Source organism: Floridaenema aerugineum BLCC-F46 (genome assembly GCF_041929345.1).
GTDB lineage: Bacteria > Cyanobacteriota > Cyanobacteriia > Cyanobacteriales > Aerosakkonemataceae > Floridanema > Floridanema aerugineum.
In genome coordinates, this window is record NZ_JBHFNQ010000143.1 from 1 (window position 1) to 57,671 (window position 57,671).

Below are 57,671 nucleotides of genomic sequence, written 5' to 3' on the forward strand. Positions count from 1 at the left end.
CAGGATGCCCACCCCACAAGAGTTATAGCTTTCTTGTGGGGTGGGCATCCTGCCCGCCCCATCCATAAATAACTATTATCACTTTATTTATTTACACCTACTTATAGTTTGTTTAGACGAATTCTCCTTTGGCTATCATAATGGATTTTCCGCCGACAAATACTTCAATTCCTGTGGCGCTTCTTTGTGATTTCAGTAGTAGTAAAGAAGGTCTACCAATTTCATAACCTTGTTCAACTCTTACGTCAACTGGTTTTTCACCAAAATAATTATACTCTACTAAATACCCAGCTAAACAACCATTGGCGCTACCCGTTGCGGGGTCTTCTGGTACACCCAAATAATCAGCAAACATTCGCACACTTAAATCATTTTCCGGCTTATTTGTTTCAGGACAAAAGACTAAAATTGCTTTGGCGTTTGCCTTATTCACAAACTCGAAATACTTATCTTTATTGACCTTAATTCGTTTCAAAGCAGCGTGATTTTTCAAAGGTACAATAATAAAAGGTACACCTGTGGAAACTTCTTCGATCGGATACCGAGAATCAATTTCCTCAACTTCTAAATTCAACACAGGTGCAAGTTGACTTGGCGAAAAACCCTGACCAAAAGTAGGAGTTTTCTGCTGCATCCACAACCATTCCACCGCCTCACCCGCATAATTTAACGTCACCGGAATTTGTCCCACCTTTAAATTTAAAACCACCCTTTCCACCAAACTTTTAATGATTTCCTGCTGTAAAATAAAAGCAGTTCCCAAAGTCGGATGACCAGCAAAAGGTAACTCCTGTCCCGGCGTAAAAATCCGCACATTGTAACCACCATTTATCGCCTCATTAGAAGTAATAAAAGTAGTTTCCGAAAAATTCATTTCCTTAGCAATCTGCTGCATTTCCCCATCAGAAAGACGCGCCACCCCATCACCAGTAAAAACAGCCAACTGATTACCAGCGTACCTTTCCTCAGCAAACACATCAACAATATAAAACTGCAACATCACACCCTCTCTTTCTTCCTCTTCTCTTTGCGTCCTTTGCGTTCTTTGCGGTTCAAAAAAAAAGATATTGCAGAAAACAAATAACCTAATTAAAACTCTCCAAATCCTCCTTTTTTCTTCCTCTTCTCTTTGCGTCCTTTGCGTCCTTTGCGGTTCAAAAAAAACCTAACGCAAACAACGAATGGCCTCCAACAAACCCCGCGCCTTATTCAAAGTTTCCTCATATTCCTTTTCCGGGACAGAATCAGCAACTAAACCCGCACCAGCTTGAACAGAAACCGAATGCTTACCATTTCCCTCACTACGAACAACCATAGTTCTGATTGCGATCGCACTATTCAATTGTCCCTCAAAATCATAATAACCATAAACCCCAGAATAAGGCCCCCGACGACAACCTTCCAACTCATAAATAATTTCCATAGCGCGAATTTTCGGCGCACCACTAACAGTTCCCGCCGGAAAACAAGCCTTCAACAAATCCCAAGCCGTCTTATTATTCCCCAACTTTCCAATCACATTACTAACGATGTGCATCACATGAGAATAACGCTCAATTACCATCAACTCATCAACAGTAACCGTACCACTTCTACAAACCCTACCCAAATCATTCCTTCCCAAATCAACTAACATAACGTGCTCGGCGACTTCCTTGGGATCTTGCAATAACTCTTCCCCCAAAGCCACATCTTCCGCAACAGTTTTCCCCCGTTTTCTCGTTCCCGCAATCGGTCTTAAAGTTGCCACCAACTCACCTTCTGCGTCAAGTTCCGCCTTCACCATAACTTCAGGACTCGACCCAATAATTTGCCAATCGCCAAAGTTAAAATAAGCCATATAAGGCGAAGGATTAATTAACCTTAAAGACCGATAAAGTGCAAAAGGATCGCCTGTATATTCCGCCGTTAATCGCTGGGAAAGTACTACTTGGAAAATATCTCCCGCTTTAATGTAATCCTTGGCTTTTTGCACATTGGCGCAGAAATCTTCTTGGGAAATATTGCTAGTATAGCTAATTTCTCCCGCGCCATTTCCCGGAGGTTTCCAAGCAATTAAAGTGCTTTGCTGGGATAGGGGAGATTGTAACTTATTGACTAGTTGGGAAACGCGATCGCAAGCCTGTTGATAAGCACTTTCTAAATTTACATCAGCATCTCGTAAATCGGCGTATGCGATCGCCCAAATCTTCCGTTTCACCTGATCGAAAATTAACAGATTATCCACCTGCATAAACAACCCATCAGGCAAATCTGACTCCGACGCAGCATGAACTGGAACCCGAGGTTCAATCCACTTAATTAACTCATATCCCCAAAAACCAAACAAGCCGCCAATTCCCGGAGGTAGCTGAGGTAATTTTACCGGACGAACTTGTTTTAAACAATAAGTTAAAGCTTGAAAAGGATCGCCTTCAAAAACTACACTTGTCCCATCTCTATAAGTTTGGGTAGTTTTTTCTCCCCTAGCCTCCAAAATCCACAAAGGATCGCAACCTAACAAACTATAGCGTCCAATTTTTTCGCCACCTTCTACAGATTCCAACAAAAAATTATAAGTTTGTCCTGCACAAACGCGATACCAAGCTGAAACCGGAGTATCTAAATCAGCGACCCATTCTTGATAAACTGGGACAAAATTTCCTTGTTTAGCTAATTCGGAAAACTGTTGAAAATCTGGAAATATCATAACTTTTGAAGAACTCTACAATTTTACCTTTTGGATGGTAAACCATCTCGACAACCGGAAGCTTTAAATTTTTGTACCATTTCTGCTATATCTGGTCGATTCATGCTAGCTCTATTCATAAATTCACTCATTAATAGAGTAATGCTCGGATTCATATAAGGAGGTGTGACAAAGATATCCGGTTTATTATTTCTGACACTAGCTACTCCTAAATAATTTCCCTCTTTAATAATAGTTTCTTTTTCGTCGGTGCGGATTTCTCCATTAACTACATTGCCGAAATATAATTCATTGAATCCTAATCCCTCTCCCTCATAAATTATACAAACACGACCTTTAGTATTTGAGGGATAGATTAGCAAACTTTCCTGATATGCTAACCAATATCCCAAGAAAGGTGCCACAATTGGATCGATTTTTGCCCATGCTGAAACAAAAGAAGCGTGACGTTGTTTATCAGGTGAAGTGCGCGAATCTTGGAATTCATTCTCACTTTCTAGCTTCCGAATTTGCGATCGCAACTTTTCCCGCAATTTCACTAATTCTGTATTTGTCGGGTATCTTTCCGAAGCTGATTGGGCTAACACTTGCAGAGAGCATACCCTTAACGCAATTATACTCAACCCCAAGCTAATTATTAATTTCCCATTCCCTAACTTTTTTTTCTTAACCACAAATGACCAATGACCAATGACAAATAACGCTAATAACTCAAGCCTCGGAAAGAATGCCCCCTCCGAGACTTGAGTAATTTAAGGGTAATGGACTATTGCCAATTTATTTTGGACATTCCCCACAGATAAATTCTGCGAGATTCTTGGTTTTTGAGGTTTGTTAACCTAATTCCCAAACATTTACCAGATTTAAAACCTGGAGGTTTCCGGTTGTCCTGCGGCACCTTTTCCTAAAACAGTTTTGCTTAACTAGGCGTTGTAAGGAGTTACACCGCTAAATTTCAGTTTTGCAGGTTCAGGATTTTGACCGATACTGCGGTCTTTCTTCCCGTTGTATGGACGACCTGCATTCACCTTTTCAGGGAATACGCCATCCGCAGGATGCAAGTATTCGATTTCGCCGTTGGGGAAAACGCGGTAAATCTTGTAGTTGTTGATTTTAAATTTAGCGCGGAGTTGCTGACCGCCCAAAGCGATACATTGTTCCTTGCGGGCTAAGTATAGCAAGTTATCGCCTTCACGCATTACAGCAGCGCCACCAGTCGGCATTTCAAATACCTGTTCCTTGGGGCTAGTCCAAGTGATAGCGTACTTTTCTTCGGTTTCTGCTTTGCTCAGTAAGCCGCCAGTGCTGCCACCGAACAGAGGTGCTTGTCCTTTAAGCTCTTCTGTCATAGGTTCCTTTCTGAACGTTTTAGGGAATCCTATCACTCACTTAGGTCTAGTATTGCTACTCCGATACGAACTGTAACAGTTCTTTAGGGTTTTGTTTGGGAGTGGGGGTTCTAGGGGCAGAGGGGCACAGGGGCACAGGGGCAAGAAAACTTCAAAACTCAAAACTCAAAACTCAAAACTCAAAACTGTCCCAGTCCCCAGTCCCCCTAATTTGATTCTGCGATCGGCACTGTAAAATGAAACTGACTACCTCGATCCTTGCCAGCAGATTCAGCCCAAATTTTACCGCCCCAAGCGTTCACTATTTGACGGCAAATTGCTAGTCCTAAACCTGTACCGCCTGTGGTGCGCCGTAATGCGCCTTCTTCTTGGTAAAAGCGATCGAACACTCTCTCCAATCTATTTGGTTCAATCCCTCTTCCCGTATCCGCTACTGTCACTTCCAGCATTTGATTGCCGTTAGTTTTGGCTTGAATTGTCACTTCTCCTTGGGGAGAGGTAAATTTACAGGCGTTATCTAGCAGTTTATTGAGTACCTCCACTAACCATTCCCCATCTGCTTGCACCAAGGGCAATTCAGCCGATACTTGGGCGGTGATTTGTGGTAATTCTTCCTTGGTACTTCGCACTCTCGTACTGCTGAGGGCTAAGTCTACGCATTCTTGGACTTGTAAGGCTTCGGGATGCCATTCTACTCGACCGCTTTCTAGTTGGGAAAGGGTGAGAAAGTCTTGAATCAGTTTCCGCATTCTTTCGCCGTCAGATAATGCTGTGTTCAACATTACCTGCCGCAGTTCGGGAGGCATATCTGGTTCGCTGGCTAAACTTTCCAGGCAAACTTGAATGGTAGATAATGGAGTTCTCAGTTCATGTCCGGTAATGGCAATCAGGTTGCTGCGCGTGCGTTCTAATGCTTCTAGTTGTTCGTTGAGGTCTTCTAGGTTAGCGTAAGCTTCGGCTTGAATTAAGGCAACTCCCAGTTGAGATGCGATCGCTTCTGTTAACTCTAGCGCCTCTTCTTCCCACTCGTGCGGTACCGTTCCGCAATGGTGTAACTCCACCATCCCCAGCAATCTACCTTTATCCAATACTGGCACTAACAACCAAGAAATAATCCCAAAGCGTTGCACCAAATTTTGCAACACTAACGAATTTTGCACCCGCCCATCTGTCTGCGTGTTTGCTACATAAACTCGTTCCTGCTTCGTTACTACTTCCCGAAACAAAGGATTATCTTGTAAGGGCCAATTTTCTCCCGCTAACGAACAAACTCCATGACTCAAAAATTCATGGTGATTTGTGGCAAATTTATCTGTCTGTTTACAGCGGTAAATCAAACATCGACAAACCTGCATTGCTTGTCCTAACTCTTCGGCAGCTTTTGAAAGAATTTCATGAGTGTTCAGTGATTGCCGAATTGCCGCTGTAATTGAATTGACTAAGCGTTCTTTCCGTTCCTGTACAGTAATTGACTTATAAGCTTTCAATAATTTATATTGACCTGCTTGCAGATAGGTAACTAAACGCTGCACGAAAGGATCGGGATTAGAAATGGGATATTCAGCTACTTCATTGATCTTTTGTTCCGCTATTTTTACCTGTAAAAACTGTTTCTGTGCCCGCTTAATTTTACTTTTTAACTCCGGTCGGTAAGCTAAAATTCTCTTCAGTAATAACTCCGCAGCTTTTTTCGTCACTTGGCGATCGAATGTCCAAATCCCTTCAAATCTGCGAGAAGTATCTATATCTATTAATTTTTCCTCAGATTCCGGCAATGTTGCCGCAGGGCATTCCTGACAGATCAGACAGCTGGCGTACTGCTGTCCAATCACTACCAAATGCCATTCCTGCGTTAAGCTGTCCTCTGGGTCAAAAGCTACCATCTCGTACTTATCGTAACCACTAGTAAAACTAGTTTCTGGTGCCGCTAGTACGTAGATTTGATCGCTTTTTAGCGCAATTTTCTGATAACGGTGCGCTTCCTGACGGTAAAAGCGTTCTTGCTGAAAACTCGCAATTATTAAAGGTGCGTCTGAACTCGCCAAAACTTGGTCCTCCATTGCGTGCGAAAGTGCCGTCAAGGAAGACTTGAAGTACATTTGAGGCCGCAAATCGGGTAGTTCTTGCAGCAAATCTGCCAGCACAGAATTGTTTATTATCATGGATTTCTTCGATCGAATCCCGGCAAAGTCCATGTCACAGCAGCAAAGTCAGTTCCTTCCGATTGCAAAAATCGTCTCCACCTCAAGATGCTTTCAGATTTTAGCCCAAAAGAAATATCGGCTGGCACCATTTTCTCGATCGCTAACTGACTTCTTTTCTATTTTGAGCCAGAAGCGCTTCCCTGTGAAGTTGACAAGCCCGAATTAAACTTGCTATCTTATATGTAGTCGTAATGAGTACGATTTACTCCCAGACAAACCATCTGGTAGATGGCAAAGAGTAGCAGAAGTAGTTAAGTAAAGTTAAATATTGTTGCTTTTATTGAAGAGCATCTTGACAAAAAAGGAAGAATAGTATGGTGAAAATAGTTGGCATTGGCGGTAGTTTGCGAGAAGACTCCTACAGTCAGTTAGCGCTTTTATTAGCCGCCCAAAGAATCGAAGCTTTAGGCGCAGAAGTAGAAATTCTCGACTTACGGGAAATGAATTTACCCTTTTGTAATGGAGAGGATGAATACCCAGACTATCCCGATGTGGAAAAGTTGCGAAATGCAGTGCAACAAGCGGATGGTTTAATATTAGCAACACCAGAATATCATGGCAGTGTTAGTGGTGTGATCAAAAATGCTTTAGACTTGATGAGTTTCGCTCAACTCAGTGACAAAGTAACAGGTTTAATTAGTGTTCTGGGTGGTCAATCAAATAGTAATGCCTTGAATGATTTAAGGGTGATTATGCGATGGGTTCATGCTTGGGTGATTCCTGAACAAATTGCGATCGGACAAGCCTGGAAAGCGTTTACTAAAGATGGCAAAATTGTCGATGAAAAACTCTCGCAACGCTTCGACGAATTCGCCCAAAGCTTAGTCCAAAACACCCAAAAACTAAGAAAAGCCGCTTAAACTCAGATCTAGCACCATTCTCAACCAGCCTGGAAAAACCGGGTTTCTTGACGGAAAATCAAGGGTTTCAGGTTTAGCTATTTGCGCCAAACCCGGTTTTTAGCCCTGGTGCAAGATCTGAGTAAATGTACCTTAAATGTAGGGTGCGTTAGCGACAGCGTAACGCACCATTTCTGCTAAATGTGGTGATATGTAGTGTCAACAAAGAGATACTGTGGGATAAATCCCACCGTGTCGTTTTTCCTCCCCTGGTTTCAAACCAGGTTTCCTTTCCTCCCGTGAGGTTTTTGATGAGATGGTGCGTTACGCTGTCGCTAACGCACCCTACGAATTTTTAGTGATGATGGTGGTGGTGATGATCATCATGATGGTGATGATGATGATCGTGGTGGTGGTGATGATGATGGGTAGCTGAATGCAAATTGACTGCTAAAGCTTGTTCAGATAACAAAGCTTCAATTTGAGGATTTGCCCATTCTGCTGCCATTTGCAAAAACTCTGGATTGTCGTTGACGCAAGCCATTTGGACATAGTTAACTTCTGAGTTTTGACTTTGTAAACTATGAATAATATGGTCTACATCCAGTAGAGTTTCGTGGTTTTCAGTAGCAAAACCAATGGGCATAAAGACGATCGCCTTTGCACCCAAGTCAATTAAGTTTTTCGCTGCTACAGTCGCATTCGGTTGTGTCCATTCAATTAACGGCGTGTCATGATTCAACCAACCCACAGAAATTAAAGGATAGCGGTTAATTAATTTTTCCCGCACTAATTCATAAAGTGCTTCACTTTCAGTAATTCCCGAAGTGAAACCTTTGGCTTTGTGGGGACAACCATGATTCATTAACACAATGCCAATTTGCGAAGGCAAATAAGAATTTGCTAACTCCTGAGCAATTTTTTCTTCTACTAATTGAGCCATCAAATTAATGTAAGCTGGCTCATTGTAGAAAGAGGGAATGTAACGCTGTCCTTTTACCCAATGTTCTTCGCCATCTGTTAATTTTGCCAGAGCTTTGTTAACTTGCTCAACAGCAATACCACTGGTAAAGATAGAATCAACAACTAACAAAGGATAAATCAGGATTTTATCAAAACCTTCCTCTTTAATTTGCGCGATTACTTGTTCGGGTAAAAAGGGAGCGCAAAAGTTAAAAGCTTTAAAAACTTTGATTTTGTCGCCCCATTTTTCTTGTAAATGCTTTTCAATCCCGGCTCTTTGTTGTTCAAAAATTGCGTTGTGGGGGGAAATAAAATGGTCGTGTTGATGTCCCCACTCATGGCGATCGAAAATTGCCAGAATTTTTGCTAACGGCGGATATATCCAGGTTGGTACCGGAGCAAACTTAGCAGTAAGTAAGTTTAATGCTTGTTCGTTGTAGTTAGCGAAGTCTTCGTAGCTTTCGACTTCACCATAACCCATCAGTAATACAGCAACTCGATCGTTGGCATTTGACTGTAGAGATGATGCGTGCAGCTTTTCCGGGGTAGCAACCATGTTGGATTCCTCTAGAAAATAATGTAATAGCCAGAGTGCGATTCTCGGTGATGCCTTTTCCGGCGGCTCATATTCCTACAAAGCGCCACTCATTCCTCTAGGTTAGCATCCCCTCCCCCAGGATAGGATGCTGTGATAAATATAAAGTTTACCGATCGCAGGCATGAAGGTGGAATTTAGGTTGCTAGTTTTGACACGCGCTGGGTGAATTCCCTGATTATTTGAGAGGAAAATGAACGACGATTCGCGAGATATTTACTTGACTGCGTGCGATCGTTTCTGGGGTAACTACCCAATTAGAAAAACCAAACATATCAGAACTATGTCTAGCTTTTAAGAGTAACAAATCATGAGGTTTGAGCATTCGGGAAACTGTGCCTATAGCATTTTCACTAACTCGCTGAATTTTGACATCGGGGTTTAATGCTAAGGCTTCAATATTAAAAGAAGAACGCTCAGAATTTATGCCTATTTGCAATAACTCCAAAGATGCTTTCAGTTCTACTGATAGTATTTGCGCTAGGGTTACTGTTTGCTTAAAAGTTGAGGTTGATGTTTGCCCTTCCGAGAAAATTAGAATTATGCGATCGATGTTTTTAATCGGTTGAATAAACTGAGCAACTAAGACAGGTACAGTAGCACGATAAATCACTTTATCAATTACACTACCAAAAAAGTTTTCTCTTGTAGTAGAGTAACCTTTCCAACCACAAACAATTAAATTAGCATTACGTTCTTCCGATGTTCGCAAAATTCCCTTATCAACTGAATCATCAACTCGACTAATAGATTCAACCTTGGTAACAGCTGCATGAGCAATAGTTTCTGCTGCCATTAAAAGTTGATTAGATCTAGCTTTTGCTTCGCCTGAAATTGGCCCTTGATTATCAGTTAAAATATGTAGAGGCAGTAAGGTTCCTTGGCTAGATTTTGCCAAAATTAGGGCAAGTTGTAGTAAATTATCTTCAGTGCTAGGGTTAGCCACAGGGACTAAAATCCGATTTGCTAATGATTTTTTACTACTATTAGTAGCACTAAGAGCTTCTACTTTTATTTTGCTACCCCAGCGATCGGTAATCCAAGGAGAAGCAATACAAGTAACTAGAATCATAGCAATAATTCCATTAACTGTAGCTTGATCGACTAGTTTAATGTTGTAAGCTACTGTAATTGCTGCTAAGGTAGATGCTGCTTGAGCTACTGACAATCCAAACATCACCATAATATCAGGAAATGGCAAACGAAAAACTTTACCTGGTAGCCAAGCTGCGGCAAATTTGCTGATAACTTCTGCCAAAATCATCACTCCTGCTATTAACAAAGATTGAGGTTGTTTAAACAGAATTGCGGGATTAATCAACATTCCTACCGAAATCAGAAAAAATGGCACAAATAAAGTATTGCCAATAAACTGAATTCGATTCATTAAAGGACTGAGTTGGGGAATTAGTTGAGTGATAGCAATTCCGGCTAAAAATGCGCCGATAATTGGCTCAATTTCAATTAATTGGGCAGCATAAGATACCACAAATAATGCCGCAATTACAAAGGTAAATTCGGCTCCTTCATCATGTCCAAAACGCCGGAAAAACCATCGCCCAATAATAGGAAGTCCCCATAAAGTTGCAAAGGTATAGAGGGCGAGTGAAGGAATTAAGAATAACCAAAAGCTGAGGGTGAGACTTCCTTGATGTGCTTTGACGACAATGGCGAGAACAAGCAGTGCTAAGACATTAGTAATTAAAGTTCCGCCTAATGTTAAGGTTACGGCTTGCGATCGCATAATACCCTGTTTTGTCACCACTGGTAATGCTAAAAGTGTATGGGAAGCAAAACAAGAGGCAACTAATATTGAAGCTAAAAAACCATATCCTAATAGCAACATAGCCCCCGTACCTAATACCATTGGTACGGCAAAGGTGGCTAAGCCAAAAACGATCGCATTTTTAGCATTAAGTTTCAAATCGTCAAGGCTAGTTTCTAATCCAGCCATAAACATCAGAAATAATAATCCTACTGTTCCCAATAAAACGATCGTGCTATCTCGTTGCAAAAGATTAAGTCCATGTGGCCCGACAATTACTCCAGCTAAAATTAAACCAACAATTCCCGGTAGTTTGAATCGCTCAAATAACAACGGAGCAATTAACATAATCCCCATTATGATCAGGAAAACTGCAACTGGATTAGTGATTGGACTAAATATCGCTGAGGATTTCACAAACGCCAGAAGTGAATTCCACCAATTTTGTAGATTCAGCCAAATGTTGCTCATGAATCACCTCACTATTATTGACTTACAGGATTCGTCATCTACTTTAGGTTTGATTAATTGACTAATCGCACCTTAGTTTTTACTCAAAACAGATAGTGGAGACTAAGAAATTTTAGAGTAAAAATTAGATTTTAGACAAATGAAGTATAGTTGAACAATTAATTGTCAGGTTTATTCAAAAAGGTAGTTTTGTCACTTTTGAATCAGATTTATTTTTCACTCTGGCGATGATTGCGGCAAATTAACTGGCGACAATTACGCGATCGCGCCCCTGCGCCTTAGCTTGATACAAAGCTATGTCAGCTGCTTGAATTACCATGTCACCTGTTATGCCATGTTGGGGGAAAATTCCTACACCTAAAGATAGAGTAATAGTGCCTAATTGTTGATTACGGCTGTGTAAATTTAAATGCTTAATTCCTTCGCGAATTTGTTCGGCTCTTTGTAGGGTAACGCTTAAATCAGCTTCCGGCAAAATTATCAGTAATTCCTCTCCGCCAAAGCGACAAGCGATATCCGATCCCCGAATATTTTTCTTAAGAAAAATTCCTAATTCTCGGAGTACTGTATCTCCTGCATCATGACCAAAAGTATCATTAAATCGTTTAAAGTGATCGATATCTAACATAATAATGCCCACAGTTTGTTGCTTGCGTTCGGCACGACTAACTTCTCGTTCTAGGGATTCTTCCAAATAACGCCGATTAAACAAACCTGTGAGGGAATCGCGAATACTTTGTTGCTGTAAAGCTTCGTGTAATTTTAAGTTAGCCAAGGCTAAAGCAATTTGTTCTGCTACAGTAATCGCTAATTCTCGTTTAGACTGGGTAAAAGCTCCGGTTTCAGTTGCACTTAAATATAAAACTCCTAAAGCTTCTCCTTGTGCCATCATGGGTACACAAAGAGATTCAACAGTTGGTAAATCATGGTGCCTATGTTTGCAGTTAATCATAGTACGAGAAGATTCCTGTAAATGCGATCGTCCACGTCGCAATCCCCAACATTCATTAGGTGTAAATATCATCTCAGTAGTGGCGTTAGCATCGCCCCAACTAGCAACAGCAGAAACTAATTGTTTGGAGTTGCTCATCACAAATACTGCTCCTGACATATTAGGAAACAACGGCTTAATTAATTGAGCAATATTGTGATAAGCTTCTTCAGTTGTTAAACAAGCTTGCAAGATATTACTCATTTCACCTAAGAGAACAATCTCTTGATTACGGGCTGACAGTTCTCTTACCCAGCGAGTTAGTCTTTCATTAGTTTCCTGCAAAGTTTCTTCTGTGTGCAAACGCTCAGTAATATCCCGTAAAATCAGGGTTAATACTTTGCCTGTTATAAATTCTAATTGAGAAGCCGAAGCTTCTATAGGAAATTCTCTACCATTTTTGTGTCGCCCGAAAATTTTATAATTTCCTATCAAGATTTTATGGAACATATTAACATAGTCAATTTCATTATTTGACTGAGGATTTTCTAATGAACCAAAGGAAACTAAGAATTCAATTGGCTGGCGTAAAACTTCCTCTGCCCTGTAGCCAAAAATATTCTCTGCACCTTGATTAAATAAAGTAATTTCCCCCTTTTCATCTAGAGAAATAATCGCATCTTTCGCTCTGTCTAAAATTCCTGCCAATCTCACGCCAGCCGCAAATAACGCTTCTTCAGTACCTTTAATAATTGTCACATCTTGATTTATTTCAATAATTTTATTGGGTTGATTTTTCCCATCTCTTTTCAATACCCAACGGCTGTAAACTGCTATTTGTGTACCGTCAGATTTGGTATGGATTAATTCTCCTTCCCAGTATCCTTTTTGGCAAACTTTAGCTTCTATTTCTGACAAAGGTCTAGGAAATTGGGTTTTTAGCAGAGTATTATAAGGTTTGGCTATTGCTTCATGTTTGGAGAAACCATACATTTTTTCTGCACCCTGATTCCAAAAGCTAATTATGTTATTTAAGTCTCGAATCAGAATGGCATTATCAACTAAATCTAGCAGTTCTGCTTGCTCTTGGACAAGTTTTTGGGTACGCTCATTCTCAATAATTTGAAGTTGAATTTCCTGATAAGCTTGTCGCAACTCTAGGATAGTATGAGCCAGTTGCGTTTCTAGTTGGCTTTTCGCTGGCAGCAACGTCGGTTCAACTTCTGGCTTGGTAACTAAAGTTTCTCTTATTGATAGCTGTTGGTTTAATTCACCAGATTTCATGGCAATTTCTTCTAATAATTGCAGTTCTTTTGATTGGGCATTTTGGTTGTGTTCCATGTGATTTATACGGGTGTTATTAACTATTAAAGTTAGTAAATTAAAAAGTCCGAACTAAAAGCAAAATAAAAACTTGCTTTTGGCATCGACTAATTAATTTTTTGTATTCATTACTGAAATCATTATGACAATTACTATTCAATTGCTAATTTTTATAGCTATCTAGTGATATTAGTTAGATGCTAATTTAAGCGATCGACTTTAGTTGTTAGTAATCATCAAATTTATGCAAATCAGGTTAAGTAACTATAATTTAGCAAAAAGGATCAATAGATTTGGCAAATAAAAGAATAATTTAATACTTTTAAGAATATTTTTGGTTTTTTTAAATAAATTATAAAAAAGTAAGAAAAATTAATTTATTCCCGATTGCTTAATATTCCTTTATCTGCTTGATTTTACCAAAGTAAATCTGATTGTCTAACAAAGTTTTCTTGATATTAAGGTTCGTAGTGGGTAGTGGGTAGTTGGGATTCCTACTACCTACTACCAATTCCCAACCCTCACCATACTAGTAACCAGCAACTTAGAGCTAGATACATGAAAAGAGATTTTAGTTAAATTTTGTAATTAATAAAGTTATTTTCTTGACAACTGATGAGCTTAATTATTTGTCCGGGGATTCACGAACCAACATTAACAGAGAGCTTTCTGGCGGAATTAAAAGTAAAAAATCAGCAAAAACCGGGAAATATCTTGATTTTTCCAATTCAAGATTACCCAGCTTATTCATCGGGGCATATTTTGCACTTTATGTGTGAAAATCATTCTTTATCTTCACCGATCGCAATGATTAGCTTCAGCGCTGGAGTTGTGGGAGCAATAGGCGCAGCTTGGGGATGGCAACTCTTAGGAGGTAAAGTCACAGCTTTCATTGCCTTAGATGGTTGGGGTGTACCTTTAACAGGTAGCTTTCCCATTCATCGACTTAGCCATGACTACTTTACCCATTGGAGTTCGGCTTTACTAGGGAGTGGCGAGGATAGCTTCTATGCTGCACCATCAGTGGAACATTTGGAACTTTGGCGACAACCCCAAACAGTTGTCGGTTACTCGATAGACAAGTCAGAACAGAAAAGGCGGACCACAGCCGCCCAATTTTTAACTATGTTGTTAGACAGATACAAAACGTAAAAGTTTTAGATACAATTTCATGTAAGGTAAAGTTCCGCAAATTAGATGTAAAAAGTGTAGAGAACTCAGAAATTGTTGTGGCAGCATGATACATATTCACAAGCAAAGCGGACAATTTTTTCTAAATGGCTTTGCTGGTAAGTATTTTAGGCATTTGCTTCAGCTATAATCCTGTTTTATTTCCCCCGAGCGATTTTAGAAATATTAAAAAGATGGGTATGTTTAGTTTTGCCTAAAGAAATCCGTATAAAAATTGTATGTAGGAACAGGAATCAGGAGAGCTAAACATAAAGTATTATTAGATACAAATTTCTCCAGCAATTTATTTGTCGTCTATAGTGAGGTATGAAATCCCGTGTCTACTCAAACCGTAACTTCCAAAGAATCCAGTGGTGGAGAGGAAAACTCAGCCCCTCATGCCATACGCGCCACAGGTGCATTTGCTTTGCTCGATAGTCTCAAGCGTCATGGCGTAAAGCATATTTTCGGTTATCCAGGTGGGGCAATTCTGCCGATTTATGATGAAGTCTATCGTGCAGAAGCAGCAGGCGATATCAAGCATTTCTTGGTCAGACATGAACAGGGTGCGGCTCATGCTGCTGATGGTTATGCGCGGGCAACTGGTAAAGTGGGTGTATGCTTCGGTACTTCAGGGCCGGGAGCGACTAACCTAGTAACTGGGATTGGGACAGCTTATATGGACTCAATTCCGATCGTAGTCATTACCGGACAAGTACCACGCGCTGCAATTGGTACCGATGCCTTCCAAGAAATTGATATTTATGGAATTACTCTACCAATTGTTAAACATTCTTATGTAGTCCGCGACCCAAGAGACATGGCGAGAATCGTGGCAGAAGCATTCCACATCGCCAGCACAGGTCGTCCGGGGCCAGTTTTAATTGATGTGCCTAAAGATGTAGGATTAGAAGAATTTGATTATGTGCCAGTAGAACCGGGTTCGGTGAAATTGCACGGTTATCGCCCTACATTTAAAGGTAATCCTCGGCAAATTAACCAAGCAATTAATTTAATTCGGGAAGCGCATCGACCACTATTATATGTGGGTGGTGGTGCGATCGCAGCGAGCGCCCATTCCGAAATCAAAGAATTAGCTGAATGTTTCCAAATCCCAGTCACTACTACCTTGATGGGTAAGGGTGCTTTTGATGAAAATCACCCCTTGGCATTGGGAATGTTGGGAATGCACGGCACCGCTTATGCTAACTTTGCCGTTACAGAATGCGACTTGTTAATCGCTGTCGGTGCGCGTTTTGATGACCGGGTAACAGGTAAATTAGATGAATTTGCCTCCCGTGCGAAAGTGATTCATATCGACATTGACCCCGCAGAAGTTGGTAAATGTCGTGCTCCCGACGTGCCCATTGTTGGTGATGTGCGCCAAGTTTTGATGGAGTTGCTGCGCCGTTGTCATGAAACAGGCGTTTGTGGAAATCTCGATCAAACTAAGGAATGGTTGGAACGAGTTAATCGCTGGCAACATGAGTATCCTTTGGTAGTGCCTCACTATCCTGATGTGCTGTCTCCGCAAGAAGTGGTTGTAGAATTGTGGAAACAAGCTCCTGATGTTTGCTATACCACTGATGTTGGTCAACACCAAATGTGGGCGGCGCAATTCTTGAAAAATGCCCCCCGGAAGTGGATTTCCAGCGCTGGTTTAGGCACAATGGGTTTTGGAATGCCTGCGGCTATGGGTGCTAAAGTGGCGCTAGGTGATGAACAAGTAATTTGTATTGCTGGAGATGCCAGCATCCAAATGAATATTCAGGAGTTGGGAACGATCTCGCAGTATGGTATCGATATCAAAACCGTGATTATTAATAACGGTTGGCAAGGTATGGTGCGCCAGTGGCAAGAAACTTTCTATGAAGGGCATTATTCGGCATCGAATATGGAATCGGGAATGCCTGACATCGTGAAGTTGGCGGAAGCTTACGGCATGAAGGGGATTGTGGTTCGCAAACGGGAAGAGTTGAAGGATGCGATCGCCGAAATGTTAGCACACAAAGGTTCTGTGTTGCTAGAAGTTCATGTCAAACGCGATGAAAACTGCTATCCAATGGTTGCTCCTGGTAAGAGCAATGCACAGATGCTCGGTTTGCCGGAACGTCCGAAAACCGATCAAGCCGCTGAGTTAATTTACTGCCATCATTGCGGTGCGAAGAATGTTTCAACTAACCATTTCTGCCCAGAATGTGGCACGAAATTGTAAGTTCATTTTCCACTAATTAAGATAGTCTAGGGGCGTGAATATTCACGCCTCTTTTTATCAGGCTAATTGTTTATAGTAGGGATTTTCTGTAAGAGATATAGTGATGGGACAAGATCATAACCACCAACATCATCATCATGAACATACTCATGGTTTAACTAATTACAGTCGAGCTTTTACAATTGGTTTAATTCTTAATATCGGCTTCGTGTTTATTGAAGCTATTTATGGTTTCTTGGCTCATTCAGTGGCTTTACTTGCTGATGCTGGGCATAATTTAAGCGATGTATTAGGTTTAGTATTAGCTTGGGTTGCGACTATTCTTTCTCAGCGTAAGCCATCACACCGTTATACTTATGGTTGGCGACGTTCTTCTATATTAGCGGCTTTGTTAAATGCGATCTTTTTACTAATAGCTGTAGGCGCAATTTCTTGGGAAGCAATTGGGCGTTTTATCCATCCTAAACCTGTAGCGGGAGGAATAATTATTGCTGTCGCAGCGGTAGGTATTGTAATTAATACGATAACGGCTTTAATGTTTTTGTCTGGACGAAAGACGGATTTAAATATTCGGGCGGCTTTTCTGCACATGGCAGCTGATGCGTTGGTATCAGTGGGTGTGGTGTTAGCGGGAATTGTGATTGTGTTTACTGGCTGGCTGTGGTTAGATCCGACAATGAGTTTGATAATTAGTGGGGTGATTATTGTCGGAACTTGGGAATTGTTGAGAGATTCTTTTAATTTAGCGATCGATGCTGTACCCGCAGGAATTGAACCGTTGGCTGTGTTAACTTATTTAAGAGAACGTCCCGGAGTTAGTCAAGTTCATGATTTACATATTTGGGCAATGAGTACTACAGAAACGGCACTAACTGCTCATTTGGTAATGCCTGATGGACATCCCGGCGATGCTTTTTTATCCCAAACTTGTCATGAAATTCACGATCATTTTGGCATTGAACATACAACTCTGCAAATAGAAACTGGCGATCCAAATCATCCTTGTGTATTGGAACCAGATCATGTGATTTGAAAATGGAGATCCCCCTAAATCCCCCTTACCAAGGGGGACTTAAAATAGAGATCCCCCTAAATCCCCCTTACCAAGGGGGACTTAAAAATCTTGTGATTTGAAAACAGAGATCCCCCTAAATCCCCCTTAGCAAGGGAAACTTAAAAATCTTGTGATTTGAAAACAGAGATCCCCCTAAATCCCCCTTACCAAGGGGGACTTAAAACAGGATTTTATGTCCTTTTTAAGCAGGTAACTGTGAGATAAATTCAGCCAAAGTTTCACAAGTCCAAGCTTGACGGTTTAACCGCTTTAATTCCTCAATTGTTAATCCTTCTAATCTCTGAATTACCTCTGGGGAAACTGAAGTGAAACGATCTGACAGTGCCTCTAAAATAGAGCTTTTTAAACCTTGTTGTAATCCTTGTTGTAATCCTTGTTGTAATCCTTTTTCGAGGATTTCTTGATAAATGACTGATTCTCTCATAATGTCCTCGCGAAATAGTTGATTAATCAAGTTTTTTTCAAAACGCAAACCTGCTAAAATACTACTGATAGCTGTTAGCATCCCCCTTTCGTTGACTGTTTCAATTTTAGCTAATTGCTGGGAGACTTGAGTAAGTAGCTCTGAGGGAGTTTCTGTGCGGCATAAGGTTGCTAAGGGTAAGAGGGCGGAATTTTGTAATAAGGGTTCGGGATCTTGCTGCCAAATGCGGATTATTTGGTAACGATGTCGGGTATCTCCGAGGCGAAAAGTATCTTTTAATTTGGTAGCTGCGGGTGATGGTTTGAGCAGGATAATTGCCTGGGTGACTGGTAGGCGATAGCGTCGGTAAAGTCGCACCCAATAATCTAACATTCTTAAGGGTAAGGGTGGTTCTCCTTCGACTTCTACCTCGAATTCCAGATGCAATATCTGGTTAGTGGTGCGTAAAAAGGTGAGATGATCGGCGCGAATTGGTTCAATGCTTAATTCGGTTTTGAGGATTTCCACTGATGTGGGGGTTTCTCCTAATATCCAAGTGGCGAATTCTCTGGGGTAGGTTTCTGATAGGTATTTACAAGCGTTATCAAAAGCCATTTAATTAATTCAATTTAGCTGGGGAATGTATTTAGTTTAACTTACAGGGGGTTAAATTAATTAGGATATGCCAAGGTTTGACTACTGAAAGATAGACAAGCATTCATGTTTGCGGGGGGAGTGCGATCGCTAATCACCAAAGTTTAAGATATAGTTGTAATCAAGCTGTAAAATATAAAAAAAAGGAGCGGATATTCTTCCAACTACAGAACAAGGTTTAACCTGCATTAGGCTATGTCAAGCTTTGACTAATTTTTACCGCTCGATCGAAATATTACGTTTGGATGAGCGGGATGGCTCAATTTTCATCTTTGCAGGGGAAGAACTTCAAATCAAAATTATTCGCAATGGTACATGGAGATTTATAACATGAACCCAGATTTTGACAAAATGAGTAAGGCTGAGTTACGTGCTTATGTACTCGCTCACCGTGATGACAATGAGGCTTTTTACAAGCTTGTTGACCGTTATGAAGCTGATTCTAAAGACCATGTATGGCATCCATGTCCTAATACTCCTGAAGATTGGGAAAAAGTTCCGAAATTAATTGAGGAACAGATTAAGAAATTGGAAAAATAAGGTTTTTGATGGGTTGGTGATTAGCGATATGCCTACGGCAGGCTACGCCAACGCTCTACATAATATGTGCGATCGCTAATAGCCAAAGTTTAAGATAAAATATTTCTAGAAGTGATCGGCTAGAATAAAAATGACTAAACAAGTAACGATCGATCTTGATGATGAAGTTTTGGTTCTTCTCGATCGGCATTCGGGAGGAAACCGGAGTGAGTACATCAATAAGTTGTTAAGAAAGCAGCTAATAGAGAGTTCAGAAATAGCTAAAAAACCTAATAATATAAACGATGCCCGTGTTTTTATGAAATTACCTCTAGAAGAACGCCGTCGCTTATTGGCAAAACAAAGTGAAGCAATTTTATCCCATTATCAGGAAGATAATGAATGGCAGGAATTACAAACATGGGATTTGATGGATGAATAATTTAGTGGCTCCAAAAAGGGGTGAAATTTGGCTGGTTAATTTTGACCCAACAATGGGAGCAGAAATCAAAAAGATTCGACCTGCTATAGTGGTAAGTTCTGATGGAGTTGGTCAACTTCCTATTAAGTTGATTGCACCGATAACTGATTGGAAAGAATATTTTAATGGTGATGTTTGGCACATCAAGATTGAACCGGATAGTATTAATAATTTAGTGAAAGTTTCGGCTGTTGATGTGTTGCAATTGCGTGGGATGGATGTGCAAAGATGTATCCGTAAAATCGGAGATTGTGCGGCTGAAACTATGGAAATGATTGCAGCTGCGATCGCCGCTGTTGTCGAGTATCAATGAGTATAAAATTTGGTTGTGAAGCTGCGATATGCCATTAACTAAAAACTGATTTGGAGAATTTCTGATGACAGAACTATCTATGAGTGAAGCGCAACAGGCAAAATTATCTTCAATGCTGAAACTTGCGAAAGTTACTGAATAGAAGGCTAAGGAACTTTGTGAGATAGGAGAGGCGTTCGCACAAAAGTATGAAAAACGTCTGCGTGAATTTAAAGAAGCTTCGATGAAGTGAAATTGTATAAAGGCGATCGCACATATTTTGGGTAAGGTGCGATCGCACTTGGTTAATAATTTCGGTGCAAAATGGAGAGGGGTGGGGGGAGTGCGATCGCACATCGGTATTATAATAAATTAACCCTTACAAGAAAGCTCTACTGCATAAAAGTCCTCTTCAATTGACCAACATTTGTCATTTTCACAGCGCACCCTAAAGAGACTATATTTTTTATCGTCTAAATTGTCGCGCACACTTATAACCCCCTCACCATGACATTTACCTTCCTTCCATTCTCCTTTATAAGTAGGATGAGAATTTGAGTATATTGTCCCATTTACGGGACACCAAATTTTACCTTGACCGTGTGGTAGACCATTTAGGCGCTGACCTTCATATATACAATTTTGATACACTAGACTATCACATGATGTAATAGCGATAAGCGTACATATAGTTATGGATAAAGAGATATATTTTAGTTTATCCTTTATAATTGGCAAAAGCCAGTACAATATTTTTTCTCTAATTTGTTTTAGTTTCATAATATGTGATCCATAGTTTATCCAAAATTTTATACTATCTCCTGTACTCCGATAACCATACTTTATAGGCAATAAATAGAAAACAAAACGTAGTAGCTATCGGAGGAATAAAAGCAATTACAAATGCTGTTGTCATTCCGATTCTAGTTAGTAAAATTTTACTTTTAGTTAAATCAGATGGCAGTTCTAAATAATAAAATAATTTCATGAATGAATATACCAAAATACCAGTTCTAATTAATAAGTTAATAGCTAGATATTCATCTGCTGTGTAATTAGTTTCTAGATAGGTAATAAACTGTTTATCAGAAAAGCTTTTAGACAAAGGATCACCATTAAAAGGATTCGTGGAAAACAAAGCAGCCCAACCACAATACAACCCGCAAATAAAGGCGATTAAGTACAAAAAACTTCCTAAAGTTATTAACCAATCTAACACAATTATTATCCTCCTTAATATACTTTATTATGTGTGGCTTACTGTTTTAATTTGAAACAATAAACTGACCAGCAAGTACTACCAGCAATTATTACAAGAATAGATAGTAAATCAATATTTTCAATTATTCTTGCTTGTTGTTCATTTGCTGTTAGTTGATACATTATATTTCTATGGTGTTCCCGTCGATTCAATTCAAGCTGTCGAGAGTTTGCTAGATCTTGCTCAAGAGAATGATCAAAGGGATTATAGTTTGGTGGGTTGTATAATTGTTTCTCAGAACTGAAGTTGATAGGAGGTAAAGATAACTGGCTTCTGATGTAGCCTCTAACTAAGGTTACAAGAACAACAGTAAAAATTACTCCTGATACTACTTTGGGCATCGGATTTCGAGATTGCTTTTGGGTTTCCATATTAGCTAATTACTCCATACAGGTTATTAAGAAATTCGGATTTTCACTTAATTTTGCAGTCTTGCTATTTGTGATTTAACAACCCTTTTATAATCCCTCCTGTAATTCCTATACCAAATAATATTGCCCCGAAATTTGCACGATCTTCATTATCACGAGCTTCACCGGATACGTAGAAAGAACCGCCTCTGGCAGCAGTTCGACTCCAACCACCAGCTTGAGAAGGCTTAATGCTACATAATAAAGCGGAACTGATTGCCAACAGTAGACTAATGCTTAAAATCCAAGTTTTGGTATTCATGCCAGCTATTCTTGAATAAACTCAATATCAATAAATATTATTTAGGTTTTTTTTATATTTGTATATTCGTGAAAACTAGGAAATTGCCAAACAGTTAAATAATTAATAGTTCGGTCGGAAAAAGCCGGAAAAAGTTGTTAAAGTCGGAGAGAGTCGGAAAAAGTCGGATTATAATAGTGAAAACACTGATATTTACCTAGAAATGGACGTTAATGAAGTGCTAAAACTTGTAGATCGCCTAATTTTCTCAAAAACTGACAAGCACTTAGACGATCTACAAGAAGCAATATTACGGAGTAGTTTGCAAAATCAAAAATACTCGAAAATAGCAGAAGAGTTTAATTGCACAGAAGGTCACGTTAAGGATATCGCTTCTGAACTTTGGAAGATTCTGTCAGAGATATTAGGAGAAAATGTCAGTAAGTCAAATTTTCGATCTACAATGCAAAGGTGTCGGTTCTCTAATATTTCATCCGTTTCATCAAATTTTGCAACAGATTTTGCAAGAATTAATAACATAAACCTTTGTCAAAAAGCTTTGCAGACTCCAGAAGTTTCACAAGATCGATCGCACCACCCCAAAACCCAAATTTCTCTAGAAGATGCACCTGATATTTCCCCTTTTTTTGGACGGAATGAAGAACTAAATCAGCTGGAAAAAGCGATCGCACAACAACACTCTCGCCTAGTCACAATATTGGGAATGAGCGGAATTGGTAAAACTGCACTTGCTTTACAATTAGTCGAACAAATAAAAGATAAATTCGATTATGTAATTTGGCGCAGCTTACACAGTAAACCATTATTGGAAGAACTGCAAACAAATCTAATTCAATTCTTCTCTAATCAACCAGAAAACGGATTAAAACTCAACATTAACTTATCACAATTAATAGAATATTTGCGGAAACATCGCTGCTTGATAATATTAGATGATGTGCATTCTATTTTCAGCAAGGGACAATTAGCTGGTTGTTATGAAAACGGTTATGAAAATTACGGCGAATTATTCAAAAGACTGGGAGAATTACATCATCAAAGTTGCTTAGTTCTGCTTAGTTGGGATAAACCGAGAGAAATTGCTAAATTAGAAGCAGAAAATCGTCAGGTTTGTTGTTTAGAATTGCAGGGGTTAGATTTGCGATCGGCTAAAGAAATCCTCAGAGAAAAGAGATTAGTTGAAGAAGAGAAATGGCAAGAGTTAATTGAAAAATATCAAGGTAATCCTTTATGGTTGAAAATAATTGCTACCATGATTCAAGATTTATTCGGTGGCAGAGTGGGGGAATTTGTTAAATATGACAACCTATTGTTGAATGAAGATTTAAAAGATGTATTGTTTCAGGAGTGCGATCGCTTATCCGAAATAGAAAAACAGATAATTTGTAGTATTGCTGAAGAAACCGAAGCAGTTGCTATTTCTCAATTGTTGTCACATTTACAATTACCTGCTTCAGAATTGATTAATGCAATGCAATCTTTAGGAAGACGTTCATTAATTGCTAAAATCAACCAAGGTAACGAAACGCTTTTTAACTTGCAACCAGTGGTGAAACAGTATGTTAAAATAAGGATTAATGAAGGATAATAGAGAAGTAAAATAGTTGTTATTACTCAAGATTAAATGATGGATATAAAGGCGATCGCATCCTCCCCCCAAACTTCCAACCTCTACGAAACAGACTTTTATGCTTGGACACAGGAACAAGCAAAACTCCTGCAACAAGGAGTATGGCAAAGTTTAGATATTGCCAATTTAGTTGAGGAAATCGAATCTTTGGGAAAACAAGTACGTCAGGAATTAAGAAATCGCTTGGGAGTGCTACTCGGTCATTTGTTGAAATGGGAATTTCAGCCTCACAAAAGGTCGAGAAGTTGGTTTTTAACATTGCGGGAACAACGTCGCAGAATTCTCGAACATTTGGATGAAAATCCCAGCTTAAAACCCTATCTTCCCGAAGTGTTGCTGAAAGCATATAAAGATGGACTTGACTTAGCTATACGCGAGACATTTCTCCCTGACGAAGAGTTTCCATCTGAGTGTCCTTACAGTATTGAGCAAATTCTGGATGCTACTTTTTTTCCCGGAGAACCCCTGGAATCGGGTCAAAATTGGGTGGTGGAAAATTAAAATAAGTTCTAGAACTAAGACTTAAACTAAATCCCCAGAAATTTCAAATAGTTATTGTTACCTCAGATTAAATTATGGATAGAAAAGCGATCGCATCCTCCCCCCAAACTTCCAACCTCTACGAAACAGACTTCTACGCTTGGACGCAGCAACAAGCGAAACTCCTGCAAGCAGGAATATGGGAAAATTTAGATATTATCAATTTGGTTGAGGAAATAGAATCTTTGGGAAAACAAGTACGTCAGGAATTAAGAAATCGTTTGGGAGTGCTACTCGGTCATTTATTAAAAGGGGAATTTCAGCCTAATAAAAGGTCGAAAAGCTGGTTTTTTACCTTGCGAGAACAACGGCGTAGAATACGACAATTGTTGGCTGAAAATCCCAGCTTAAAACTTTATCTTCCCGAAGCATTACAAATAGCTTATGAAGATGGAATTGATTTAGCTGCACGCGAGACATCCCTTACAGATAAAGATTTTACTGCTGAATGTCCTTACAGTATTGAGCAAGTTTTGGATTCTACTTTTTTCCCAGGAGAACCAATTACATCAGGTAAAAATTGGGTTGTCGAAAATTGAAAGATAATCAACCTATAAAATTAGGCGATTCCCTGTTTCTCCTGTTATTTGAGTTTAATTCGTAGGGTGCGTTAGTGCTAACGTAACGCACCATTTGGCTGAAAATTGCGATCGATTATCCTGTAGTTTAGCTCAGTTTTAACGCCATGTCTGAAACACAATCAGATTTAACAAAAACTTTCCCAACCTTTGCTGATTGGTGCAGTCACAAAGATAACATTTGTCCAGCAGCAAAACATACAGTTGAGGTATTACTAAAAGAAGCTGGCACAACTGATTGCCATGAAGCAGAATTAATTCTGATGAATCGAACTAAACTGAATCTCCACAACAATCAAATTACAGATTTAAATCCAATTTCAACTCTCACCAATCTGACAGAACTTTATCTTCACAACAATCAAATCACAGATATAAATCCACTTTCAACTCTCACCAATCTTACCGCACTAAATCTTCGGTTCAATCAAATCATAAACTACCTTCCCCTTTCAAATCTCACTAATCTGACAGAACTTTATCTCGAAAGCGATCGCATCACAGACCTCAAACTACTTTCAACTCTCACCAATCTTACTAAATTGTATCTCGAAGTCAGTCAAATCACAGATTTGAGTTTACTTTCAACTCTTACCAATCTGACAGAACTTTATCTCCACAACAATCAAATCACAGATTTAAATCCACTTTCAACTCTTTTTAATCTGACCTACCTTTATCTCGAAGGCAGTCAAATCATAGACTTGAGTCCTTTACAATCACTTAAATCTTTAGAATACTGCGAAATTTACAATGTAGCTTTGCCGAAAAAATATTTTCTGCCTCTGCAAAAATGGCAATCTAGATGGATTTTGGAAGAGAAGAATATAGGAATTCGCCGCGTTTTAATTCAACAAATTGGGTACGATCGCATTTGCCAAGAACTACAAGCGATCGAATTAGATACTTGGCGCGAATACAGTTTATTAAAAATCGATATTTTCGATGATTTTGATATCGAAAATGAAAGGGAACTAGCGGCAACCTATTTATTAAAAATGACTTGTCCGAGTACAGGATTTATTCACGCTTTGCGCGTCCCGCCAAATATGAAATCCGCTAGAGAAGCAATTCGCTGGGTAAATTGGGGATTTGACCCCGAAGAATTTGCTAGAGAAACTTAAACTACAGCATAATTTAAAGCTCAAAGTCCGACTTTAAGAGGATGTCGATCGCAAATCAAACAATTAATTTGATATCATCTAAAATATGAGAATTATCCTGCGATTATGCCATCTACAAAACCCTATCAACCCCTAGTTCTCCGATTATTACACGGCATCACCGCTTTACTGGTAATTAGCGCCGCGATCACCGGATTTTTAGTATATGATAGCTGGGACGGTCGCTTTGGTCGCCTTGCACTTACTTTAAAAAACCGCGAATTCATCGATATTCATGGCACATTTGGCTTTTTCTTATTGCCAATTTTGATAATTTTGACAATTTACAGTATTCGGGTTGGTTATCGCCGTTTAATTCAAGCTGATTCCTTTAGTAAACTTAAAGAAGTCGGTAAACCAATTTGGTGGTATACTCTCCAACGTTTTGCTAATACTTTAATGTTAATTTCTGCCTTATTTGCCTTACTTACTGGTAAATTTCAAGATGAAAATTGGCTACCCCAAGGAATATTAAATCAGCCTTGGTACTACGCGCATTTGCTTGCTTGGTGTGGCGTTGTAATTGCTTTTGCGTTGCATTTATTGATGAGTGTAAAAGTTGGCGGTGTTCCCCTGCTAATTTCCATGTTTGATGCTAAAATTCGTGCAGAAGATAGCCCGAAATTATGGTGGCAAAAAGTAAAAACTTGGCTGGGTAATCCACATTTGTAAATCCAACTATTTGGTAGGGAAAAATACAATGAGTTCTCCCTTTCCCGGAATGAATCCTTATTTAGAAGATCCAGAATTGTGGTCGGAAGTTCATCATCGGTTAATTACTGCGATCGCCGATGCACTAGCACCTTCGTTGCGTCCTAAATATTATGTTGCTATAGAGAAGCGTACTTACTTAAGCAATATCGAAGATAGCGTTTTGGTAGGAATTCCCGACGTAACAGTATTTTCTAGGGGTTTAAAGAAGAGTGAAACGCGATCGACTCTGACAATCCCTTCTCAAACAGAAGCAGTTACAGTTACAATACCACAACCCGAAGAAATTAGAGAAAGTTATTTAGCAATTAAAGAAGTAGGAACAGGCAAAGTTGTTACTGTATTAGAAATCCTTTTTCCAAAAAACAAACGGGCAAAAGAAGGAAGAGAAGCATATCAACGTAAACGTCAGCAAGTTTTAGCCAGCTTAACTAATTTAGTAGAAATTGACTTGCTGAGAACCGGAAAACCCATGCGAATTATTGAGAAGATTGAGTCCGATTATCGCATTTTAATTAGTCGTAGCGATCGCCGTCCTAACGCAAGTCTATATGCTTTTAACTTGCCCGATCAAATTCCCTCATTTCCTTTACCTTTGCAGTCAAGAGAACCTGAACCATTAATAGATTTGCAAAGCTTATTAAACGGTGTGTACGATCGCGCAGATTTTGATTTAAGGATAGATTACAATCAGGAACCTGTCGTAAAACTAAGCCCAGAAGATGCCGTTTGGGTAGATGAATTATTACGAAATCAAGGATTACGAGGTACAATTGAAGAATAAATTTTTTGCTCAAATTACTACATTGACAAATCAATCTGTTGCCCAATCGTATCTAAAAACTTCGTGCCATAATGTTGAATTTCCAGAAAACTTGCCTGTTGCGGTATGGTTTTATAAACCAAAAAATGCTTCATAATTCCTAAAGTAGCAGCACTTTCTAAAGGGCCAATAAAACTAGGATCGCGATCGAGAAAATCCGGCTGACTAGCCCAATGCTTCATTTGATTAGCATTCAAAAAATAACAACCGGAATGGGGATTTAAAGCGCGACGGAAAACCATCGGTACACCCATAATTTTGCTTTGTAATTGCGGACGATCGCTGACATCTTGAAAATTTTCCGTTGCTTTCGGATTTATATCACCATCAACATAAGCTTTGTAAGAAAGCCCGTGAGTGGAAATTTCATAACGATTTGGTTGCAACAAACAGCGATCGCCAGCTTCCTTATTAAACCAATATAATTTTACAAAAAACCAAGGATCGTGTATGATTAAATCATCTTCCAAAAAACAGTAATAATCATAATTTCCTAAAGAATCTCGCAACACCGCTTGACACTCAAATCCCAAAAACATCGGTTTGGCTTCTGTGGGATAATGTTGATAAAAATGATCAGGTACAGGAAGCTGATCCAAAAGATGACAATCTTGAGTTGTACAAATTACAATATCCAAATCATTAGCTAAAGGTTGGTTAGCCGGAAAAGCCAATTTTTCTTTAATATTAATAATGCTTTGCGACTTACTAAATAACTGATGTAAAGCAGTAAGACTTTGACTTAATGCTGCTAAACGAGGCTGGGGATTTTTCGATCGGGAATCATGCCGACTATTATCTTCCGGTTTAAAAAAGTGAGCAATTGTAATTAGGATTCGCATTGATAGAAAATAGGAAATAAACATTAAAGGTACGTAGTTGCGCTTCAGCGCTCTTCTCTAGCGCTAAAGCGCAACAACGTACTAACTAGCAATTAATTGCAATGCACTAGGTTTTTTCAGTTGTTCTTTGAGCCAATTATCGAACAATTCATCGAGTAATTTTTGCTGCATTTGTTCATCGAATTGTGCGGGAATAATCTTTTCAACTCGGACAATTACCCAGATATCTTCGATCGCACTCGGAACACTTAATTCCCCTGGTTGACTAGTTTGCAAAAGTTGGGCTAATTTAGGATGAGATAAACTCAATGGTACAGGGCCAATTAAACCACCAGTTTTAGCTTCTGGGCCTTCCGAATATTGTTTAGCAAGTTCGGTAAAAGTTTCTTCCCCTGTTTGCAAACGCAAGTAAAGTTCTTTAGCAAAAGCACCATCCCGCACTCGAATTAAGGAATAAACATATTCATCGAGTTCTGATTTACGTTGGAGAAAATAGTTTTCTAAATTCTTACTCCAAGTAGCTTGTTTAAACTTTTCAATTCTCAGTTCGCGAGTAGCCAAATTGATGAATTGAGCTTCCGTCATTCCTTGTTCTTGTAACCATTTTTTCCGGGCTTTTTCGCTGTTTAATTGCCGTTGTTTACCGAACTCTAAACAACATTCCATTTGCTCTTTTGGGGTGCAATCAAAAGGTGCGATCGATCGCTCGATAATCATCTCTTCCTGAAGTTTTGGCAGCAGTTCGTATTGCTTCAACAAAGTAACTAAATCTCTGCCGTTAACTGCTTGATTTCCTGCGCCATTCCCTACAGCAGAATTGCCAATTTGTAAAGTAGTCGGTTCTATATTACTATCAGCGATCGCCACTAAATGCGATTTCTCATCTTTCCCATTTGAATTGTTTGTTTCACTCTTCGCCATTCTCATCCACAACGGCACTGAATTACCGCCAATACCTTCTTGAATCCAATTTAAATGATGCGGTAATAACAGCGATAAATCGTATTTTTCCAAAATTGTTTGTCTTGCTTTCGCCCGAATTTCACTCATTTTTTCCGGGTGATTTAAAGCTTCCTCAATGCGCGAAGCAATTTCTTCAGGAGAGAAGAACTCAGCCAATAAACCATTAACTCCATCTCGGATCATCTCAGTTACCGGAGCAGTATTAGAACCAATAACTAAACAACCAGTAGATAAAGCTTCCAACAATGACCAAGATAAAACAAACGGACGAGTTAAATAAACATGAGCCGAAGAAGCTTGTAAAACTTGCACATATTCATCATAAGGCAGATGTCCAGTAAAGTGAACCCGCGACAAATCTAAGGGGAACTTTTCTAACATTAACTGCTTATAAGTTTTCCCATCGGGTAGAGTTCTACCATAAGCAACTCGATCTTCCCCAACAATGACCACATGACATTGAGGGCGACGTTGTTGGAGTAAATAAATTGCCTCAATAAATTGGGGAAAACCTCGGTAAGGTTCCATGCCTCGACCAACATAAGTCACCAGTTCTTCTACATGAGAAAGGTCAAGGTTTATTCTGGGTAAAACTAACTTTGCTCCCGGTTTAGGACAAAAGAAATTAGTGTCAATGCCATCATGAAGAACTTTAATTTTATCTTGATATTCATCGGGGAATTGTTGCTTCTGCCAATATGTAGGAGACAGACCCCGATCGCAACTATATAAATCTAATAAAATCGGCGCATTTTTAATTCTAATTCTCGCTTCATCATCACCATTTAACTGTTCGCTGGGGTCAAAATCCGCATCAGTTCCATGAGCATGATAAAACCACTCGAAATAACACAATAATTTAGCTTTAGGAAATATATCTTTCATTAATAAAGTCGGCCCCCAACCCGAATGACCATAGACCACATCGGGAACAAAACCCCTAGCCTTGAGTTGTTCAGCCATCCGATACACAGCCTGACCTTGTAATACAGCATTTTCCAAAGGACGCACATAATGGTGAGTTTCCGGTCTTGCTTCGCGTTTTGGTTGATAAATCATTTTACTGACACCAGGGAGATTACCATCCCGGCGAGTAGTGCCGAACACGACTTGGTGACGTTTATCTTTAGCTAATGCCCCAGCAACATGACGGAATTGGGCGGGAAAATTAGGATGTAAAAAGAGGATACGCATAGTTAGTTTTGTGTGAGTAGTAGTATCCTACTGTCTGGTTGGTCAAAAGACAGCAGGAGATGAACAAAATTATTCTGAAACTAGCGAGAGTGCGATCGAGCATCAGATGCCTGTATCCGGTTGACCCAGATACAGACCCATTTCCTAGCTAACAAAATCTGAGGCATCGAAGGCTCCAGGAAGTACACCTTGCACAACTGCTAAGGTTTCAGCTTGAGAAATCGGAATGCCAGCAGCCGGAGTAACGTAGATCCGAGTACTAGCCGTAGCAACACCAGCAACAGTGAGATTGATGCGCTGGAACGACAGCTGCTCAAAGGCAATATTCTCAAGCAGGAAGAAGTCAGTACCATTTTGGAAATCAGTGATCCAGTCACCCGGAGGAGGAGCGATAATTGGCTCACCTGGATCGATCGGCTCTGGCACAAATTCCGCATAATTCAATTGGAAGTAATCAGTCTCAGTCCCGCCAGTCAGCGTATCGCGTGTGGTTTGGGTTTCTGCATCTTCGCCACCAAAGAGAATATCAATACCAGCGCCACCGATAACGCGATCGACACCAGCACCACCATCCAGGAAGTCATCCCCAGCACCACCATTGAGCACATCATTGCCAGCCAGAGATTCAACTACACCCAGATCGCCATAGATGGTGTCATTGCCACCTAGTCCATTCAGGTTATCAGCGCCCTCACCACCATCGATGTAGTCACCTTCAACACCACCTCGGATGGTTTCTAAACCAGCACCGCCGAACAGTGTACTTGCGCCAGCACCCCCATCCAGAACATCGTTGCCGTCGCCACCATCAAGGGTATCAAGACCATTACCGCCTACGAGGGAGTCATCACCAGCATAACCATAGATAACGTCATCGCCATCGCCACCCACCAGGGTATCGTTGCCGCCGCCACTCAAGCTGTCACCTTCACCGTAAATGGTGTCATTCCCAGCGCCACCAAACACGGAGTCAGCACCACCGAAAATGGAGTCATCCTTTGTACCATCCCCGTACAGTTGGTCATTAGAAAAGCTACCAACTACGGTGTCATTTCCCGCACCGCCCTTAGCCGTATCCTCAAAGCCGCCATATACCCAGTCGTTGCCAGCACCACCATCGAGCAGGTCTTTGCCATCATTGGCATCATCAGCAGTCGTCCCACCAAACAGGGTATCATTGCCAGCTTCACCATACAGCGAGTCCTCGCCTGCATCCCCATAGAGTCTGTCAGCGCCAGCACCACCAAACAGGGTGTCTTTATCAGCGCCACCTTCGAGCAGGTCATTACCGCCTAAGCCTAATAACTCGTCATCACCAGCAAAGCCGCGCAGTGTGTCGGCATTCGCTGTTCCTGTGAGAGTGTCCTTGTCTGCTGTGCCATTTCTGATCGCCATAATTTACCTCTTTTATAGATTCAAGTTGTTTTTTGGTAGGAGATAGTTGATGCACTTAAAAATTTCGATTAGTTGATTTTTAATTCAAATCCCTACGATTTACGGATTACGTTTCAATAGGATGTAAAAATCAAATACTCATCGCTTTGTTAGTAAGTTCCTACTGTCTGGTTGCCTCCAGACAGCAGGAGATGAACAGAATGCGAGATTTGATTTGCTCAAACTCATTTGAGCATCAGGTGTGTGTATCCGGTTGGCGCTAGATACACACACATTTCTTAGATAGATGAAACAAAATCTGTTGCGTCGAAGGCTCCGGGAAGTACACCTTGGACAACAGCCAGAGTTTCGGCTTGCGAAATCGGAATGCCAGCAGCAGGAGTAACGTAGATCCGAGTACTCGCCGTAGCAACACCAGCAACCGTCAGGTTGATGCGCTGGAATCCTAGAGAGGTAAAATCAATACCGTCAAGCAGGAAGAAGTCTGTACCATTTTGGAAGTCAGCAATCCAGTCACCCGGAGGAGGCGAGATGATTGGCTCACCTGGCTGGATCGGCTCTGGGACAAATGCTGTGTAATTTAATTGGAAGAAATCAGTCTCAGTTCCACCAGTCAGCGTGTCGCGTAAGGTTTGGGTTTCTGGGTCTTCGCCACCAAACACAAGGTCAACGCCAGCGCCACCGATAACGCGATCGACACCCGCACCACCATCTAGGAAGTCATCCCCAGCACCGCCATTGAGCACATCATTGCCAGCCAGAGATTCAACTACACCCAAATCGCCGTACATGGTGTCATTACCACCAAGTCCCTGAAGGTTATCAACGCCTTCACCACCATCGATGTAGTCACCTTCAACACCACCCCGGATGGTTTCTAAGCCAGCACCGCCCAACAGCGTACTAGCACCAGCACCGCCATCCAAAATGTCGTCGCCGTCGCCACCGTCGAGGTAGTCAATACCATCACCACCCAAGAGGGAGTCATTACCGCCATAACCAAAGATAGTGTCATCGCCACCTTCGCCTAAGATGGTATCGTTGCCGCCGAAAATTGTGTCGTTAGCTTCGCCGTAAATGGTGTCATTACCTTCTCCACCTGCGATCGAATCAGCACCACCAGCAGCTAAACCTTCTGCATCGTCGCCGTACAATGCGTCACCAAAGAAGCTACCAACTACGGTGTCATTTCCCGCACCGCCCATCGCGGTATCCTCGAAGCCGCCATATACCCAGTCACTACCAAGACCGCCATCGAGGAAGTCTTTGCCATCATTGGCATCGTCAGCAGTCGTCCCACCAAACAGGGTGTCATTGCCAGCTTCACCATACAGCACATCTTCGCCTGCATCCCCACGCAGTCTGTCAGCGCCAGCACCACCAAACAGGGTGTCTTTATCTAATCCACCTTCGAGCAGGTCATTACCGCCTAAGCCTAATAACTCGTCATCACCAGCAAAGCCGCGCAGTGTGTCAGCATTCGCTGTTCCTGTAAGGGTGTCGGGCAGTGGTGTTCCATTTCTGATAGCCATGATTTTCTCCTCATTTACCAAAAGTTGTGTTTTAACCCAAAGATGATTGATGCAATAAAGCCTTTTGTTAATCTCCTTCTCTCTCCCCCTCTCCCAGATTTAGGAGAGGGGTGCCAAAGGCATAGAGAAGAGAAATGAAAAGTCAAAGTTAGTCATCATCAAAGAAACTCCTATTTAAATCACGCCGGAACAAAGTCTGTTGCTGTAAACCTTCCGGGGAGTAACCCAGCCACAACCGCTAATTCTTCGCCAGTTGCAGTTACACTGATTCGAGTACTACCCGTTGAAACACCATTAATCGTCAGATTCACACGGGCGATCGTCAGGGCTTCAAAGCTGAATCCTGTTTGTAAGAAATCAATGCCATCTTGGAAGTCCGAGATATAGTCGCCCGTTTGTCCACTCAACCCGGAGTTTTCCAAGGTAAAGTAATCAGCGCCCGTGCCGCCTGTCAGGGTGTCGCGTTGAGTTTGTTCGGGTAGGTCATTGCCGCCAAACAGGGTGTCACTACCAGCGCCACCAAGAATGCGATCGACTCCCGCACCCCCATCAAGCAAGTCATCGCCAACACCGCCATTGAGGACATCATTGCCAGCCAAGGTATCAATGCCGTCACCGTCGCCATAAATGGTGTCGTTGCCATCACCACCTAAGAGACTGTCAGTACCTTCTCCTCCTTCGATCGCATCTCCATCTAATCCGCCGCTGATGGTATCTAAACCTGCACCACCCAACAGCGTATTTGCGCCAAGCTCATCTACCAGGAAGTCATTCCCTTCGCCACCTTCCAAGAGGTCATTACCATCGCCACCATTCAGGTAGTCATCCCCAGCAAAGCCATAGATTTCGTCATCCCCAGAATCACCCAGCAGGGAGTCATTACCACCCGCACTTAAGGTATCTGCATCACCGTAAATGGTGTCACTGCCATCTCCACCCAGAACGGTGTCAGCACCCGCAATACCCAAGGTGTCATCACCTAACAGGAAGTCATTGCTCAAGCTGCCATCCAGAAAGTCATTGCCACTGCCGCCATTGAGAGTGTCGTCAAAAAAGCTACCTGTGAGAGTATCCGAGCCAGCTTCGCCGTTCAGGGAACCTTCCCCGGAAAGAACATCATTGCCATCACCGCCAAATAGTTCATCCTCAGTTCCACCAAATAGCCAGTCGTTACCAGCACCACCATTCAGGGTATCTTTGCCTTCCCCACCATCGAGGGTGTCAGCACCCGCTTCGCCTTCTAGGAGGTCATCACCTGCATCACCGAAGAGGCGATCGTTACCTGCCCCACCAAACAAATCATCACTGCCATCTCCACCTAGAAGCAGGTCATTGCCGCCTAAGCCTGATAGAATATCGTCTCCGCCAAAACCGCGTAGTGTGTCGGCATTCGCCGTCCCTGTTAGCGTATCAGGAGCTTCTGTTCCATTTCTGATTGCCATTTTTTACCTCTGTTGATTAGATGAATTTGCTTAATGCACGCACTAAAAGGGAAGTTATGAGAACAGGAACGTCGTGCCAGCCGAGTCGGTAATATTGGTAGCAATATCCGCTTGGGTAAAGTTCGTGCCCACCAGAGTGAATAAAAGCTCACCTGTGTTAAAGCCTGCGTTTCCAGCGATGCCGTCGCCCACTCGGAACACAGTATTAGTAACTCCCGTAGTCGCATTTGTGACAGCACGCACATCGATCGCAGCAATCCCACTAAAGGAAAGGAAGTCTCCCCCTACACCTGTGGTAAATCCGTTAATTCTGTCTTGTCCATCGCCAAAGGCATAGCGAATCGTATCGCTACCTACACCGCCTGTAATGGTGTCAAGACCTATACCGCCAACTAAAACATCATTACCATCAGCACCAGTTAGAACATCATCACCAGCCCCACCCAGGATCGAATCAGCGCCGATGCCACCGTTGAGGTTGTCATTACCATCACCGCCATCAAGACTATCGGCACCACCAGCGCCCTGAAGGGTATCAGCACCACCATTACCAAACAGGATGTCGTTACCCAATCCTCCATTCAGGCTGTTATTACCTTCGCTGCCGATAATGCTATTAGCAAGATCGTTGCCTGTGCCATTGAGCGCAGTGCCTACCAAAACTAAGTTTTCCAGGTTGCTGCCCAAAATGTAGTCGAGGCTGGAAAGGACTGTATCAGTGCCTTCACTCAGGTTTTCTGTAATGCTATCTCCGGTGCTATCTACTATATATGTGTCGTTGCCTAGACCACCGCTCATGGCATCGTTACCTGCGCCGCCATCCAGGGTATCATCACCGCCAGCACCACTCAGAGTATCGTTGCCACCAGCACCATTGAGGGCGTTGTTGGCTTCGTTACCTGTGATGATGTTGGCAAGTTCGTTACCTGTACCACTTTGGGCAACACCGACTAAGGTGAGGTTTTCCAGGTTGCTGCTTAAGGTATAGGTGGAGGCACTAGACTGAACTGCATCTGTGCCTTCGTTGGCGTTTTCTGTAATGGTGTCGCCTGTGCTATCTACTATATATGTGTCGTTGCCTGTGCCACCAATCAGGGCATCGTTGCCGGGGCCACCATTCAGGGTGTCATTTCCGGCACTGCCACTTAGGGTATCGTTGCCGTCACCTCCGCTGAGGTTGTTGTTGGCATTGTTACCAGTGATGTTGTTAGCTAAGGCGTTACCAGTACCGCTGACGACATTGCCCAGCAGGATCAGGTTTTCTACGTTGTTACCTAAAGTATGGTTAGCATTGGCGCGGACAGTATCATTGCCTGCGTTAGCGCTTTCGATGATGGTATCGCCAGCAGTGTAAACGTAGGTATCATTGCCACCGCTACCGATCATCCGGTCATTGCCTGCACCACCATCAATATAATCATTGCCACCACCACCACTGAGGGTGTCGTTGCCTTCGTTGCCAAATAGGTTATCGTTGGGGCTGGTGTCAGCGCTGCTGTTCAGGACGTTATCGCTGGCATCTCCGATGTATAGACCGATCGCATCAACTGCGATCGCACCCGTCAGAGTCGCTCCCGTAAAGTTGGCACTGGAAAAGTCACCCTTCGAGAAGTCAGCGTTAGTTAAGTCGGCATTAGTGAAATTCGTACCAATAGCAGTGCCACTAATAGCCATGCCTTGTGCGTTGGCTCCTGTAAAGTTCGCCCCATCCAAACTAGCACCAGAGAATCTCGCTCCAGTCAAATTTGTGACCGTTACTGTACCATTAGCAGCCACAAAGGGGCTAAAGTTAGTGCCGCTAAAATTGACATCTTCGACCAACAAATTACTCAGATTCGCACCCCGAAAGCTGGCGTTAGTAGCCGTTGCTGGATCGAGGGGATTGGTATCCGTCAAAGCAACCCCACTCAAATTAGCTAAATCAAAGATCGCATTTTGCAGGGTCGCATCTGTGAAATTTGCGAGTTGAAAATCAGCGCCTGTGGCGTTCACATTAACCAGGACAACGTTTTCAATATTCGCATCTAAGAAACTGGCATTGACTAAGGTTGACCCAGTGAAATCAGCTGATTTGAGATTCGCTTTGAAAAAATCAGCCCCGGTAAAGTTTGCCCCAGTCAAGTTAGGTGGCTCGGACTGTTCACCATTAATATTGGCTTCCCGCAGAATGGCATTGGTGAGGTTGGCACCTGATAAATTGAGGTTGAATGTGTTGATCAGCGACATATCAGCCTGTCTGAGATCTGCGCCGCTGAGATTGACATTCTCTAAGGTTGCCAAAGATAAATTAACAGGGCCAAAGGTAGCATTGGGGGCAAAGATCGCTAGACGGGCATTAACACCAATCCAAATCGATTCAGAAAAGTTCGTGCCTCTGAGTTGGGTGCGAGTCCCCGCATTGTTGGGATCGAAGCGGACGTTTTCCAGTCGGGCTTTAAAAAATGTGGAGCCGTTTAAGTTTTGACCTCGGAAGCTATTTCCGACTAAGTTTTGTCCTTCAAAGTTTAATACTGCCATGATGCTATTTTGCTTGGTAAAGTTTTGTCAGATGTGAGCAGCTATTGCTCTGTAAAATTTTGTCTTAAGAGAATTGGAAGACAGGACGGTTGATTGGGTCAACGTTGGTGTTGACGTTTCCGGCAGTGAAGGAGGTATTGGCAAGGGTAATCAACAAACTACCTGTGCTAAATCCAGCGTTACCAGCAATGCCATCTCCGATGCGGAATTCTGCACTACCATTGACTACACGCACGTCAATTGCAGCAATGCCACTGAAGGAAAGGATGTCTCCTCCTGTTCCTCTGGTAAATCCGTTGATGATGTCGCTGCCATCACCACTGCTGTAGCGAAAGGTGTCAATATCAGCACCGCCGTTGAGGGTATCGTTACCTAAACCGCCAACGAGGATGTCGGTACCAGCATCGCCATTGAGTCGATCGCCATCTGCACCGCCAAACAAGGTATCAATCCCAAATCCGCCGTTGAGAACGTCACTACCGATGCCGCCATCAAGATAATCATTGGCATCACGTCCGTTGAGGGTGTCGTTGCCTTGATTGCCGAAGATGTTATCGTTGGAGTTTGTGCCGTTAATCGTATTGTTGGCGGCAGTGCCTACTGTTAAACCGATCGCACCCGTTGCCGTCGCCCCCGTGAGATCTGCACCAAAGAAAGTGGCATTGGTGAAATTAACGTTATTGAGATTGGCATTTACTAAACTGGCATTAATGAAATCAGCATCAACTGCGATCGCACTACTCAGATTTGCCCCAGTCAGATTAGCACCAGTGAAGTTAACTTTTGACAAGTCAGCATTCTGCAACCGAGCATTGGAGAAGTTCGCGTTTGTGGCAACGGCATCGATCGCGATCGCACCTGTCAGATTTGCGCCAGTAAAAGTAGCATTAGTAAAATCGCCAGTCGATAAATCAGCATTCACTAAACGGGCATTAGTGAAATTTGCATTTGTAGCCAGTCCGTTGATGAAAACCCCTTCTCCATTAATTTGAGTCAGATTTGCTCCACTCAAATTACTGTCATTAAGTCTCGCTCCCGTTAAGTTTGTAACTGTTACCGTGCCATTAGCAGCTACAAAAGGACTGAAATTTGCCCCGCTGAAATTGTCATCGTCGGCGATAAATCCACTCAGATTAGCACCCCGAAAACTGGTAGCACTGAGATTGATTGGATCGACAGGATTGGTATCACTTAAAGTAATGCCACTCAAATTAGCTAAGTCAAAAATCGAGTTTTCCAGGGTGACATCGGTGAAATTTGCTAACCGAAAATCCGCCCCAGTTGCATTCACATTTACCAAGACAATATTTTCGATGTTCGCTCCTTGAAAATTAGCATTAATCAAGGTCGAACCTGTAAAATCAGCCGCTTTTAAATTAGCAAGCTCTAAGTTAGCGCGGGTAAAATTAGCTCCGGTTAGATTGGGTCGATCGGACTGTTCCCCACTCAGATTAGCTTGGAACAGATTGGCATCAGTCAAATTAGCATTGGACAGATTGATACTTAAAGTGTTGATCAGCGATAGATCGGCTTGTGTCAAATCTGCACCGCTAAAATCGACATTCTCTAATGTTGCTAAGGATAAATTAGCAGGGCCAAAGCTCGCATTAGGTGCAAAAATCGCTTGACGGGCATCCACACCAATCCAAATAGATTCAGCAAAATTAGTGCCTCTTAATTGTGTTTGAACCCCCGCACTATTGGGATCGAAACGAACGTTTTCCAGTCTAGCTTTAAAAAACGTCGAACCGTTGAGATCTTGACCTCTAAAATCATTTCCAACTAAGTTTTGTTCTTCAAAGTTTAACGCTGGCATGATGCAATCCTCACACAAAAATTCCTGATCTCGAAGCCCCTAGATATAGATGCAAATTTAAAAATTTTGACTGTCGCTAAAAGTTAGGTTAAAGAGTTAGTTTTGCCAAACTTTTACAAGCATAGGTTCGATGCACCCTTGACAAAAGCGATCGTCAACCAACCGCCGATCGCGCTTTCAATTACGAGAACAAGAATGTAGTTCCAGCCGAGTCAGTAATATTGGTAGCAATATCCGCTTGGGTGAAGCCAGTACCAGCAAGAGTCAGTAAAAGCTCACCTGTGTTAAAGCCTGCGTTTCCGGCGATGCCGTCGCCCACTCGGAACACAGTATTAGTAACTCCCGTAGTCGCATTTGTAACGGCACGCACATCGATCGCAGCAATCCCACTAAAGGAAAGGAAGTCTCCACCCGCGCCTGTGACAAATCCGTTAATTCTGTCTTGCCCATCACCACTGGCATAACGAATCGTATCGCTACCTACACCTCCAGTAATCGTGTCATTGCCAACACCGCCGACCAAAATATCATTACCATCAACGCCAGTTAGGACATCATCACCAGCCCCACCCAGAATCGAATCAGCGCCGATGCCACCGTTGAGGTTGTCATTACCATCACCACCATCAAGACTATCGGCACCACCAGCACCTTGGAGAGTATCCACACCACCATTGCCAAACAGGATATCGTTGCCCAATCCTCCATTCAGGTTATTATTACCTTCGTTGCCTGTGATGTTATTGGCGAGATCGTTGCCTGTGCCATTGAGCGCAGCGCCTACCAAAACCAGGTTTTCCAGGTTGCCACCCAAGATGTAGTCGAGGTTGGAAATAACTGTATCAGTGCCTTCGTTCAGGTTTTCCAGAATTACGTCGCTGGCACTATCAATAATATAGGTGTCGTTGCCTACACCTCCCGCCAAGCTATCATTGCCTGTGCCGCCGTCGAGGGTATCATCACCACCAGCGCCACTTAAGGTATCGTTTCCGGCTTCACCTTTCAAGTTGTTGTTGCTGGCGTTACCTGTAATCGTATTGGCGAGATCGTTGCCAACGCCTTCTATAGCTGCACCTGTAAGATTTAGTCTTTCTATATGGCTGCTTAAGGTATAGGTAGTAGCGGTAGATTGGACAGTATCAGTTCCTTGGCTGGCAAGTTCAATAATGACATCCCCAGAAGTGTTGACAGTGTAGGTGTCGTTACCTGCTCCACCTTTCATGGTGTCATTACCAACACCGCCGTTGAGATTATCGTTACCTGCGCCCCCGTCGAGATAATCATCTCCCCCAAGTCCAGTCAGGTTGTCGCTGCCTTCAAAGCCGAAGATGTTATCGTTATCTGCTGTGCCGCTCAGGGCGTTATTACCGCTATCCCCACGAATGATACCAACGACATCAACCAGAATAGCACCTGTGAGGTCTGCACCTACCAAGGTCGCACCTGTAAAGTTGACTTTCGACAGGTCAGCATTATTCAGCTTGGCATTGGTGAAATTTGCACCAATGGCAATTCCATCAACCCACTTGACACCTGTGAAGTCTGCACCAGTCAGGTTAGCGTTTGTAAAGTCGCCTTTAGATAAGTCAGCGTTAACTAAACGAGCATTGGTGAAATTGGCACCAATAGCAGTTCCATTGAAGAATAAGCCTTCTGCATTGGCTTGGGTGAAGTTGGCTCCACTTAAATCAGTATCAGAAAATTTAGCGCCAATGAGGTTTGTTGAAGTAACGGTGCCATTGCTAGCAACAAAGGCACTAAAATCAGCCCCGGTAAAAACGGCATCATCTGCCATAAAGCCGCTTAAATTAGCACCGCGAAACCTGACATTGCCTGTCTGTCCAGGTTCGAGTGGGGCATCACTCAAGAAGACACCACTGAAATTAGCTAAGTCAAAGATCGAGTTTTGCAGGGTGATATCTGTTAATTTTGCTAACCGGAAATCTGCACCCGTTGCATTAACGTTGACTAGAAGCGTGGCTTCTAAGTCGGCTTCTTCAAACTTGGCATTCGCTAGAGTAGATCCGTTAAAGTCAGCCGCTTTCAGTTTTGCTTTGTAGAAATCAGCCCCGGTAAAGTTGGCTCCTGCAAGATTCGGTCGATCGGACTGTTCGCCACTCAGATTCGCTTCTCGTAAACTGGCGTTGGTCAGGTTGGCGTTTCTTAGGTTGATTTGTTTTGTGCTAACTAATGATAAATTTGCTCCGGTTAGGTTGGCTCCCTGGAAACTGACAAATTCTAAGGTTGCTTTAAAAAAACTAGCTGGCCCAAAGTTGGCATTAGGTGCAAATACGGCTCTCGCTGCATTTACATTGCTCAAAAATGCTTCTTCAAAGTTGGTGCCTCTTAGTTGTGTGGCTTGTGTAGTGAATCCAAATTGGACACCATAGAGCTTTGCTTTGAAAAACGTGGAGCCATTTAGGTTTTGACCGCTGAAGTCATTTCCTGTAAGTAATTGTTCGCTAAAGTTTAGAGCCGCCATTCAAAATTATCCCCAATCAGGTCTGTAAAAACACGCGAGAATCTGTGTCAAGTAAAACTTTGCTTGCACAAATAGGTTGATATATACAAAAGCATTCGCAAGTATAACCAGACCCTAAATCAAGCCTGATTTAAGTAATTTCACTTACTTGATATATAAGGTGAAAGCCAGAGATTTATCTAGAAAAAGTACTATTACTAGTACCCTGGGTTCACTTGTTACAAACAATCAAGTTTTATTGATTATTTATAAAAATACAAAAACAGCATTACTGCCGTCAAGGGAAAAACAATAGGTAATTTCATTGGATAAAAGTTTGTTCATAGAGAACTACTTAGTAGCTTTACCTAATTTTCAAATATATGTTTTAGTGATTTTATTGATCAAGTATAAAAAACTGTTTGGTTGCCAGAGTTTTGTCAAAGTTGATAAATCTTTGCCTAGTCAAGCTTTCAGGCTACTTTTAATTTGTAAATACAAAATATTAATAAATTAATTTGTATTATTTATTACTCATTTATCTGTTTAACTGCGAGACAATACTGAGATGAGATTTATGAAGTTTCTATGAAGTAATAAATGAATAGCCGGAAAAAACTACCTACAGACATATATTGAGAAACAAACTTTTTCAGTAAAATATCTACCCGCAGGTAGATGGCTAACAGCCTGGTCAGTTATAAAAGATTCGCAAAATGAGGAATTTTAGGGGAATTGTTCCCAACATGGAAGTTTTAAGAGCAGGTGGTATGGTGGAAGCGATCGCTTGTCAAGAGAATCTTAAGCTAAATTTTATTAAGTCTAGTTTATTTCCGTAAAGGAGTATAATAAATTACTGGAGTTAACAGATTCCGTAGATTTCAGCTTCGGGAAATTGCATTTGAGAAATTAAAAGGATGGAAAGAACAAAAGTTTTTGGAATGCCACCTGAACAAGGCAGATGGTTGTATATTCCATTAGGATTAATAGTATTACTGTGTCTGGGTACAGTTTACTCATGGAGCATTTTCCGCAAGCCGTTAGAAAAAGCATTTAATATTGGAGCTACGGAAAGTTTATTACCGTTCACAGTATTGTTGGTAGTTTTTGCGATTTTAATGCCTGTTACTGGCTTTTTTATCGATAAATATGGCTGTCGCACAGTAACAGCTGTTGCAATACTGCTCGGTTAAGCATTATTTGCCTTTGTAGGGGCGAAGCATTCGGACATAAAATCTAGGGTTTGAGTCATAAATTGTCGCCCGAATGCTTCGCCCCTACTCTTAACCGAGCAGTATTGACAGCTGTTGGGGGTGTCATCACTGGATTAGGTTATATTTTATCAAGTTTTGCCAGCGATATTTCTACCTTAGTTTTCACTTATGGAGTGATTGCAGGTGCAGGGGTAGGGATTGCTTACGGAGTACCTTTAGCTGTGGCGGCTAGATGGTTTCCTGATAAAAAGGGTTTAGCAGTTGGCTTAACAGTAATTGGTTTTGGTTTATCGCCTTTAGTCACGGCACCGATTGCCAAAAGTTTGATTGAAACTTATCAAGTAGCAAAAAGTTTCTTGATTTTAGGGATTGCTTTTACCATCATTATTTTGTTGATTTCTGCGACGCTAAGTTTTCCGCCAAGGGAATGGAAACCCGCAGGTTGGGAGTCTTCCCAATCAGTGAGAATGGCAACAAATGATGATGTGCAAATGTTGCAAACTTCATCATTTTATGGATTGTGGATTTGCTATACTATTGGTACTTTTGTGGGACTGTCAGCGATCGGTATTTCCAGCCCAGTTGCCCAAGAAATTATTAAACTGGATGCCGGAACTGCGGCAGCAACAGTTTCACTTTTTGCGGTATTTAATGGTTTAGGTCGTCCTTTATTCGGTTGGTTAGCAGATAAATATAAACCGAGAAATGCTGCCATGATTAATTACGTCCTAATCCTAATCGCTGCGATTTTAATGAGTAGCGCTGGACAAGGGAATGTCGCTAGTTATTTGGGAGCTTTTTGTCTATTTTGGTTGTCTTTGGGCGGTTGGTTGGCTATTGCTCCCACAGCGACTTTAACTCTGTTTAATCCTACAAATTACGCTCAAAATTACGGGATTGTGTTCACCGCTTATGGTGTGGGTGCTTTTTTAGGTACGATCGTAGCAGGCAGCATCAGAGACATTTTTGGTAGCTACACCTACGCTTTCTATGTCACTGGTGTTCTGGCAATTGTTGGCATAATTTGTGCTTGGTTTTTACTGAAGCGCTCTTGGAAAGTTTCATCGGAAATGGATCTTTCTTAAAGAGGGTACAGGTTACAGGGTACAGGGTACAGGGTACAGGGTACAGGGAAAATTTTGACCAAGATTTACAGATTTACCAATGGTTTTAGTAGCTATCACCTTGTCACCTTGTCACCTTGTCCCCTTGTCCCCTTGTCACCTTGTCACCTTGTCACCTTGTCACCTTGTCACCTTGTCACCTTGTCACCTTGTCACCTTGTCCCATTGTCACCTTGTCACCTTGTCACCTTGTCACCTTGTCACCTTGTCACCTTGTCCCATTGTCACCTTGTCCCATTGTCCCCTAGTCTCCTTGTTTCTGGGTAATTAGCAATTGGCACATTTTTAAATGCACCAGTTTCGGGAACAAAAATATCTATTGAATAGACTCCTTTGGGAACATTTAACCACACATAGGTATCTACAGAACTATTTTGGGGAATGTCTTTCAAAGCTACAGGTAGCGGAACATTTTCCAAAGAGTTCACTGGTTTATAAGTTTGTTGAGAAACTGAATTGTTAGCAGTTGTGTCACTGACTTTAATTACATTAGTATCGACAACTTTTTCATCCAAGCGGCTAATTCGCATCTGTACACTTACTATATTAGGCTCACCTGATTTGGGATCGGGAACTCGTTGCACAGAAATTAATTCTACTCTGGCTTTACTACCATAAGCTAATTGAGCAAATTCACCTGGTTTAAATTCATTATTATTATTATTATTATTATTATTATCTAATGTTAGACTATGTTCTTGAAGAGTTGGTACTGCTTTATCTGCTAGTGAAATATTAGGAGATGGAGTAGTTTCTGAGGTTTTTGCTGCGGGATTTATGACAGTTGGAGGGGGCGGAAGGTTAGGCTTTGTGGTAGTATTTTTGCTGTCTTGATTGATTAGATTTGCTGCCGAAGGTATGGGAAGGGGAGTAGTATTTGTAGTTTGATTTGTGGGTGTTCTAGAGGTAGTAGTTGTAGTTGAGGTGGGAGTTTGTCCCAGGGCAATTGCGAGGGCATTGCTAATATCTTGCTCGGTGGGATTTCTGGCTATAGAAACATCGGGTAAATTGGCTTTTTGCATAGCTGAAGGCAGCGGATAAGCAATATTTCCGGGAACTGTGGCTGTTGGTAGTCCAGAAATTCCGCTAATGGGGGGGAGTGAGGAATTGTTATTGAAACTAGTAGCTACTGGTTCAGCAATGCCAACTAAGGCATTTTTGAATTTGGTAACATTGTCGTTAATAATATCAAGTACGATCGCATTTTTCGGCACTCTCAACACCACGTAAGCATCTACGGATTTACCAACGGGGATATCCGATAATTTAATTATTCCTGACGATCGCTTGACTGGATCTATTGCTTGGTAAGTTTCTCCAGAAATCGAATTCTTTGCTGATATAGTACCAATATTAATTGTATCAGCAGCGGTGACTGAGGCGGCTTGGCGATAAATTCGCATTTGCAGCTTCACTTCATCATTTTTGCTGAAATCTCGCAGTAAAGAAACTAATTGGATTTGTCCTTTATCATTTAAAATTGATTGCAAATAAGAATTTTGTTGGACTGTAGAATTGCTTTCTAAAGCTATATTAGGAGGAGTTACCTTGGGAATATTTACTGGGGGATTGACGGAATCTAGTAAAGGTCTTATGGCTTTTTGGTTCCCGGGTGATTCTTGCTCAAAAATATCCAAAAATCCTACAGCAGTTAACCCGAAAATGCCAACAATAACGCTGACTCCCGTAAAAAAAGTTAAAAAACTATTGCCGCGCAACCGAAATTTTTTAGGAACTGGACGTTGGTAAAAATTTTGATTTGGTGTTTTCATAATTTCAGCTATAAAAACCTAAACTTTTTTGTGTTCTATGAAATTTAAAAGGCTAACAGCAGTTGGTAGAACAGTTGGTTGCTTAATATTATTTTTAGGTTTTCCTTTGGGTTTAAAAGCTGTCTATGCTGAAGCCCAATTAGTTGTTTCTCCACAGTCTATAGTATCAGGTAAGCAGAATTCTGCAACTAATATTTGCCCTGCTCAATTGCCGGAAGCGATCGATGCGATCGTCGATCGACCCGAACATCGTCGCCTTCATTGGGGCATCTTAATTCAAACTTTATCACCTTCGCGCACCCTTTACAGCCGGAACGCACAGCAATATTTTATTCCCGCTTCCAACGTTAAGCTGTTTACCACCGCTGCTGCTTTGCTGCAATTAGGATCGAACTTTCGCATCCGCACTTCTGTTTATGGCAAAAATGGCGTTTTGCGTTTAGTCGGACGTGGCGATCCCAGTTTAACAGATGCACAATTGCGCGACTTGGCGCAACAGCTACGCCGTCAAGGAATTCGCCAAATTCAGCAGTTAATTGTCCAAGATGGTTATTTTCAAGGATTACCTCTGCATCCGACTTGGGAATGGGAAGATGTTTATGCAGATTATGGCGCACCTGTCAATAGTTTAATTTTGAATCAAAATGTAGTAGAATTGCAGCTTTCACCTCAAGAATTAGGTCAACCTGTAAAAATTACTTGGAATGACCCTTTTGCAGCTTGGCAATGGCAAATTGAAAATCAAACTTTAACGGCGGCGAGTGGGGGAAAAAGCGAGTTTGAAGTAAATGGAATTTTGGGAAAATCTAGCTTACAAATTCGCGGACAAATGGCTATTGACTCGCCACCGGAAGTATTATCTGTACCTGTCAGAAATCCGGGGGAACACTTTTTGCAGCATTTTAAATTAGCTTTAATTCAAGAAGGAATTATTGTGGGGCAATCCCAGGTAATAGACAGTGCAGAAAAAACCAATGAACCGGAATTAGCTTTTGTGGAATCTCCCCGATTATCCCAGTTAATTGCTGACACTAATCTACCTAGTAATAACCTTTACGCTGAGGCTTTGTTAAGAACTTTAGGAGTGAACAATTCAACAATGCCAAATCAATATACAGATAGTTTGGGATTAAATTTAATTAAAACAACGCTGGCAAATTTAGGAGTTGATGGCGAAAGTTTTATCTTAGCAGATGGTTCTGGTTTGTCTCGGCGTAATTTAGTGAGTCCTCTATCTTTAGTGCAAACATTACAGGCAATTTCCCAGTCACCCCAAGCAGAAATTTACCGAATTTCTTTACCTGTAGCTGGAGTTAGTGGAACTTTACGAAATCGATTTAAAGATACTCCAGCGATGGGAATTGTTTATGCAAAAACGGGTACTCTAACAGGAGTAGTAACATTATCTGGATATGTTGATGCCCCAAATTATGAAAAATTGGTTTTTAGTATTATGGTGAATCACTCAAATCAACCTGCACGGATTATTCGGAGTTCAATTGATGAAATTGTGCTTTTACTAACACAGTTACGGCGATGTGAATAAAATTACTCAATAATGGAAATCAACAAAAATAAGTAGGTGTAAATAAATAAAGTGATAATAGTTATCTGAGGATGGGGCGGGCTAGGAGAGCCCACCCCACAGTAGGGGCAATTCATGAATTGCCCCTACTGTGGGGTGGGCATCTTGCCTGCCAAAGTTTTCACTTTATTTATATCTACCACTTAGTTAAAGTCTCTAATAAATACTACACTACAGCCTTTAAATTTTGCGCCGCTTCATTTAATTGATGAGTACTCACTTTAGTTTGAGTAATACCACTAGCATTATCTCTAGCTGCTGTATTCAGAATATTCATCGCACTTACCACCTGTTGCACAGCTATAGCTTGTTGTTTAGCATTCATGGAAATTTGTTGTACACTTCCTGCAACATCATTAATTGCTGTTGTCACTTGATTAAAAAGTTCTGCGGTTTCTTCAGTTATTTGAGTACCTTGGAAAGTAGCTTTTGTACTTTCATCTGTCACCATAATTGTTAAATTAAGCGCTGATTGAATAGCGTTTACCAAGTGGTTAATTTTCTGGGCTGATTTTTTACTTTGATCGGCAAGTTTGCGAATTTCTGTAGCAACAACGCCAAATCCTTTACCATGTTCTCCGGCTCGAACTGCTTCTACTGCGGCGTTTAATGCTAACATATTAGTTTGATTTGCTAAATCTGCAACTAGTCCTGAAATAGTACCAATTTGATTAGTTTGCTCATTTAAAACTGAGATTTGTTCAGCTAAAGTATTAACACGATTAGCCAATAACGACATATTTTCTAGAGTACGATTTACTGCTTGGTTGCCTTCTCCTGCTAATGACAAAACCTGTTGAGCACCAGTCGCCGCAGTTTGAGCTTGTTGTGCAGATTGTTGTGCAGATACACTCAACTCATCCATTGTGGTTGTAGTTTCATTGACAGAGCTAGATTGCTGAATAGCTGTTCGTTCTTGCTGTTCTACTGTAACTGCAATTTCTCTAGAAGAACTGGCAATATTATTAGCAATTTCATTTACTTGTTGGGTAATTCGAGAAGCCAACCAAGAACCAATTAATACTGCCATAATTATAGCAGCAAGCGTACCAAAGATTGCTGTTAATATTAGAGATTGCATAGCATTAGCGCCTTCTTTGTCTCGCTGTTCCTGCAACTTATCTTCGGTACTATTCAAATTTTTAAGTATTTGTGCGGCTTGTTCAACTAAAGGTAATATTTGACCTTCGGAAAATACCTTGATAGCTGCGTTATAATTACCTGCTTTAACTAGTCTAGATACTGCTAGGTTAGCTTGATAAATTTTTTCACCCAGACTCTTTAATTTTTCTAATCGTTGTGCTTGCTCAGGAGTGGAGAATTGCACTGCTGTTTCTAAAGATTTAAGGTGTTGATTATATTCGCTGACACTTGCTTCATATTGCTGCAAAAATCGTTCTTCGCCTGTTAGTAAATAGGCGCGAATCATTGACTGTCGTTTGTATAATGTTAACTCTAAGCGATCGCTATCTTGCACCAGCGACCAACCTCGTTCACTTGCTATTCCTTGTTGTTCTACTTTTTGCGCGTTAATAATAACTGCTGTAGTTGCAGCAAGTGTCAGCAATAAAGGAACTCCATATCCGAAAAGAATGCGTCCTCTAAGCTTGAGATTGCTAAAATTTAACATTGACAGTCACTCCAAAACAGGTGAGAACTATAGTTCTATTAATCCCATTAGAATTTGTCAGTTTGCACAGAAGCGAAAATCTATAAGAAAATTTAAATTTCCCGACCAGATTTTTCTAAACTAGCATTTTAGCTATTTTGAACAGTGCGATCGCTTTTCTTCAATCTCAGCTTTTGTTTCCTAACTCCTACTCACCAATAAACACCGGAATTTCTAACACAAATTCCGCTCCCTTTCCAGGTGCAGAATTACATCTCAATTGACCACCATGTTTTTCAGCTACAATTTGGTAGCTAATTGATAAACCTAATCCAGTTCCTTTTCCTACAGGTTTAGTAGTAAAAAATGGGTCAAATAACCGTTTTCTCACTTCTTCCGTCATTCCTAGCCCATTGTCAGCAATACTCACTACTACTATGTGGAAATTATCATTATTTTCTAATAAATAATCGCCCTGTAAACTATTTTCGCCTTCCCACAACTGACGATCAAAGTGATTTTTAATTACGGAAGTGCGAATAGTAATTTTTCTCGGTTCTGGGACATTTTCCAAGGCATCGATCGCATTGCTGATAATGTTCATGAACACTTGATTTAGTTGTCCTGCATAGCATTCTATTGCAGGCAAATTGCCGTATTCTTTGATTACTTGAATTTCTGGTTTACCTTGTCCACCTTTGAGACGACTTTGTAAAATTAGTAGAGTATTATCAATTCCCTCATGAATATTTACTGGTTTCTTTTCCGCTTCATCTAACCGAGAGAAGTTTCTTAAAGATAGGACAATTTGCCGAATCCGTTCTGTACCTACCTGCATGGAAGCTAATAATTTTGGTAAGTCTTCTTTAAGAAATTCTAAGTCAATATTTTCCGCTTCTTCGGTAATTTCTGTAACGGGATTTGGATAATATTGCTGATATAAATGTAGCAGTCCTAAGAGGTCGGCAATATAACCATTGGCATGGTCTAAATTGCCGTAAATAAAGTTAACGGGATTGTTGATTTCATGAGCAATACCTGCTACCATTTGCCCTAAGCTAGACATTTTTTCTGTATGTACTAACTGGGCTTCGGTTTGTTTGAGGTTTTGTAGAGCATGACTCAGTTGTTGGGCTTGACTTTGGGCAGCAAAAGCAGCGGCACGAGTTTGGGCAAAAAGTTCGGCTTGATCGATCGCGATCGCCAACTGATCCACCACTGCTTTGAGTAATTCAACTTCGCTATTACTCCAAGGTCTAGCACCACTACAATGGCTACATACTACTGCACCTAATTGACCAGAATGGGTTTGTAAAGGAATTAATAATTGTGAAGTAATAGCAAAACTATTTAAAAGCGATCGCGTTTGGTCATCTAAATTATTTGCATTATTAATATTGTCAATCCAAATTGTTTCTAAATTCAAAATTTTTCTGGCTAAATTGGTGACTTTTTCGCTAGGGAAATCACCCAAAGAGCTAGGTAAATCGGGGTGACAAGCTTCATGAGTTACAGTTAAACTTGGGTTTTCTGGGTGAGGCCAACACCACAAGAAATGACAGCGATCGATTTGTAATAAACTGCGAATTTCATTTACTGCAATTCCCAAAATTGTATCCAAATCTAAGGAATTCCGAATTTGGCTAGCTAATCTAAACAGCAAAGTTTCCCGGCGAGAAAGTAATTCCGATCTTGCCCAAGTGCGATCGATCGCCACAGCAATAGCATTAGCCATCCACTCCAGCATACTATGTGCTTCTTCGCTGAAACTTTGGCGACTAGAAAGCCCGATTACTCCCACTAAACGGTCTTCCACAATTAAAGGATAAGCAGCAAAAGCTTTCAGCAAAGAACAACTACAACTACCGATTTTTTGCAGCCATGATTTTACACCTAGCGAGTCTTGAGTTTGAATTTTATTATTTAAGTAAGGTTGGTGACTTTGCAGAATAAAATCAACAATTGAACTATCAGGATGTAGCCAATTACAAGCTGTTAAGTCTTCCCTTTCTCCGGTAAAACATTGTTTTCCCGACTGAGGAAAAGCACAATTAGCAGCAAAAGCGACCGCTTGCAATTGCAAATTTTCTGCTCCGGGGTTGACTGTCCAAATGCAAGCACTCGCAGCATCCAGATGATCTACCATTATTTGCGTACAACGGTTGAGGATTTCTGTTAAATTACCACCCTGTCCTAAAGTAATACCAATCTCGGCGCTAAAAGCTGAGAGGCGCGATCGTTCCATTAACATCGCCTCTGCTTGTTTCCTCGCTGTCACATCCCTTAAATAAATTATTAAACCATCATCATAAGGGCAAGCTCTCACCTCTAACCAAATACCTAGCGGTAAGTAAAACTCTTCAAAATGAGCCGTTACATTTTGAGCTAGTACCCTCTGGCATTCTGTAAATAAATTTGAATCTTCTATCCCCGGAAACTCCCGCCAAAAATTTTTCCCCACTAACTCTTCTTGAGCGTGCGGAAACATCTGCTCGGCTCTTGAATTTAAATAGGTAATTTGCCACTGGCGATCCAAAGCAATAACAGCATCAGTAATGCTTTCAAATATTTTAGCTACATCCCAAGGTGCTTTTGATGGCATTGATTTAACCTTGATTAATTGATGACCTTGGAGGCAGAGTTGATTCCGTAACTCCAGTTTCCTCACAACCTGACGACCTAAAGCTTGAAATGCTCGGTAAACTTGCCGAGAAATTTCTCGCGGTACATAATCCATTACAGATAAAGTACCCAAAATTACACCTTGAGTTGTCACCAAAGGAACAGCCGCATAAAATCTAATTTTGGGATTTAGCTGTACTGCTCTAAGCAAGGCAAACCTGCGATCGGCTAAGGTATCTCGAATAACTAGTAGGTCAGTTTGATGGGTGGTAAAAGCGCACAAATCTTCACATTGTTGGGCTTCAGTTGTACTCAATCCCAATTTTGATTTTAGTAACAGTTTTTTACCCTTAAGCAACCTAATCACAGCAATTGGAGTTTGGCAAATATAAGCTGCTAGACTAGTCAGGTCGTCGAAATCAGCCTCAGAATTATTATCTGTTTCATACTCGATATGGCTCAAATTATAGAGTTTCTGTGCTGTCCGATTTCCTGACAATGCTTTCATCTTTTGTGCCCCCTTGAATGTATAATAATTAACCTATCTCTTCTTTAGTATGGGTTGCCCTATAAAAATCTTTTTATTTTTCTTAGCTCGATCGTCCCTTGAGTGATTTTTTTATATTTCTTTTACACTAACGTTCCACAAACCTTTTACCGAGTATAACTTTAGCTAAACTTCCAATTTAAACCTTTGCCCTTTGCCTAAATTTACCAAGTATGTTTATTCTTTATCATGCCCATCAACAAGCCCAGTATTATAGTTTGGTTCTTAAAATTATTTTAATAACACGCTGTATTAATTTAAATTAAATTTAATCTTTCTTTAGGTGTATTTACAAAAATTTATGCTTAAAATTTTTAATAGTTATTTCTATTGTAGTCATATTAAATAATCAACTACAATTGTATATAAAATAATACTAAGGTTTACTTGAGAAACAAGTTAAAGTTGTGGTACAACCATCAACTCGAAGACGGGAGATAGAAGGTATGTCTTCAAATTTAGGCCATATTTCAACAGTGCTGACGGTGGATGATAGCGTCGTCATGCAAGAGATGATTAAAAGAGCTTTAGGGCGAGATTATCGGGTAATAGTAGCTAGCAATGCAGTTGATGCTTTAGCACTGATTTACCACGAAAAGATCTCCGTATTATTACTCGATGTTTCAATGCCTGGAATCGATGGGTTAGAATTTTGCCGAACAGTACGTAATTTACCGCAGTTCCGCGATTTACCAATAATTATGTTGACGGCAAGAGACAAACTTTTTGATAAAGTACAAGGACGTTTAGCGGGTGCTACGGAATATTTAACTAAACCTTTTGATGCTCAGCAATTACAGCAAGTAGTGGAAAAGTTTGTTAATGGAAATTTAGCAGCAGAAGTCCCCGGAGAAGCTTAATTCGGTTAGTTAGTTAGCCAAAGGAAGCTTTCTTGAATTAGGATAAATAGGAAAAAGCTTTTTTGTGAATACTCCTCCTCAAATGCAAAATTTATTCAGGTTAAATTTGGATTTTGGCAAGGGTAAGACTTGGTTGACACTGCTATTTTTGCTGAAGTAATTCCCGAATAGCCCGTAATCCTGAATCATTAGGAAGTGAGCTAGAATGCACTTGTTTTAGCCAGTTAGCTGCTTCCCAAAGTTCCATTTTGCGGTACTTACATAGATAGGCGATGCAAACTGTTGGGGAACGTTCAATTCCGGCTAAACAATGAACGAATATGGGAGTGTTTTTTTGGATGTTTTGGTGAACGATATCTACAGCTTCAGCTAACTGTTCTGCTGTCATTTCTGTAGTGTAATGTCGATCGGGTAAAACTACGCGGAAACATTGGAAATTTTGGGTAATTTCCTCTGGTAAAACTCCTTCTTGTTCGCTACAAAGGGAAAGTACTGTTTTAATCTTGGCTTTGAGCAGTTGTTCCCCATCACCTGCTTGAGGTAATCTACCAATTGCTAATTTCTGCGGAATTACCCAATCTACAGAAAACAGCTTTTTCCTACTGGTAGTATTATCATCAGTAGTAGATTGGGGTTCCATTCCTAATAGCTTTTTGAACTGATTAATCATTGATTATCCTAAAAATCCATTTCATAAATAAGTTAAAAATTTTTCGGGAACTAGCTTTAATTCTCCCGATTTGAACTTTTCAATTTCTACCCAGAGAGCAGTTTTTTGGCGTTTCTTTTCAGGGAAATTGATGCTGGACAAATGGTAAAATTTAGGGTCAACAAAATCGCATTCATAAACGAATAAAATTTCGTGTCCCTGCTTACCATTGAAAGTAAAAATACTTTCCAGACAACCCAAATATTTGATATTGGTTAATTCTGCCTGAATTTCTTCGTCAAATTCGCGCTTTAAGGCAGCTTCACTAGTTTCGCCAAATTCGACACCGCCACCCATAGCGCGGTAAAAGTGTTTTTCTGTGTCAGGGTCAAAACCTTGGGACAGAAAAACGCGCTGGGCGAGATCGCGAACGATCCCCAAAGCTAAAACCCGAATTTCACCCTCTTTGAGCATAAACTTAATTAGTTATCGTAAACGCTAGCTTCCCGTTGTCTAGTTACAGGCCAATCTTTATTTTCGCCTCCAACAAATAAAGTTTCAATGGTGACATACTCCTTACTCAATTGTTGCAGAGCATTGACTAAAACATCAAGAGCGATCGCATCACTAGTACCCAAATCAAACCAGCAACGCGCCCAAGTTCCCTGATATTCCACCTCACTCATATTGTGCATCAGGGCCATGAAACTTTCATCAGCAGCACCTTGGTCATAATCCATGTAACTGATATCTATACCAGTATCTTGAACTTGCAGATTTTCGGCATTAAAACCTCCCAATTTTCCTAACAAAAACCAGGAATCAAAAACTTCTTCAATGTACTGTTTTTCCTTGGGACTAGGAACAGTTGGGAACTGTAACCAAATCCATAAATCAAAAGGATCGAACTCCCGAAACTCTATTTTCATGTTTTCAATCTCAACTAATCTAATTTAGGTAACTGACTCAAACTAGGCCCCCATTTTCCTGCCATTGCTCTGACCTGATTCCGCATCGCGCTACAATTGCGTTTGTTTTGTTCAGTGCGATCGATAGTATTTTGACTTTTGCATTGTTCGCGGACAATTTGCGCCACCATTTCTTTTGGTAATTGTTCCGAGTTAGCCAAAGCTAACTGAAAATATTTTTGCGCTTCTTGGTCTTGCTTGGCATCGACTAAAATTTGTGCCTTTAAATAGTTTAACTCTGGATTGTTCGGTGTTTCCTGCAAAGCGCGATCGACATATTCCTGTGCTTGCTCATATTGTTTCAAATCTCGACGACCCACAGCAATTCCGCGATAAGCTAAATAACTAGGAGCCGCTTTTTCCAAACGTTGAATTGCCAATTCAGGATTAGAAAAAGGTAAATTTACCGAAATTAATAAATCTAACCAACCTTTGAGCAAATTAAACTCTGGATCTTCCGGTGCGATCTTTTCCGCCTCATCTAAATTGCGGTAAACCTCCTGTAATTTACCTAAAGCTTCAGTCGCGCCGCTGAGGGTTCCCTTCTCCGTAATTACCGCAGCCGCATCCAAACCATGACTAACAGCTACGTAAAGATTACCACGTAAGGGATCGATCGCCTTTAATTTTTCCGCAGTTTCACGGGTCTTGGTAGCGTAAGATTTAAAAGAGTCCAACAAAGCTTGATTTTTCTTATCACTTTGCCAATCAGTGTAAACCATAGAAGCTTTCATCGCATAAATCAGTGGTTCATCAGGTTCTTCCACTGCTGCTTCCGGCAAATAAATTTCTGTGGCTGATTTGTAATTTCCCTCGCGAAACACAGCATTAAAAGCAGCTGAGGTCTTTTCCCCTATAGGTTTGGGGTTATTGCTGCGGAAAGGATCTCCCGCCATCGCTAAATTTACTGATAAGCTGAGAGCCATTATCAGCGAACCGATGAGCGATCGACACTTACTCGATGATAACCCACTAACAGCAAAAAATTTTTTAGGAATAGAAAACATCTCTCTCATCACCTCATTCCTTCTAAACCTTAATTCTGAATAATGCCAAAGCCAAGACGCAAAGTTAAATCATACTGTTCCTGCGAGTGAACAGAGGAGAAGAGGGGATAAGGGGACAAGGAGACAAGGAAACTCTTTAACTTAAAACTCAAAACTTAAAACTCAAAACTTTCTCCCCTGCCCCCCTGCTCCCCTGCCCCTCTGCCCCCAATCCCCCTTATGCCACAATGATGACAGAATGGTTCATATTTTTTACTGAATGCTCTATCTTCGAGAACTTAGTTATCACCCCACAGCTACCCCAACACCGATTTTAAAATCCATTAACCTGGAATTAGCACCGCAGCAAATGGGGTTAGTGATCGGGCCTAGTGGTTCCGGCAAAAGTACCTTATTAGAAGTGTTGGCTGGGTTAAGTGAAAACACATCAGGCAGGGTATTGTGGCGAGATCAGGAATTGACACCTGAACATTTGCAACAATTAGCTGGGTTAGTGTTTCAGTTTCCCGAACGTTATTTCTGTGGTAGTACTATTTTGGAAGAATTGCGCTTGGGACATCCAGAATTAGGTTCCCAGCGAGTTCAGGAAGCATTGACAGAAGTGGGATTAGCTCATTTATCATTAGGAACTTCCCCACATTCTTTAAGTGGTGGACAACAGAGACGCTTGGCTTTAGCAGTGCAGTTAATTCGTCAGCCGCATTTATTATTGTTGGATGAACCGACTGCTGGGTTAGATTGGTCGATGCGTCGTCAATTGGTGAATTTGTTAGCAAAATTAAAGAAACATTTAAGTTTATTTGTTGTGACTCACGATGCGGGAGATTTGTTAGCAATAGCCGATCGCTGTTGGACATTAAATCATGGCGAATTAATATCCGTTGACCCAGCTACACTGAGAACTGAAAACTCCAAAAGCAGGAGTGCTGAGGAACAAGGGGGAACAATTACTGTTAAGTAAGCAATGAGTAATTCAATAGAAACGCCACAACTGCCGGAAATGTCCGAACTCTGGCAGAAAACCTTAAATTGGCAACCGAGTAATGGGGAATTAAGCCAATTTCAATTACTTTATGAGTTAATTTGTCAAGGAAATCGCCAACTAAATTTAACGCGAATTACTGAACCGACTGATTTTTGGGAAAAACATCTTTGGGATTCTTTGCGGGGAATTTCCCGATTTTTGGGTAAGACAGAATTAGATTGTAGGACAGGCATCTTGCCTGTCATCCCCAATCCCCAAGTAATTGATATCGGAACTGGTGCAGGTTTTCCAGGTGTACCCATTGCCATTACTCAACCAAATTGGCAGGTAACTTTGCTCGATTCGACTCGCAAGAAATTGACTTTTTTAGATAGTTTGATTTCCGAATTAGAACTTAAAAATGCTACCACTTTAACAGGTCGGGCGGAAGAATTGGGCAAGCAATCTCAATATAGAGAAGTTTATGATATTGCGGTAATTCGCGCAGTTGGATCGGCTTTAGTTTGTGCGGAATATGCTTTGCCATTTCTCAAAGTTGGTGGGTTGGCAATTCTGTATCGTGGTAATTGGACGGAGGAAGAAGCGGTAGATTTGCGATCGACTTTATTGAGTTTGGGAGGTGCGATCGAATTAATCGATCCTTTTACCACACCAATTAGTAACAGCATTCGTCATTGTTTGCATCTGCGAAAAGTCGCAGTTATTGAACCAGGTAAAAAGGTGAAATTTCCAAAGTAAAAATGGTGCGTTACACCCTTGGTTAACGCACCCTACATTATTTAAGTTGCGGCGGTAAAACGTTTGTTAATTTCATCCCAGTTTAGGGTATTCCACCAAGCATCCAAATAGTCAGCGCGACGGTTTTGGTATTTCAAATAATAAGCGTGTTCCCAAACATCGTTACCCATAATGGGAAATTTTCCTTCCATTAATGGACTGTCTTGGTTAGCAGTACTCATTACTCCTAATTTACCATCGGGGTTACGAACTAACCAAACCCAACCACTACCAAAACGTCTGCTACCAGACTGATTAAATAGTCGTTTGAATTCGGCAAAATTACCAAAAGCTTTATTAATAGCAGTAGCAATTTCACCTGTGGGCTCTCCACCGCCATTTGGTTTCATGATTCGCCAAAACATACTATGGTTATAATGTCCGCCGCCATTATTGCGAACGGTGGTGCGAATATCTTGTGGTATATTGTCCATATTTCGCAGTAATTGTTCAACGGTTTGACCTTTTAAGTTA

The 57,671-nt window shown here is 41.1% G+C and carries 49 protein-coding genes and 1 pseudogene (1 of these 50 running past the window's edge); 21 read left to right on the forward strand and 29 right to left on the reverse strand.

Annotated features, from left to right (window positions below; translation table 11 throughout):
- Positions 1-112: 112 nt before the first annotated feature.
- From ACE1CC_RS18655 to ACE1CC_RS18675, 5 genes are all read right to left on the reverse strand, one after another.
- Positions 113-1,000, reverse strand: a complete 888-nt coding sequence (locus ACE1CC_RS18655; protein ID WP_459563877.1) for a PhzF family phenazine biosynthesis protein — start codon at positions 998-1,000, stop codon at positions 113-115.
- A gap of 165 nt (positions 1,001-1,165) precedes the next feature.
- Entirely contained in the window at positions 1,166-2,689 is a 1,524-nt protein-coding gene (gene trpE, locus ACE1CC_RS18660) for an anthranilate synthase component I (protein WP_413271934.1), read from the reverse strand.
- 23 nt (positions 2,690-2,712) lie between these two features.
- A complete protein-coding gene (locus ACE1CC_RS18665; RefSeq protein WP_413271935.1) occupies positions 2,713-3,276 on the reverse strand; it encodes a hypothetical protein in 564 nt (187 codons plus the stop codon).
- A gap of 336 nt (positions 3,277-3,612) precedes the next feature.
- On the reverse strand, positions 3,613-4,038 hold the full coding sequence (gene psaD / locus ACE1CC_RS18670) for a photosystem I reaction center subunit II PsaD (RefSeq protein WP_413271936.1): 426 nt from the start codon (positions 4,036-4,038) through the stop codon (positions 3,613-3,615).
- Between the two features lie 206 nt (positions 4,039-4,244).
- Complete coding sequence (locus ACE1CC_RS18675) at positions 4,245-6,200, reverse strand: DICT sensory domain-containing protein (RefSeq protein WP_413271937.1); 1,956 nt, start codon at positions 6,198-6,200, stop codon at positions 4,245-4,247.
- A 356-nt stretch (positions 6,201-6,556) separates the two neighbouring features.
- Between ACE1CC_RS18675 and ACE1CC_RS18680 the strand changes: the two genes are divergently transcribed.
- Positions 6,557-7,102 (forward strand): NADPH-dependent FMN reductase, encoded by a 546-nt coding sequence (locus ACE1CC_RS18680; protein ID WP_413271938.1) that lies wholly within the window; start codon positions 6,557-6,559, stop codon positions 7,100-7,102.
- A gap of 334 nt (positions 7,103-7,436) precedes the next feature.
- Here the strand turns inward: ACE1CC_RS18680 and ACE1CC_RS18685 are convergent, their stop codons facing one another.
- From ACE1CC_RS18685 to ACE1CC_RS18695, 3 genes are all read right to left on the reverse strand, one after another.
- The gene (locus ACE1CC_RS18685) at positions 7,437-8,600 is read right to left on the reverse strand and encodes a ferrochelatase (RefSeq protein ID WP_413271939.1); all 1,164 of its coding nucleotides are present in this window, start codon (positions 8,598-8,600) and stop codon (positions 7,437-7,439) included.
- A gap of 217 nt (positions 8,601-8,817) precedes the next feature.
- Entirely contained in the window at positions 8,818-10,875 is a 2,058-nt protein-coding gene (locus ACE1CC_RS18690) for a cation:proton antiporter domain-containing protein (protein WP_413271940.1), read from the reverse strand.
- A gap of 241 nt (positions 10,876-11,116) precedes the next feature.
- On the reverse strand, positions 11,117-13,147 hold the full coding sequence (locus tag ACE1CC_RS18695; protein WP_413271941.1) for a sensor domain-containing diguanylate cyclase: 2,031 nt from the start codon (positions 13,145-13,147) through the stop codon (positions 11,117-11,119).
- 597 nt (positions 13,148-13,744) lie between these two features.
- Between ACE1CC_RS18695 and ACE1CC_RS18700 the strand changes: the two genes are divergently transcribed.
- From ACE1CC_RS18700 to ACE1CC_RS18710, 3 genes are all read left to right on the forward strand, one after another.
- The gene (locus ACE1CC_RS18700; protein ID WP_413271942.1) at positions 13,745-14,281 is read left to right on the forward strand and encodes a hypothetical protein; all 537 of its coding nucleotides are present in this window, start codon (positions 13,745-13,747) and stop codon (positions 14,279-14,281) included.
- A 355-nt stretch (positions 14,282-14,636) separates the two neighbouring features.
- Positions 14,637-16,514 (forward strand): biosynthetic-type acetolactate synthase large subunit, encoded by a 1,878-nt coding sequence (ilvB, locus tag ACE1CC_RS18705; protein WP_413271943.1) that lies wholly within the window; start codon positions 14,637-14,639, stop codon positions 16,512-16,514.
- A gap of 103 nt (positions 16,515-16,617) precedes the next feature.
- Positions 16,618-17,547, forward strand: coding sequence for a cation diffusion facilitator family transporter (locus ACE1CC_RS18710; protein WP_413271944.1), 930 nt, complete (start codon positions 16,618-16,620; stop codon positions 17,545-17,547).
- Positions 17,548-17,770: 223 nt separating this feature from the next.
- On the opposite strand, the gene ACE1CC_RS18715 is transcribed toward ACE1CC_RS18710, so the two are convergent.
- Positions 17,771-18,607, reverse strand: coding sequence for an Rpn family recombination-promoting nuclease/putative transposase (locus tag ACE1CC_RS18715; RefSeq protein ID WP_413271945.1), 837 nt, complete (start codon positions 18,605-18,607; stop codon positions 17,771-17,773).
- Between the two features lie 244 nt (positions 18,608-18,851).
- Between ACE1CC_RS18715 and ACE1CC_RS18720 the strand changes: the two genes are divergently transcribed.
- The 4 genes from ACE1CC_RS18720 to ACE1CC_RS18735 all read left to right on the forward strand — a co-directional run bounded on the left by ACE1CC_RS18720 (position 18,852) and on the right by ACE1CC_RS18735 (position 19,959).
- Positions 18,852-18,980 (forward strand): DUF6888 family protein, encoded by a 129-nt coding sequence (locus ACE1CC_RS18720; RefSeq protein ID WP_459563878.1) that lies wholly within the window; start codon positions 18,852-18,854, stop codon positions 18,978-18,980.
- Positions 18,977-19,186 (forward strand): DUF6887 family protein, encoded by a 210-nt coding sequence (locus tag ACE1CC_RS18725; protein ID WP_413271946.1) that lies wholly within the window; start codon positions 18,977-18,979, stop codon positions 19,184-19,186. The genes ACE1CC_RS18720 and ACE1CC_RS18725 overlap by 4 nt, the downstream gene beginning before the upstream one ends.
- Positions 19,187-19,316: 130 nt before the next feature.
- On the forward strand, positions 19,317-19,607 hold the full coding sequence (gene mazE, locus ACE1CC_RS18730) for a type II toxin-antitoxin system MazE family antitoxin (RefSeq protein WP_413271947.1): 291 nt from the start codon (positions 19,317-19,319) through the stop codon (positions 19,605-19,607).
- Entirely contained in the window at positions 19,600-19,959 is a 360-nt protein-coding gene (locus tag ACE1CC_RS18735) for a type II toxin-antitoxin system PemK/MazF family toxin (protein ID WP_413271948.1), read from the forward strand. Before mazE ends, ACE1CC_RS18735 begins: the two co-directional genes overlap by 8 nt.
- 351 nt (positions 19,960-20,310) lie before the next feature.
- Here ACE1CC_RS18735 and ACE1CC_RS18740 read toward each other — a convergent pair whose 3' ends face one another.
- The 4 genes from ACE1CC_RS18740 to ACE1CC_RS18755 form a co-directional block, all read right to left on the reverse strand.
- A complete protein-coding gene (locus ACE1CC_RS18740; RefSeq protein WP_413271949.1) occupies positions 20,311-20,718 on the reverse strand; it encodes a hypothetical protein in 408 nt (135 codons plus the stop codon).
- Positions 20,719-20,752: 34 nt separating this feature from the next.
- The gene (locus ACE1CC_RS18745; protein WP_413271950.1) at positions 20,753-21,157 is read right to left on the reverse strand and encodes a hypothetical protein; all 405 of its coding nucleotides are present in this window, start codon (positions 21,155-21,157) and stop codon (positions 20,753-20,755) included.
- Positions 21,158-21,195: 38 nt separating this feature from the next.
- Positions 21,196-21,570: a hypothetical protein gene (locus ACE1CC_RS18750; RefSeq protein ID WP_413271951.1), complete on the reverse strand. Its 375-nt coding sequence runs from the start codon at positions 21,568-21,570 to the stop codon at positions 21,196-21,198.
- Between the two features lie 64 nt (positions 21,571-21,634).
- Positions 21,635-21,871, reverse strand: coding sequence for a hypothetical protein (locus ACE1CC_RS18755; protein WP_413271952.1), 237 nt, complete (start codon positions 21,869-21,871; stop codon positions 21,635-21,637).
- 217 nt (positions 21,872-22,088) lie between these two features.
- On the opposite strand from ACE1CC_RS18755, the gene ACE1CC_RS18760 reads away from it, so the two are divergent.
- From ACE1CC_RS18760 to ACE1CC_RS18785, 6 genes are all read left to right on the forward strand, one after another.
- Positions 22,089-23,459 (forward strand): NB-ARC domain-containing protein, encoded by a 1,371-nt coding sequence (locus ACE1CC_RS18760; RefSeq protein ID WP_413271953.1) that lies wholly within the window; start codon positions 22,089-22,091, stop codon positions 23,457-23,459.
- Positions 23,460-23,495: 36 nt separating this feature from the next.
- Entirely contained in the window at positions 23,496-24,002 is a 507-nt protein-coding gene (locus ACE1CC_RS18765; protein WP_413271954.1) for a DUF29 domain-containing protein, read from the forward strand.
- A 74-nt stretch (positions 24,003-24,076) separates the two neighbouring features.
- Positions 24,077-24,580 (forward strand): DUF29 domain-containing protein, encoded by a 504-nt coding sequence (locus tag ACE1CC_RS18770; RefSeq protein ID WP_413271955.1) that lies wholly within the window; start codon positions 24,077-24,079, stop codon positions 24,578-24,580.
- A 146-nt stretch (positions 24,581-24,726) separates the two neighbouring features.
- Positions 24,727-25,743: a leucine-rich repeat domain-containing protein gene (locus tag ACE1CC_RS18775; protein ID WP_413271956.1), complete on the forward strand. Its 1,017-nt coding sequence runs from the start codon at positions 24,727-24,729 to the stop codon at positions 25,741-25,743.
- A gap of 105 nt (positions 25,744-25,848) precedes the next feature.
- The gene (locus ACE1CC_RS18780; RefSeq protein WP_413271957.1) at positions 25,849-26,454 is read left to right on the forward strand and encodes a cytochrome b/b6 domain-containing protein; all 606 of its coding nucleotides are present in this window, start codon (positions 25,849-25,851) and stop codon (positions 26,452-26,454) included.
- Between the two features lie 28 nt (positions 26,455-26,482).
- Positions 26,483-27,277, forward strand: coding sequence for a DUF4058 family protein (locus tag ACE1CC_RS18785; protein WP_413271958.1), 795 nt, complete (start codon positions 26,483-26,485; stop codon positions 27,275-27,277).
- Between the two features lie 17 nt (positions 27,278-27,294).
- Here the strand turns inward: ACE1CC_RS18785 and ACE1CC_RS18790 are convergent, their stop codons facing one another.
- From ACE1CC_RS18790 to ACE1CC_RS18830, 8 genes are all read right to left on the reverse strand, one after another.
- The gene (locus ACE1CC_RS18790) at positions 27,295-28,158 is read right to left on the reverse strand and encodes a calcium-binding protein (RefSeq protein ID WP_413271959.1); all 864 of its coding nucleotides are present in this window, start codon (positions 28,156-28,158) and stop codon (positions 27,295-27,297) included.
- Positions 28,159-28,239: 81 nt separating this feature from the next.
- Positions 28,240-30,315 carry a glycosyltransferase gene (locus ACE1CC_RS36870; RefSeq protein WP_459563879.1) on the reverse strand — a complete coding sequence of 692 codons (2,076 nt, stop codon included), beginning with the start codon at positions 30,313-30,315 and terminating at the stop codon, positions 28,240-28,242.
- 144 nt (positions 30,316-30,459) lie between these two features.
- Positions 30,460-31,710, reverse strand: coding sequence for a calcium-binding protein (locus tag ACE1CC_RS18805; protein WP_413271960.1), 1,251 nt, complete (start codon positions 31,708-31,710; stop codon positions 30,460-30,462).
- 278 nt (positions 31,711-31,988) lie between these two features.
- Positions 31,989-33,242, reverse strand: a complete 1,254-nt coding sequence (locus ACE1CC_RS18810) for a calcium-binding protein (protein ID WP_413271961.1) — start codon at positions 33,240-33,242, stop codon at positions 31,989-31,991.
- Between the two features lie 179 nt (positions 33,243-33,421).
- Positions 33,422-34,684, reverse strand: coding sequence for a calcium-binding protein (locus ACE1CC_RS18815; RefSeq protein ID WP_413271962.1), 1,263 nt, complete (start codon positions 34,682-34,684; stop codon positions 33,422-33,424).
- 54 nt (positions 34,685-34,738) lie between these two features.
- Positions 34,739-37,201 carry a pentapeptide repeat-containing protein gene (locus ACE1CC_RS18820; protein WP_413271963.1) on the reverse strand — a complete coding sequence of 821 codons (2,463 nt, stop codon included), beginning with the start codon at positions 37,199-37,201 and terminating at the stop codon, positions 34,739-34,741.
- Between the two features lie 64 nt (positions 37,202-37,265).
- Positions 37,266-39,017 (reverse strand): pentapeptide repeat-containing protein, encoded by a 1,752-nt coding sequence (locus ACE1CC_RS18825; protein ID WP_413271964.1) that lies wholly within the window; start codon positions 39,015-39,017, stop codon positions 37,266-37,268.
- Positions 39,018-39,198: 181 nt separating this feature from the next.
- A complete protein-coding gene (locus ACE1CC_RS18830) occupies positions 39,199-41,499 on the reverse strand; it encodes a pentapeptide repeat-containing protein (RefSeq protein ID WP_413271965.1) in 2,301 nt (766 codons plus the stop codon).
- 695 nt (positions 41,500-42,194) lie between these two features.
- Here ACE1CC_RS18830 and ACE1CC_RS18835 point away from each other — a divergent pair.
- The 3 genes and pseudogenes from ACE1CC_RS18835 (at position 42,195) to ACE1CC_RS18845 (ending at position 43,777) form a co-directional block, all read left to right on the forward strand.
- Entirely contained in the window at positions 42,195-42,317 is a 123-nt protein-coding gene (locus tag ACE1CC_RS18835; protein ID WP_413271966.1) for a hypothetical protein, read from the forward strand.
- Positions 42,318-42,395: 78 nt separating this feature from the next.
- Positions 42,396-42,643, forward strand: a pseudogene (locus tag ACE1CC_RS18840) (L-lactate MFS transporter); the annotation flags it as partial.
- A gap of 78 nt (positions 42,644-42,721) precedes the next feature.
- Complete coding sequence (locus ACE1CC_RS18845; RefSeq protein ID WP_413271968.1) at positions 42,722-43,777, forward strand: OFA family MFS transporter; 1,056 nt, start codon at positions 42,722-42,724, stop codon at positions 43,775-43,777.
- 263 nt (positions 43,778-44,040) lie between these two features.
- Here the strand turns inward: ACE1CC_RS18845 and ACE1CC_RS18850 are convergent, their stop codons facing one another.
- A complete protein-coding gene (locus ACE1CC_RS18850) occupies positions 44,041-45,588 on the reverse strand; it encodes a hypothetical protein (protein ID WP_413271969.1) in 1,548 nt (515 codons plus the stop codon).
- Between the two features lie 37 nt (positions 45,589-45,625).
- Here ACE1CC_RS18850 and dacB point away from each other — a divergent pair, with 37 nt between their 5' ends.
- Positions 45,626-47,134: a D-alanyl-D-alanine carboxypeptidase/D-alanyl-D-alanine endopeptidase gene (dacB, locus tag ACE1CC_RS18855; protein ID WP_413271970.1), complete on the forward strand. Its 1,509-nt coding sequence runs from the start codon at positions 45,626-45,628 to the stop codon at positions 47,132-47,134.
- A gap of 205 nt (positions 47,135-47,339) precedes the next feature.
- Here dacB and ACE1CC_RS18860 read toward each other — a convergent pair whose 3' ends face one another.
- Positions 47,340-48,803, reverse strand: coding sequence for a methyl-accepting chemotaxis protein (locus tag ACE1CC_RS18860; protein ID WP_413271971.1), 1,464 nt, complete (start codon positions 48,801-48,803; stop codon positions 47,340-47,342).
- A 187-nt stretch (positions 48,804-48,990) separates the two neighbouring features.
- On the reverse strand, positions 48,991-51,912 hold the full coding sequence (locus ACE1CC_RS18865; RefSeq protein ID WP_413271972.1) for a GAF domain-containing protein: 2,922 nt from the start codon (positions 51,910-51,912) through the stop codon (positions 48,991-48,993).
- A 485-nt stretch (positions 51,913-52,397) separates the two neighbouring features.
- Between ACE1CC_RS18865 and ACE1CC_RS18870 the strand changes: the two genes are divergently transcribed.
- Positions 52,398-52,811, forward strand: a complete 414-nt coding sequence (locus ACE1CC_RS18870) for a response regulator (RefSeq protein WP_413266976.1) — start codon at positions 52,398-52,400, stop codon at positions 52,809-52,811.
- 142 nt (positions 52,812-52,953) lie between these two features.
- On the opposite strand, the gene ACE1CC_RS18875 is transcribed toward ACE1CC_RS18870, so the two are convergent.
- From ACE1CC_RS18875 to ACE1CC_RS18890, 4 genes are read right to left on the reverse strand one after another with little or no spacing between them, the layout of a single operon-like run.
- Positions 52,954-53,481, reverse strand: a complete 528-nt coding sequence (locus ACE1CC_RS18875) for a dual specificity protein phosphatase family protein (protein WP_413271973.1) — start codon at positions 53,479-53,481, stop codon at positions 52,954-52,956.
- Positions 53,482-53,502: 21 nt separating this feature from the next.
- Positions 53,503-53,934 (reverse strand): NUDIX hydrolase, encoded by a 432-nt coding sequence (locus tag ACE1CC_RS18880; RefSeq protein ID WP_413271974.1) that lies wholly within the window; start codon positions 53,932-53,934, stop codon positions 53,503-53,505.
- An 8-nt stretch (positions 53,935-53,942) separates the two neighbouring features.
- A complete protein-coding gene (locus ACE1CC_RS18885) occupies positions 53,943-54,389 on the reverse strand; it encodes a DUF3531 family protein (RefSeq protein ID WP_413271975.1) in 447 nt (148 codons plus the stop codon).
- 14 nt (positions 54,390-54,403) lie between these two features.
- On the reverse strand, positions 54,404-55,444 hold the full coding sequence (locus ACE1CC_RS18890) for a Sll0314/Alr1548 family TPR repeat-containing protein (protein WP_413271976.1): 1,041 nt from the start codon (positions 55,442-55,444) through the stop codon (positions 54,404-54,406).
- 250 nt (positions 55,445-55,694) lie between these two features.
- On the opposite strand from ACE1CC_RS18890, the gene ACE1CC_RS18895 reads away from it, so the two are divergent.
- Both ACE1CC_RS18895 and rsmG read left to right on the forward strand, forming a co-directional pair.
- Entirely contained in the window at positions 55,695-56,396 is a 702-nt protein-coding gene (locus ACE1CC_RS18895; RefSeq protein ID WP_413271977.1) for an ABC transporter ATP-binding protein, read from the forward strand.
- 3 nt (positions 56,397-56,399) lie between these two features.
- Complete coding sequence (gene rsmG, locus ACE1CC_RS18900; RefSeq protein WP_413271978.1) at positions 56,400-57,158, forward strand: 16S rRNA (guanine(527)-N(7))-methyltransferase RsmG; 759 nt, start codon at positions 56,400-56,402, stop codon at positions 57,156-57,158.
- 41 nt (positions 57,159-57,199) lie between these two features.
- Here rsmG and ACE1CC_RS18905 read toward each other — a convergent pair whose 3' ends face one another.
- A protein-coding gene (locus ACE1CC_RS18905; protein ID WP_413271979.1) for a superoxide dismutase crosses the window boundary here: on the reverse strand, positions 57,200-57,671 show its 3' portion. The gene runs 272 nt beyond the window's last position; 472 of the gene's 744 nt are visible here — the last part of the coding sequence; its start codon lies off the right edge, out of view; the stop codon is at positions 57,200-57,202.

Excerpts from the sequence above, each read along its gene's own strand:
- ACE1CC_RS18685 (WP_413271939.1), bottom strand. The coding sequence starts at position 8,600 with ATGGTTGCTACCCCGGAAAAGCTGCACGCATCATCTCTACAGTCAAAT.
- ACE1CC_RS18735 (WP_413271948.1), top strand. The coding sequence starts at position 19,600 with ATGAATAATTTAGTGGCTCCAAAAAGGGGTGAAATTTGGCTGGTTAAT.
- trpE (WP_413271934.1), bottom strand. The coding sequence starts at position 2,689 with ATGATATTTCCAGATTTTCAACAGTTTTCCGAATTAGCTAAACAAGGA.
- ACE1CC_RS18680 (WP_413271938.1), top strand. The coding sequence starts at position 6,557 with ATGGTGAAAATAGTTGGCATTGGCGGTAGTTTGCGAGAAGACTCCTAC.
- ACE1CC_RS18715 (WP_413271945.1), bottom strand. The coding sequence starts at position 18,607 with ATGGCTTTTGATAACGCTTGTAAATACCTATCAGAAACCTACCCCAGA.
- ACE1CC_RS18880 (WP_413271974.1), bottom strand. The coding sequence starts at position 53,934 with ATGCTCAAAGAGGGTGAAATTCGGGTTTTAGCTTTGGGGATCGTTCGC.
- rsmG (WP_413271978.1), top strand. The coding sequence starts at position 56,400 with ATGAGTAATTCAATAGAAACGCCACAACTGCCGGAAATGTCCGAACTC.
- ACE1CC_RS18790 (WP_413271959.1), bottom strand. The coding sequence starts at position 28,158 with ATGCGAATCCTAATTACAATTGCTCACTTTTTTAAACCGGAAGATAAT.
- ACE1CC_RS18815 (WP_413271962.1), bottom strand. The coding sequence starts at position 34,684 with ATGGCAATCAGAAATGGAACAGAAGCTCCTGATACGCTAACAGGGACG.
- ACE1CC_RS18850 (WP_413271969.1), bottom strand. The coding sequence starts at position 45,588 with ATGAAAACACCAAATCAAAATTTTTACCAACGTCCAGTTCCTAAAAAA.
- ACE1CC_RS18785 (WP_413271958.1), top strand. The coding sequence starts at position 26,483 with ATGAGTTCTCCCTTTCCCGGAATGAATCCTTATTTAGAAGATCCAGAA.
- ACE1CC_RS18875 (WP_413271973.1), bottom strand. The coding sequence starts at position 53,481 with ATGATTAATCAGTTCAAAAAGCTATTAGGAATGGAACCCCAATCTACT.
- ACE1CC_RS18765 (WP_413271954.1), top strand. The coding sequence starts at position 23,496 with ATGATGGATATAAAGGCGATCGCATCCTCCCCCCAAACTTCCAACCTC.
- ACE1CC_RS18780 (WP_413271957.1), top strand. The coding sequence starts at position 25,849 with ATGCCATCTACAAAACCCTATCAACCCCTAGTTCTCCGATTATTACAC.
- ACE1CC_RS18820 (WP_413271963.1), bottom strand. The coding sequence starts at position 37,201 with ATGGCAGTATTAAACTTTGAAGGACAAAACTTAGTCGGAAATAGCTTC.
- ACE1CC_RS18710 (WP_413271944.1), top strand. The coding sequence starts at position 16,618 with ATGGGACAAGATCATAACCACCAACATCATCATCATGAACATACTCAT.
- ACE1CC_RS18870 (WP_413266976.1), top strand. The coding sequence starts at position 52,398 with ATGTCTTCAAATTTAGGCCATATTTCAACAGTGCTGACGGTGGATGAT.
- ACE1CC_RS18755 (WP_413271952.1), bottom strand. The coding sequence starts at position 21,871 with ATGAATACCAAAACTTGGATTTTAAGCATTAGTCTACTGTTGGCAATC.
- ACE1CC_RS18725 (WP_413271946.1), top strand. The coding sequence starts at position 18,977 with ATGAACCCAGATTTTGACAAAATGAGTAAGGCTGAGTTACGTGCTTAT.
- dacB (WP_413271970.1), top strand. The coding sequence starts at position 45,626 with ATGAAATTTAAAAGGCTAACAGCAGTTGGTAGAACAGTTGGTTGCTTA.
- ACE1CC_RS18895 (WP_413271977.1), top strand. The coding sequence starts at position 55,695 with ATGCTCTATCTTCGAGAACTTAGTTATCACCCCACAGCTACCCCAACA.
- ACE1CC_RS18770 (WP_413271955.1), top strand. The coding sequence starts at position 24,077 with ATGGATAGAAAAGCGATCGCATCCTCCCCCCAAACTTCCAACCTCTAC.
- mazE (WP_413271947.1), top strand. The coding sequence starts at position 19,317 with ATGACTAAACAAGTAACGATCGATCTTGATGATGAAGTTTTGGTTCTT.
- psaD (WP_413271936.1), bottom strand. The coding sequence starts at position 4,038 with ATGACAGAAGAGCTTAAAGGACAAGCACCTCTGTTCGGTGGCAGCACT.
- ACE1CC_RS18775 (WP_413271956.1), top strand. The coding sequence starts at position 24,727 with ATGTCTGAAACACAATCAGATTTAACAAAAACTTTCCCAACCTTTGCT.
- ACE1CC_RS18740 (WP_413271949.1), bottom strand. The coding sequence starts at position 20,718 with ATGAAACTAAAACAAATTAGAGAAAAAATATTGTACTGGCTTTTGCCA.
- ACE1CC_RS18810 (WP_413271961.1), bottom strand. The coding sequence starts at position 33,242 with ATGGCTATCAGAAATGGAACACCACTGCCCGACACCCTTACAGGAACA.
- ACE1CC_RS18825 (WP_413271964.1), bottom strand. The coding sequence starts at position 39,017 with ATGCCAGCGTTAAACTTTGAAGAACAAAACTTAGTTGGAAATGATTTT.
- ACE1CC_RS18830 (WP_413271965.1), bottom strand. The coding sequence starts at position 41,499 with ATGGCGGCTCTAAACTTTAGCGAACAATTACTTACAGGAAATGACTTC.
- ACE1CC_RS36870 (WP_459563879.1), bottom strand. The coding sequence starts at position 30,315 with ATGCGTATCCTCTTTTTACATCCTAATTTTCCCGCCCAATTCCGTCAT.
- ACE1CC_RS18690 (WP_413271940.1), bottom strand. The coding sequence starts at position 10,875 with ATGAGCAACATTTGGCTGAATCTACAAAATTGGTGGAATTCACTTCTG.
- ACE1CC_RS18805 (WP_413271960.1), bottom strand. The coding sequence starts at position 31,710 with ATGGCGATCAGAAATGGCACAGCAGACAAGGACACTCTCACAGGAACA.
- ACE1CC_RS18695 (WP_413271941.1), bottom strand. The coding sequence starts at position 13,147 with ATGGAACACAACCAAAATGCCCAATCAAAAGAACTGCAATTATTAGAA.
- ACE1CC_RS18655 (WP_459563877.1), bottom strand. The coding sequence starts at position 1,000 with ATGTTGCAGTTTTATATTGTTGATGTGTTTGCTGAGGAAAGGTACGCT.
- ACE1CC_RS18750 (WP_413271951.1), bottom strand. The coding sequence starts at position 21,570 with ATGGAAACCCAAAAGCAATCTCGAAATCCGATGCCCAAAGTAGTATCA.
- ACE1CC_RS18890 (WP_413271976.1), bottom strand. The coding sequence starts at position 55,444 with ATGAGAGAGATGTTTTCTATTCCTAAAAAATTTTTTGCTGTTAGTGGG.
- ACE1CC_RS18675 (WP_413271937.1), bottom strand. The coding sequence starts at position 6,200 with ATGATAATAAACAATTCTGTGCTGGCAGATTTGCTGCAAGAACTACCC.
- ACE1CC_RS18835 (WP_413271966.1), top strand. The coding sequence starts at position 42,195 with ATGAGGAATTTTAGGGGAATTGTTCCCAACATGGAAGTTTTAAGAGCA.
- ACE1CC_RS18865 (WP_413271972.1), bottom strand. The coding sequence starts at position 51,912 with ATGAAAGCATTGTCAGGAAATCGGACAGCACAGAAACTCTATAATTTG.
- ACE1CC_RS18700 (WP_413271942.1), top strand. The coding sequence starts at position 13,745 with ATGAGCTTAATTATTTGTCCGGGGATTCACGAACCAACATTAACAGAG.
- ACE1CC_RS18885 (WP_413271975.1), bottom strand. The coding sequence starts at position 54,389 with ATGAAAATAGAGTTTCGGGAGTTCGATCCTTTTGATTTATGGATTTGG.
- ACE1CC_RS18860 (WP_413271971.1), bottom strand. The coding sequence starts at position 48,803 with ATGTTAAATTTTAGCAATCTCAAGCTTAGAGGACGCATTCTTTTCGGA.